The organism is Xanthobacter sp. AM11 (assembly GCF_047444035.1).
Taxonomy (GTDB): Bacteria; Pseudomonadota; Alphaproteobacteria; order Rhizobiales; family Xanthobacteraceae; genus Xanthobacter.
Map to the genome: position 1 here is coordinate 3,210,756 of NZ_JBLAOA010000001.1, position 56,844 is coordinate 3,267,599.

Below are 56,844 nucleotides of genomic sequence, written 5' to 3' on the forward strand. Positions count from 1 at the left end.
GGCGCAGGCGCGGGCGGCCTATGGGGCGGCGCAGAAGGGGGATGTGCAGGCCGACCGCACGGCCATGGCCCGGGCCACGCGGGACCTGCGCTATTACGGCGCCCGCCGCGCCAGCGCCCAGCTGGTGGAAACGCTTGCCCATCCCCAGACCGTGCAGTTCGGCACCACCGTCACGCTGGATCGGGCGGACGGCCGGCGCCAGACCTTCCGCATCGTCGGCGAGGATGAGGCGGACCCGGGCCGGGGCTCGGTGTCCTATGTCTCGCCGCTTGCCCGCGCGGTCATGGGCAAGGCGGCGGGCGAGGTGGCCGTGGTGGCCGGCGCCGAGGTGGAGGTGGTGGCGATCGCCTGAGGCGGCCGGTCCCGGGGCGGGGCCGTTGCGCTCCTTACCCGGCCAGCCGGGCGAGGGCGTCGGCGGCGAGGCTGCGCACCAGGTCGCCGGCCGGAAGGCGGGGGGCGAGCGCCGCCGCCTGGCCCGACCACAGATTGGTGAAATCCCCGCTGCCCTGCGCCTCGGCATGGGCGCGCAGCGGCGCCAGCGCGCCGCCGGCAAGGGGAAAGGCCGGGGCGTCGGGCGAAAGAGACCCCACCTCGCGCATCACCCGGTTCACCACGCCGCGGGCGGGCCGCCCGGTGAACAGGTTGGTGAGCGCCGTGGCGTCATCGCCTGCCGCTTCCAGGGCGGCGCGGTGGACGGCGGGAATCTTCGCCTCCGGGCTGAACAGGAAGGCAGTGCCCATCTGCACCGCGCTGGCGCCCAGGGCGAGGGCGGCCACCACGCCCCGCCCGTCGGCAATGCCGCCGGCCGCGATCACCGGCACGCGCACCGCGTCCACCACCTGCGGCACCAAAGCGAAGGTGCCCACCTGGCGGGCCATGTCGTCGCACAGGAAGCTGCCGCGGTGCCCGCCCGCCTCAAGCCCCATGGCGATCACCGCATCGCAGCCCCGTGCTTCGAGCCAGCGGGCTTCGGCAACGGTGGTGGCCGAGGAGATGACCTTCGCCCCCATGGCCTTCACCCGTGCCAGAAGGGCCGCTTCCGGCAGGCCGAAGTGAAAGCTCACCACCTCCGGCCGCAGCTCTTCCACCAGCGCGCAGAGGCCGGCGTCGAACGGCGTGCGCCCGCCCGGCGCCACCGGCACTTCGGGGTCCAGCCCCATCTCCACATAATAGGGCGCAAGGCGCGCGCGCCAGCGCAGGGCGCGCACCGGGTCCGGCGCCGGCGGCGTGTGGCAGAAGAAGTTGAGGTTGAGCGGGCATTCCGGCGCCGCGGCGCGCACCTGCGCCACCGCCGCGCGCATGTCGTCGGGCGTGTATTGGGCGCCGGGCAAAGCGGCAAGCCCGCCGGCCTGCGCCACCGCAACGGCAAGGGCCGGGGTGCCCGCACCGGCCATGGGCGCGAGCAGCATGGGCACATGGATGCCGAACAGATCCAGGATGCGCCGGTCCGGCCAGTCGCGGGTGGGGGAGGTCTCCGTCACGGTGGGGGCTCCATCTGGGGCGAAACGAGTCCGCTTATTATGGAAGGGCGACATCATCATTGAAATTGAAAGTTCATGATCATATCGTTCTCATCTGATGATGGAGATGCGCGATTTCCAGTTCCTGCAGGCGGTGGCCGAAACCGGCAGCATCACCCGTGCGGCCGTGCGCCTGGGCTGTGTCCAGTCCAACGTCACCGCCCGCCTGAAGAAGCTGGAAGGCCGGCTCGGCCAGAAGCTGGTGGAGCGCATCGACGGCCGCATGGTGCCCACCGCCGCGGGCAGCCTCGCGCTGGATTACGGGGACCGGCTGGTCCGCCTCTCCACCGAGGCGGAGGCGCATCTGCGCAGCGCCGCGGCGAAATGGCCGCCGCTGCGGCTGGGCAGCATGGAAACCACGGCGGCGGTGCGCCTGCCCGCGCTGCTGCGGAAGGTCCGGGCCGGCCTGCCCTCCCTTCGCCTCGGCCTGCGCACCGGCACCAGCCATGAACTGGTCGGCCTGCTGAAGGCCGGCGCCATCGACCTGGCCTTCGTCGCCGAGGAGGCGGCCGATCCGCGCTTTGCCAGTGCCCCCCTGTGGGACGAGGAACTGGTGGAGGTGCGCCCCGCTTATGGCGAGCCGGACGCCGCGGCCATCGTCTTCCGGGCGGGGTGCAGCTATCGCGAGCGCTGCCGGGCGGCGCTCGGCGACCTGCCGGCCCTGGAGCTTGGAACCCTCGACGGCATCATCGGCTGCATCTCCGCCGGGCTGGGCCGCACCCTGCTGCCGGCGCGCGCGGTGGAGCGCTGGCGCGCCCTCGGCGAGATCGCGACGCGTCCGGTTGCGCCGGAGCATGCGCGCATGCGCACCCTCGCTTTGTGGCGGCACAACGGCGCCTCCCAGGCCTCCGTGGATGCGGTGATCCCCCTTGCCCGCGAGGCCTGACCCGCGACGGCGGAAAAAGTGCCCCGGGGCGTGGGAGCTGGAAAGCCGGCCCGCGTGCCGCCCCGTAGAACCGCAAGGGGGGCAGGCGCGTTGTCCCCCAGCCACGCCTGATGCCGGACCCGGAGCCGCAATGAAGACAAGCCACAGGGGCGAGCCCCTCCCGTCTCCCCGCGCCGATCTGCTCGCCCGCTTCCACGCCACGCGGCAATTGACCGAAGACCTGGCCCGCGACCTCGGCCCGGAGGACCAGACGGTCCAGTCCATGCCCGATTGCAGCCCCACAAAATGGCATCTGGCCCATGTCTCCTGGTTCTTCGAAACCTTTCTGCTGCTGGCGCACCTGCCGGGCTATGCGGCGGCCCATCCCCAGTTCGCCTATCTGTTCAATTCCTATTACGAGGCGGCCGGCAGCCGGCACCCGCGCTTTGCCCGCGGCCTCATCACCCGGCCCACGGTGGCGGAGGTGGCCGCCTATCGCCGGCGGGTGACGCACGCCATGGATACGCTGGTCGCCGGGGCCGACGAGGGGAAGATGGCCGCCCTCGCCCCGCTGGTGGAGATCGGCATCAACCACGAGCAGCAGCATCAGGAGCTGATCCTGATGGACCTCCTCAACCTGTTCGCCGCCAACCCCCTGAAGCCGGCCTACCGGCCCGGCCCCATGCCGGTGGCGGAGCCCGCGGGCGAAGCGGCCTTCCTTTCCTATCCCGGCGGCATCTTCGAGATCGGCCATGACGGGGGCGGCTTCGCCTATGACAATGAGGGGCCGCGCCACGCGGTGCTGCTGCGCCCCTTCCGCCTTGCCGCGCGCGCCGTGACCAACGGGGAATGGATGGCCTTCATGGCCGATGACGGCTATCGCCGCCCGGACCTGTGGCTCGCCGACGGCTGGGCGCGGGTGAAGGCGGGCGAATTCACGGCGCCGCTCTATTGGCAGGCCGCCGGCGCCGGGTTCGAGGCCATGACCCTGGCCGGCCCGCAGCCCGTGGACCCGGCCGCTCCGGTGGTGCATGTGAGCTATTACGAGGCCGACGCCTTCGCCCGCTGGTCCGGTCGCCGGCTGCCCTCCGAGGCGGAATGGGAGGTGGCGGCCCGCGATCTGCCGGTGGAGGGCAATTTTCTGGGGGCGGGGCTGCTGCGCCCGCGCGCGGCCCCGCGGTGCGGCGCAGTGCCGGCCCAGATGTTCGGCGACGTGTGGGAATGGACCCAGAGCCCCTATGTGGCCTATCCCGGCTACCGCCCGGCGCCGGGGGCGCTGGGCGAATACAACGGCAAGTTCATGTCCAACCAGATGGTGTTGCGCGGCGGCAGCTGCGCCACGCCGGACGGCCATGCGCGCGCCACCTACCGCAACTTCTTCTATCCCCACCAGCGCTGGCCCTTCGCCGGCCTGCGCCTCGCGGAGGACGCGTGATGGCCCTTGAAACCCTCGCCCGCCGCGACACTGCCGACGCGGCTTTTCTCGCCGATGTGCACGCCGGCCTGGCGCTGCCGCAGAAGGCGCTGTCGCCGAAATATTTCTACGATGCCACCGGCTCGCGCCTGTTCGACCGCATCTGCCGGCTGCCGGAATATTACCCCACCCGCACCGAGCTGGGCATCCTCAAGGCGCGGGCCGCCGACATCGGCGCCTGTGCCGGGCCGCATGCGGCGCTGGTGGAGTTCGGCTCCGGGTCGAGCGAGAAGGTGCGGCTGCTGCTCGATGCCATGGATGCCCCCGCCGCTTACGTGCCCATCGACATTTCCGGCCCGCACATGCGCGAAGCGGTGGCGCGCCTCGCCGGCGCCTATCCTCGGGTTGCCATGGTACCGGTGGAGGCCGATTTCACCCGCGCCATCACCCTGCCGCCCCTTGAGGCCCGCGGCCGGCGGCTGGGATTCTTTCCCGGCTCCACCATCGGCAATTTCACGCCGGAGGCGGCGCAGGACTTCCTGGCCCATGCGGCGCAGGTGCTCGGCCGGCAGGCGGCGTTCGTGGTGGGGTTCGACCTTGCCAAGGATGCCGCGGTGCTGGACGCCGCCTATAACGACGCGCAGGGCGTCACGGCGGCCTTCAACCTCAATCTCCTGGCCCGCATCAACCGGGAGCTGGGAGCGGATTTCGACCTCGCGGCCTTTCGCCACCGCGCCTTCTACGATCCGGTCCCGGGCCGGGTGGAGATGCACCTTGAAAGCCTGGCCGGCCAGACCGTGCGCATCGCCGGGCAGGCCATCGCCTTCCGGCGGGGCGAGACCATCCACACGGAGAATTCCTACAAATACGCGCCGGCCCGGTTCGCCACCCTCGCCGCTGCGGCGGGCTGGCAGGTGCACGCCCTGTGGACCGATCCACGCCACTGGTTCGCCGTGGCCCTGCTGGAGCCCGCCGGCCGCGGCGCCGGACCGACGGCATCGGGCGCCACATGACCTTGACGCGACCATGATTTGCGCGCTGGGTCTGCCGATGCTCCTCTGTGCCGAATGCGCCCGCTGCGGGCAACGCTCCATCCTGTCCGGCCACACGGCCGGCGACCGGCCTCGCCTTGCCGAAGGTGAAACGCAGACGCAGGAGCCCGCCGCTCCCGCCAGCCTGCGGTGCGACATGTGCGGCAGCCGGCGCGTGCGCGTGGTGGAGATCGCCACGCCTTTCGATGCCATCGCCTTCGTGGCGAAGCGCGGCTCAGGACAATAAGGCCGCGCCGCGGCCTGCCGCGGCAGACTGCCGGAGCGCGCGGTTCAGGGTCCCGAGGGAGAACAAAGGCGCGGTGCTGAGGGAATTCCCGTTTGCGTCGAGGGCATAGATTCCCACCCACGCGCAGGAAGGCCCATCGGAATGGGCCATTTCGAACGCCAGCTCGCGATCCTGACAGATCGTCTCTCCGGCGATTGCAAAAGTCCCCCGCGGCGTCAAAACCATAGACATGACAAGATACGCGCAGGGAATGCCGTTCAACGACATTTCCACGTCCCTTCCGCCCCCGGAATCGGCTCGATCGTGGGTAGCGCGCACGCCCCGCGTGTCCCGCGACGATGCGGACCTTACGCGCGGAGCGCCGCGGGCGCTACTGTCGTAAACTGGATGCAAACCGGCAGTTCGGGGTCACATGGGTTCGGTGGTCGTATCAAATGCGTTTCTGCTGGTGGTGGCCGCGCTGCTCGTGGTGGGCACGCTGTCGAGCCTGCTTGCGGCACGCTTCGGGGCGCCGATCCTGCTGGTCTTCCTCCTCATCGGCGTGGCGGCGGGGGAGGGCGGGCCCGGCGGACTCCATTTCGACAATTATTGGGTCACCTACATGGTGGGCTCCGCCGCCCTGGCGGTGATCCTGTTCGATGGCGGCCTGCGGATGCGCATCGCCAGCATGCGCGGGGCGCTGGCGCCGGCGCTGGCCCTGTCCACCATCGGCGTGGTGTTCACGGCCGTTCTGGTGGCGCTGGTGGCGGGGCCGCTGCTGGGAATCTCCTTCATGGAGAGCTTCCTCGTGGGCGCCATCGTCGCCTCCACGGATGCGGCGGCCGTGTTGTTCCTGGTGCGGGCGCAGGGCCTGCAACTGGACCGGCGGGTGGGCTCCGTGGTGGAGATCGAATCGGCCACCAATGATCCGGCCGCGGTGTTCCTCACCGTGCTGCTGGTGGAACTGCTCACCAGCAACCTGTCCGACCCCGGGCTGCTGGTGGCGCTCGGCGTGGTGCGCGAGCTGGTGGTGGGCGCGGTGGTGGGCGTGGCGGCCGGCCTGGCGCTGGTCGGCCTCCTGAACCGGGTGGATCTTCCCGGCGGGCTGCACCCGGTGCTGGTGGTGGGGGTGGCGGTGCTGGTCTTTGCCGTTACCTCGCTGCTGCACGGGTCCGGCTTCCTTGCCGTCTATCTCGCCGGGCTCGTGCTCGGCAACCGGCCGGTGCGGGCCATCGCCTCCATCACCTCGTTCCTCGATACCGTCACCTGGCTCTGCCAGATCGTGATGTTCGTGATGCTCGGGCTATTGGTGTCGCCACAGAAGATCGTCGAGGTGGCGCTGCCCGCCCTCGGCGTGGCGGCCTTCCTCATCCTGGTGGGGCGGCCGGCGGCGGTGTTCCTGTGCCTTGCGCCGTTCCGCTTCTCCACCAAGGAGAAGACCTTCATCTCCTGGGCCGGGCTGCGGGGGGCGGTGTCCATCTTCCTCGCCACCATTCCCATGCTGGCGCACCTGCCGGGGGCGGAGGTGTTCTTCAACGTCGCCTTCGCGGTGGTGCTGGTGTCGCTCATCCTGCACGGCTGGACCATGGCATGGGCCGCCCGGCGCTGTGACGTGGCCCTGTCCGATCCGACGCCGGGCATCCGCCGCTTCGAGATCGACCTGCCGGGGCAGACCGACATGGAGCTGGTGGCCTATCCCGTCACCAAGGGCACCCCGGTGACGGGGCAGAGCATGCTGCCCCCATGGGCCCGCCTGATGATGGTGGTGCGTGCGGGGCAGACCCTGACCCCGGAAGCCGCCGGCCCGCTCACGGTGGGGGATTACGGCTATGTCCTCGCGCCGCCGCAGCGGGTGCACCAGCTGGACCGCCTGTTCCGGCCCCAGGACGCCACCGTTCTCGACGATGGGGCGGCGTTTCCGTTCGTGGGAGAGGTGCGGCTCGGCGACCTTGCGGTATTCTACGGCCTCGCCGTGCCCGACGGGGACTGTGGCCTGACCATCGCCGAGGCGTTCGCCGATCGCTCCGACGACCACCCCGCGCCGGGAATGCGCATCACCTACGGGCATGCGGTCATCGAGGTGCGCGAGGTGGTGGACGGCCGCGTCACCTGGGCCGTGCTGCGGCTGGAGGCCGGGCGGCTGCGGCGCGGCATCGCGCGGCTGCGCCGGCTGTTCGGCCTGCCGCAGGACGAGGACGAGGACTAAACACCTGGTGGTTCGACCGAAACGGATGGTACCCATCTGTCGCGGTCGAACCGCAAGCCTTTGATCCACCAGGCATGCGGCGCGTCCCGCAAGCTCTGTCATGCTCGCGCCGCAAGCTTTGTCATGCTCGCGCCGCAAGGCTGGGCCAGACACGGTGCCGCTTGGTCGTGGGTTAAGGAAGGCGGGGAATGAGACTGTTCATGCGCCGGCGGGGCGAGGAGGGGCCGGCGCGCGATGCTGCGCGCAGGCTTGCCGACCTTGTGCGCGATACGCTGGCCCTGGAGGCGGAGGCCACCGTTTCCGTCTCCGAGATTTCCTGCGGCGATCCGGCCTGCGGCGGTGCCGAGACGGTGGTTCTGGTGATGCGGCCCGGCCGGCGCACGCAGGCGGCGAAGGTGCTCATGCCCATGGGGCAGGTCACGCCGGAGGCTCTGCTCGCGGCCCTGGAGCCGCTCGGCGCGGTGGGTGCGGATACGGCGAAAAGCCTTTCGCCGACAGGCGATCAGGGCTAAAGGCGGGGCCTCGCCCACCCCTCGCCGCCCCCTGTTGTGAACGCGCTCATGTCCCTGCCGCCCGTTTCCTCGCCCATGCCCGCCCGGCCGCTCAATCCCCATTATGCGCAGCTGCCCACCACCATCTTCGAGGTGATGTCGCAGCTTGCCCGCACCCATGAGGCGGTCAATCTCGGCCAGGGATTCCCGGAAGATCCGGGGCCGCAGGATGTCCGGCGCAAGGCGGCGGAAGCGGTGATGGACGGGTGGAACCAGTATCCGCCGATGATGGGCCTGTCCGAATTGCGGCAGGCGGCGGCGGCGCACTATGGCCGCTGGCAGGGGCTGGAGCTGGACCCGGAGGGGGAGGTGATGGTCACCTCCGGTGCGACGGAAGCCCTTGCTGCAGCGTTGTTTTCCCTCATCGTCCCGGGCGACGAGGTGGTCCTGTTCCAGCCGCTTTACGATGCCTATCTGCCGCTGGTCCTGCGGGCTGGGGGCGTTCCGCGGCTGGTGCGGCTGGAGCCGCCGGGGTGGCGCATCACGCCGGAGAAGCTGGCCGCCGCCTTCTCCGACCGCACCAAGCTGGTGCTCTTCAACAATCCGCAGAACCCCACCGGTGCGGTGTATGCGTGGGAAGATCTTGCCCTGGTGGCCGAGTATTGCCTGAAATACAACGCCTATGCGGTGTCGGATGAAGTCTGGGAGCATGTCGTATTCGACGATGTTCCGTTCGTATCCCTGATGTCGATTCCCGGAATGCGCGATCGTACGGTGAAGATCTCATCCGCCGGAAAGATCTTCGGCATGACTGGCTGGAAGGTGGGTATGGTCTTTGCTGCCCCGCCGCTCATGAAGGTCTTGTCCAAGGCGCATCAATTCCTCACCTTCACCACCCCACCCAACCTTCAGGTGGCGGTGGCCTATGGGCTGGGCAAGGACGATTCCTATTTCACCAGCATGCGCGCGGGATTGCAGCGCTCCCGCGATCGTCTGGCTCAAGGGCTTGAGGAATTGGGGTTTTTCGTGCTTCCCTCGGCCGGAACCTATTTCCTCTCCATCGACCTTGCCGCCGGGGGCGGGCCGGCGGACGACGAGGCCTTCTGCCTGGATCTCGTTAAGAACCATAAGGTTGCGGCCATTCCGGTGTCGGCTTTCTATGCCGGGGAGGCGGTGCGCAGCGTGGTGCGCTTCTGCTTCGCCAAGCATGATGCCACCATCGACCGGGCGCTGGAGCGCCTCGCCGCGCTTCGCCACCTTCGCTGAATTCGCCTCCGGGGCGGCGCCGGTGCCCCTTGCATGACCGCGGGCCGCGTCCAGAGGTTCGCCACCTTCGCCGGTTTCGGCATCGGCGCGGGCCGGTGATCACGGATTCGTGGCCGGCGCGGTCCATCTGTGCACCCGAAGCGACCTGACCAAACCTTAATTGGACCCGGCGGCTGATTTATTGTTGCATCGCCACACAGGGTCCATTGGCCCCGCTTGCGCTTGATCGAGGATTTCATGGCCGCGGAAAAGGCATCGCGTACCGGCCGGGTCATCGTCGCCGTCCTCTGCCTCGCCGTTCTGGGGGCGGGGGCATGGGGGTGGGACCACAGGGGCGACCTGAAGGGCTGGCTGGACGGCTGGCTGCCTTGGGCCGGTGCCGCGGCGCCCAAGCCGGCCGAGCCGCGCGAGCGGGTGGTGGCGGTGCTGGCGGCACGGGCGGAGCGCATGGCACTGCCGGTGCGGGTGGAGGCGCTGGGCACGGTGGAATCCATGGTCACCGTTCCCATCCGCTCGCGGGTGGCGGCGGCGGTGGAGAAGGTGGGCTTTGCCGACGGCGCCGTGGTGCAGCGCGGCGAGCTGCTCTACCAGCTCGATTCCCGCGTCATCGACGCGGAGATCCGCCAGGCCGAGGCCACCCTGGCCCGCGACCGGGTGCAGCTGGAAAAGACCCGGCGCGACGTGGAGCGCTACACCGGCCTTGCCACCCGCAATGCGGTGTCGCAGGTGCAGGTGGACGATGCCAAGACCACCGCCGGGGTGCAGGAGGCCACGGTGGCGCAGGGCGAGGCCAATCTGCAGTCCCTCAAGGTACAGCGCGGCTATTACGACATCCGCGCCCCCGCCACCGGCCGCATCGGCGTGTCATCGGTGCGGGCGGGCGCGGTGATCCGGGTGGACGACACCCTCGCCACGGTGCGCCAGCTCCAGCCCATCTATGTGGCCTTCGGCCTGCCGGAGCGGCATATCGCCGATCTCAGGGCGGCGCGGGACGCGCTTGTGTCCATCACCCTGCAGGGCTCCGGCGAGACCATTTCCGGCGGCACGGTGGCGGTGATCGACAATACGGTGGACCCCCAGACCGGCACCCTCACCGCCCGCGCCATCTTCCCCAATGAGGATGAACGGCTGTGGCCGGGCACGCTGGGGTCGGTCACGGTCACCCTGCGGGTGGACCCGAACGTGGTGGCCGTGCCCTCGGAGGCGGTGCAGGCGGGGCAGGCCGGCACCTTTGTGTTCGTGGTGGCCGACGGCGTCGCGCGGGTGCGGCCGGTGAAGGTGGCGCGCACGGTGGACGGGCGCTCGGTCATCGCCAGCGGCCTCGACGGCGGCGAGACGGTGGTGACCGACGGCCAGCTTTCCCTGCGCAACGGCACCCGCGTGAGCGTGCGCGGGCCCCGGGCCAGCGGCACGGGGGCCTGATCCATGCTCGCCGAACTGTGCATCCGCCGCCCGGTGATGACGACGCTGCTGATGCTGTCGCTGGTGGTGGCGGGCCTGTTCGCCTATCGCCAGCTGCCGGTGGCGGCGCTGCCGCGGGTGGATTTCCCCACCATCAACATCACCGCCTCCCTGCCCGGCGCCAGCCCGGAAACCATGGCCTCGTCGGTGGCCACCCCCATCGAGCGCCAGCTCGCCACCATTTCCGGCATCACCTCCCTCACCTCCTCGTCCACCCAGGGCTCCACCTCCATCACGGTGCAGTTCGACCTGAACCGCAACATCGACGCCGCGGCGCTGGACGTGCAGTCCGCCCTCTCGGTGGCCCAGCGCCAGCTGCCGGACGAGATGACCACCCCGCCGAGCTTCCGCAAGGTCAATCCCGCCGATGCCCCGGTGCTCCTGATGGTGCTGTCGTCGGAAACGCTGCCGCTATCGACCGTCACCGAATATGGCGACACGCTGATCGGCCAGCAGATCTCCCAGCTGCCCGGCGTGGCCCAGGTGCAGATCTACGGCTCGCAGAAATATGCCGTGCGCATCCGCATCGACCCGGCGGCGGCCGGCGCCCGCAACATTTCGGCGGACGACATCCAGTCGGCGGTGCAGGCGGCCGCCTCCAACTCGCCGCTGGGCATCGTCTCCGGCCCCAAGCAGGCGCAGACCATCGACATGGGCACGTCCAAGGCGGATGCCTCCCAGTTCCGCCGCATCGTGGTGAAGGCGCGGGACGGCTCGGTGGTGCGGCTCGACGAGATCGCCACCGTCACCGACGGGGTGGAGAACGAGCGCATCGCCAGCTGGTTCAACGACACCCGCACCATCGTGCTTGCCGTGGTGCGCCAGCCGGACGCCAATACCGTGCAGGTGGTGGACGAGGTGCGCGCGCGCCTGCCTGCCTTCCGCGCCCAGTTGCCCGGGGCGGTGAGCATCGACGTGCTCAACGACCGCTCGGTCTCCGTGCGCGATGCGGTGGCGGACGTGCAGAAGACCCTGTTCGAGGCCGTGGTCCTCGTGGTGCTGGTGATCTTCCTGTTCCTGCGCAACGTGCGGGCCACCATCATTCCGTCGCTGGCGCTGCCCTTGTCCATCGTCGCCACCTTCGCGGTCATGTGGGCGCTGGATTTCTCCATCAACAACATGACGTTGCTGGCGCTCACCTTGTGCGTGGGCTTCGTGGTGGACGATGCCATCGTGGTGCTGGAGAACATCTACCGCCACGTGGAGAATGGCGAGAAGCCCTTCCGCGCCGCGCTGCGCGGCTCGCGGGAAATCGGCTTCACCATCATTTCCATGACGCTTTCGCTGGTGGCGGTGTTCATCCCCGTGCTGTTCATGGGCGGGGTGGTGGGGCGCGTGTTCCGCGAGTTCGCGGTCACCATCTCCGTGGCCATCCTGGTGTCCGGCTTCGTCTCCCTCACCCTCACGCCCATGCTGTGCGCGCGGGTGATGAAGGCGCCGGACCACCGCAAGACGCCCTCCGCCTTCTTCCGCATCACCGAGCGCATGTTCGACGCCTGGCTGGGGGCCTACCGGGCGAGCCTGGATTTCGTGCTGCGCCATCGCCCCTTCATGCTGGTGGTCACCTTCGCCACCATCGCCCTGTCGGTCTACCTCTACATCGTCATCCCCAAGGGCTTCTTCCCGCAGGAGGACAACGGCTCCATCACCGGCACGGTGGAGGCCGCCACCGACAGCTCGTTCGATGCCATGGTGGAGCGGCAGACGCAGGTGGCGGCGGCGGTGCGTGCCCACCCGGACGTGGAGTATCTGGTCTCCACCGCCGGGGCCACGGGCATCAGCCGCACCACCAACACCGGCCGCCTGTTCATCGCCCTGAAGCCCAGGGGCTCGGGGCCCGGCGAGCGCACCCGCTCCGCCGGCGCCGTCATCCAGGATCTGCGCAAGCTGGTGGCGCAGGTGCCCGGCGTCACCGCCTTCTTCCAGCCGGTGCAGAACATCTCGGTGGGCGGCGTCGCCTCCAAGAGCCAGTACCAATACACCCTGCAGAGCCCGGACACGCAGGCCCTGTTCACCGCCGCCGCGGACATGGAGCAGCGCCTCGCCCAGCTGCCGGGGCTGCGGGACGTGACCTCCGACCTGCAGATCACCAACCCCCAGCTCACCATCGAGCTGGACAAGGACAAGGCGGCGGCCCTCGGCATCACCGAGCAGCGGCTGCGCGATGCCCTCTACAACCAGTTCGGCACGCGACAGATCGCGACCCTCTACACCCCGACCAACCAGTTCGAGATCATCGCCGACGTCCAGCCGCGCTCGCAGCAGGACCCCGGCGACCTGAGGCGGGTGTATCTGCGCACCGGCCCCGGCACCATGGTGCCGCTGGAGACGGTGGCCAACATCCGCCGCACGGTGGGGCCGCTCTCCATCCAGCACCAGCAGCAGCAGCCGGCCGTCACCATTTCCTTCAACCTCGCCCCCGGCACCTCGCTGGGCCAGGCGGTGGAGGAGATCAACGCCGCGGCGCAGGCCGCCAACCTGCCGGCGGGCATCGCCACCGGCTTCCAGGGCACCGCGCAGGTGTTCCAGGATTCCCTGTCCAACCAGCCGCTGCTGATCGTGGCGGCGGTGGTGGTGATCTATATCGTGCTGGGCATTCTCTACGAGAGCTTCATCCACCCCATCACCATCCTGTCCGGCCTGCCCTCGGCCGGCATCGGGGCGCTGCTGACGCTGATGATTGCGGGCATGGAGCTGTCGGTGATCGCCATCATCGGCATCATCATGCTGGTGGGCATCGTGAAGAAGAATGCCATCATGATGATCGACGTGGCGCTGGAACGCCGGCGCGGCGGGGCGCCGGCGCTGGATGCCATCCGCGAGGCGGCGCTGCTGCGCTTCCGGCCCATCATGATGACCACCCTTGCCGCCATCTTCGGCGTGCTGCCCATCGCGCTCGGGGCTGGGGCGGGGTCGGAGCTGCGCCAGCCGCTGGGCGTGGCGGTGGTGGGCGGGCTGCTGCTGTCGCAACTGCTCACCCTCTACATCACCCCGGTGGTCTATCTCTATCTCGACCGGCTGGACGCCCGGGTCCACCATGCCATTTCCGGCCGGCACGAGGAGCCGAAGGTGGCCGCCGCGCCGAAGGCGCCGGACCGCATCGCCGCCGAATAGGGCGCGTGCCCGGCCGGCGTGCGCCGCTCCTTCCCGACATCCCCCCGTACGCCCCCGGCCGCCCGTGCTCCGGCGGCGCGGCCGTGCGCGTCCCCGCGCATCCCGGTTGATCTGCGGGGCGTCATGTATTAGTCAAAGAGTAGGAGATGGTATTCAAGTATTGAATGCTTCTAAAGTAGCCCGAACCTGTTCGTGAGCCGGCGGGCTGCAGCATCTGATCTGGAGCGATTCAAAATGAGCAGGCACGAGCACACAGGGTCTATGTGGCGTGGCGAAGTCACCGCCGCCGACGACTTTGCGGGTGAGGTCGGGCTGGGGCCGCGGCGGGCCATTCCCATGGTGGATGCGCAGCTCGACAGCCGCGACCTGTTCGCCGCCGGGCGTCTCGTCACCATCGCCCACGGGGAGCAGACCTACCAGCTGCGGCTGACCTCGCAGAACAAGCTGATCCTCACCAAGTAGCGCCTGCCCCAGCGGCAGGCCCGTGCCGCGCGGCCTTTGGCCGCCTGCGGCCGCTGCGGGCGGGGGCAGGGCAGGTTCGGGCTGCTTTCGTTGCCTTGCCTTCGCCGCCTTTGGCCGCCATCAGGTCCGCCACCGGTTGCAGGGCGCTTTTCACGCGTCCGGGCCGGCCCTTTTCGGCACGGGCGTTTCTGTTATTGTCCGCGCCCAATTCGAGCGGATCCAATCAGAAGCATGGCCATCTCAGAGCCCGCGTCCGACCAGCGACGGGCGTTCGACCTCGACCTTGCACGGCGCCTCGCCCGGCTTCTGGATGCCGCATCGGCGCGGCACGCGCGCGCCAGCCTGCTGCTGGTGGTGGTGAGCCTCCTCGCCTTCCTGCCCGGCTTCTTCCAGCTCTCCCCCATCGACCGCGACGAGGCCCGATTCTCCCAGGCCACCAAGCAGATGCTGGAGAGCGGCAATTACGTGGACATCCGCTTCCACGTGCAGGCCCGCCACAAGAAGCCGGTGGGCATCTACTGGCTCCAGGCCGCCGCCGTGACCGCCGGGGAGGCGGTGATCGGCCCTTCCGCCCGCACCTCCATCTGGCTTTATCGCGTGCCCTCGCTGTTGGGCGCCATCGGCTCGGTGCTGCTCACCTACTGGATCGCCCTTGCCTTCGTGACGCGGCGTGGCGCGCTTTTCGCCGGCCTGCTCATGGCCGGCTGCGTGCTTCTGGGGGTGGAGGCGCGCCTCGCCAAGACCGACGCGGTGCTGCTGTTCACCATCCTCGCCAGCTTCGGCGCCCTGGCCCGGGCCTATATGCGTCCGGCGGCGGAGCGGGCAGGGGACATCCGGCTCGCCGCCATCTTCTGGACCGGCCTTGCCGCCGGCATCCTGGTGAAGGGGCCCATGGCGCCCCTGTTCGTGGGCCTCGCCGTCGCGGCGCTGGCGCTGGTGGAGCGCTCCGGCAGCTTCCTCAAGCCGCTGAAGCCGCTGCTCGGCCTGCTGTGGTGCCTGCTTCTGGTGCTGCCGTGGTTCGTGGCCATCTATTATGTCACCAACGGCGCCTTCTACCAGCACGCGGTGGGCGTGGACATGCTGGGCAAGGTGACGGAAGGGCAGGAGGGCCATTGGGGCCCGCCGGGCACCTATTTCCTCGCCGTGTGGGGCACCTTCTGGCCGTCCGTGGTGCTGGCGGCCATGGCGGCGCCCTTCGCCTATCGGGCGCGGCGAGATGGAAAGGTGCGCTTCCTGCTGTGCTGGCTGGTGCCCAGCTGGCTCGCCTTCGAGATCGCCGCCACCAAGCTGCCCCATTATGTGCTGCCGCTCTATCCGGCGCTGGCCATCCTGGTGGCGCTGGCGGTGGAGCGGGGCATGCTGGCGAAGGCCGGCAGCCGGCTGGCGGGGCTGGTCTGGCTGTGGCCGGTGATGGCCATCGTGCTGGCGCTCGGCCTCGGCGTGGCCTTTGTGTATCTGGGCGGCGGCTTCGTGACCGGCCTCATGGCCGCGCCGCTGCTGCTGGCGGCCATCGCCCTGCTGTGGATGGCGGCGCGGGCCTTTCCCCGGGCCGGGGCGGAAGGCGCCTTCCTCACCGCCATCTGCGGCGCGCTGTTGCTCTACCTTGCGGCCTACCAGCTGCTGCTGCCGCAGATGCGCGCCCTGTGGATTTCCGAGCGGCTCGCCGCCGTGGTGGCGGCGGAAGGCTGCCCGCCCGGCAATGTGGCCTCCTTCCCCTATCAGGAGCCCAGCCTCGTCTTCCTGGTGGGAACCGACATCAATTATGTGCTGCCCCATGAGGCGGTGACGCTGCTGAAGAAGGGCGGCTGCGCCCTGGCCTTCATCGACGAGCGCTTCACCCCCGCCTTCCAGAAGCATGCGGAGGCGCAGGCGCTGAAATATCACGCCGTCGCCACCCTTGAAGGCTTCACCTATAACGGCGGCCGGCCGGTGGCCATCACCGTGTTCCGCTCCGACGAGGCGGCGCCGTGAGCCTGCCCCCCTGCGGTCCGCGTCCGGCCGATCCGGCCCGTTGCACCGGCGAGTCCGCCGCCGGCGGTTCGCCGCGGGCGTCGGCCTCCGGCGTTGCCCTGCGCCGGCTGGCCGATGCGGTGGCGGGCGTGATCGCCGGCCTGTTCGAGGCCCTCGCCTTCCTGCTGCGCCATCGCCGCCGCGGGCCGTCGCCCCGGGTGGGCCTGGCCGGCGTGGCGGAGGGGCTGGCGCTGGCGGCGCTGACCTTCGGCCTCGTCGCCGCGGCCATGATCCTGGTGGACCCGCTGGTTCCCGGCCTGCGGCTGAAGCTGCCCGCCTGGCTCGTGATCCTCAGCGACCGGCTGACCGACCTCGGCTTCTCCGGCGTGGTGCTGTGGCCGCTGGGCCTCGGCATCCTTTATGTGCTGGCGCTGGTGCCGGCGCTGGATGCCATGGGCCGGCGGGTGGCCGCGAGCATGCTGGCGCGGCTCGGCTTCCTGTTCCTCGCCATCGCCCCGGTGGGGCTTCTGGTGGCCATCGTCAAGCATCTGCTTGGCCGGGCGCGGCCGCACGCCGCCTTTCTGATGAAGGGGCCGAACCCCCAGCTCACCTTCGACTGGCTGGTGTGGAAATCGAGCTTCGCGTCGTTTCCCTCGGGCCATTCCACCACCGCCTTTGCCGCCGCCGTGGCGCTGGCGGCGCTGTTTCCCCGCGCGCGGGTGGCGCTCATCGCCCTGGCCGTGCCGGTGGCGGCGACGCGCATCGTGCTCGGCTCCCATTATCCCAGCGACGTGATCGCCGGGGCCGCCATCGGCACCGCCTGGGCGCTGTGGATGGTGAAGGTGTTCGCCGCCCGCCGCCTGGTGTTCCAGGTGGCCGCCGACGGCCGCATCGCCCCCATGGCCGGGCCGTCCGCCCGCCGCCTCGGCCAGCTTCTGCCCCACGCCTGCCCAAGGCGCCCCGTTCCCCTCGAAGAGGCGAGACCGTGACCTCTCCTGAAACAAGCCCGTCCGCAGCCCCGCGGCTGTCGGTTGTCATTGCCGTGAAAGACGAGGCGGACAACGTCGCGCCGCTCATCGACGAGCTGGACGCGGCGCTGGCCTTCGAGCCCTACGAGCTGATCTTCGTGGACGACGGCTCCACCGACGCCACCCTCGCCAACCTGCGCAAGGCGGCCGAGACGCGGCCCTATCTGCGCATCCTGGTGCATGAGGCCTCCTGCGGGAAGTCCGCCGGCGTGGACACCGGCGCCCGGGCGGCGCGGGGCGAACTGCTGCTGCTGCTGGACGGCGACGGCCAGAACAACCCGGCCTACCTGCCGGAGATGGTGCGCGCCATGGATGCGGGCGGCCCCCGGGTCGGCCTGGTGCAGGGCGAGCGGCAGGGGCGCAAGGACACCCGCTTCAAGCGCTTCCAGTCGCGCCTGGCCAATGGCGTGCGCGGCGCCCTGCTCAATGACGGCACGCGGGACACCGGCTGCGGCCTGAAGGTGGTGCGCCGCGACGTGCACCTGCGCCTGCCCATGTTCGACGGGCTGCACCGCTTCATGTCGGCGCTGGTGAAGCGCGAGGGCTACGAGATCCGCACCGTGAAGGTGGTGGACCGCGAACGCTGGCACGGCGTGTCCAAATACGGTTTCTGGAACCGGCTGTGGGTGGGCATCGCCGATCTTGCCGGGGTCTGGTGGCTCATCAAGCGCCGCCGGGTGCAGACCGTGGTGGAGCGCAACTGATGCTCTATTACCTGTCGGAAGTCGGCAAATACCTGCACGAAGTCTTCATCGACCAGTTCGACTGGTGGGTGGCGCTGGGCTTCGTGGCCCAGTTCATGTTCACCATGCGCTTCGTGGTGCAGTGGATCGCCAGCGAGAAGGCGCAGCGCTCGGTCATTCCCTTCGCCTTCTGGACCTTCTCCCTGGGCGGCGGCTCGCTGCTGCTGGTCTATGCGCTCTACAAGCGCGACCCGGTGTTCATCGCCGGGCAGGCCCTGTCCATCTTCATCTATCTGCGCAACCTGCAATTCGCCTTGCGCGAGCGGCGCGCCAACCGTGCGGTGACGTGACGGGGCGGGCCGCGGGGGCGGCGAGGGGTCAGACCCAGAAATTCTCGTCGAGATCGCCGAAATAATAATCCACCTCCTTGAAGTCCACATCGGGCGAGGAGGACCGGAAATTGGACTGGGCGGCATTGCCGGCGATGTTGGCGATGGCCATGGTGCCCGGGTTCACCAGGATATTGTGGGTCTGAAAGCCCGGCGCGACGATGGTGGACCGGGCGTCCGGCTTCAATATCGACATCTGGTTGTAGATCTGCGGCGCGCCGCCGCGCCAGCGCAGAACCACAAGGCGCTCCAGCTCCCAGCGCCAGCCCATGAGCGGTTCGCGGCTGCCGTCCTTGTGCACGAACACCAGATAGGAGAGGAAGGCCGCCTTGGACTTGAACTTCCATAGGAAGTTCCAGCGCTTGGTCCGGGTGTTCATCTCGTCGGTGGTCACCCGCAGGCCCGGTGTGTCGGACATCACCGGGAAGAAATCGGTGCCGATGCGGTCGGTGGGCTGGCCGTGGTAATAGGGCCGGTTCACGGCGTCCGACAGGTCGGGCCGGGTCACGCAGTCCAGCAGCGGGGTCTGCCACAGGTTGCCGGTGAAGGCGTAGCCCAGCATGCCGTCGGCGCTCTTGCGGCCGGCATACCAGACCGAGAATTCGCTGATCTCGACGATCTGCATGAAGCGGATGTCGTTGTCCCGCAGCTGCTGGGGCGAGAACCGCGTCTTGCACAGGGCCGAGATGCTGTAGCCGTTGGAGAGGGCGTCGCCCCTGCTGTCCGTGTCGGACGAGGTGGTAAACTTCAAGACCGGCGTGCGGCCGGCATCGTCATGGGCCACGAAGGTTGCAGTGGGCGAGCTGTTGGTCTTCGGGGCGGCGAAGCGGATTTCGTCCACCACCAGCCCGTTGCGCAGGTTGAAGGGGCTCATGGCTCACCAATGGGCGTGGGGGCGCAGGTGGTAGGGGCCGCTGCGCTGGCCGGCGTCCGGCTCCGCCGCGGAGGGGGGAGGGGCGTCGAGCCGGGGGTCGGCCTTGATCAGCTCGTCCAGCACCGCGAGGGTGAGGCGGCCGGCCACGCCGTCCTTCTCCAGGCCCATGTCGGCCTGGAACGCCGTCACCGCGGCTTGCGTCTCGCTGCCGAAGATGCCGTCGGCGCGCCCCTTGGCGAAAGATCTCTTCAAATCGTAGCGCAGGTCGAAAAGCACATCCTGCAGCTCGGCAACACCTTCACCGGAGGTGCCGTTCTTCAGCGGCGGCGAGTTCTCCGCAGCGCGTTGTAATTGCTGGCTGGATTCAAACCGACGACATGTGAGCACGGCGCCGCCTCCCTGCTGCGCCAAATCTAGGGCAAAGCGGGAGGCGGCAATAGTTTCAATATTTTTGGCAAGACGGCGCGTTCCCTGCTACCGCCGGCCCGGCGGGGCGGCCGGCGCGCCTCAGGCTGCGGCGCGCAGGGCGGCGAAGGCGCGGTCGAGGTCGGCCTTCAGGTCGGCCACGTCCTCCAGCCCGATGTGCAGGCGCACGGCGGGGCCTTCCACGTCCCACGGGGTCGCGGTGCGGTAGTCGCGGCAGTCGAAGGGAATGGCGAGGCTCTCGTAGCCGCCCCAGGAATAGCCCATGCCGAACAGGGTGAGGGCATCGAAGAAGGCCGCCACCGCCCGTTCCGGCACCTCCTTCAGGATCAGGCTGAACAGGCCGCTGGCGCCGGAGAAGTCGCGCTTCCAGAGGGCGTGGCCGGGATCGGACGGCAGCGCCGGATGCAGCACCCGCGACACTTCCGGCCGGTCCTGAAGCCATTGCGCCATCTCGATGCCCGAGCGCTGGTGCCGCTCCAGCCGCACCGCCAGCGTGCGCAGGCCGCGGGCGCCGAGGGCGGCATCGTCGGGGCTGATGGTGATTCCCATGGTGCCGTGGGTGGCGATCACCTTCTTCCATGCCGCCCCCACCGCGGAGATGGTGCCGAGGTTGAGGTCCGCATGCCCGCCGATATATTTGGTGCCGGCCTGGATGGAGATGTCCACCCCGAAGGCGTGGGGCCGGAAGAACAGCGGCGTCGCCCAGGTGTTGTCGATGAGGGTGGTGATTTCCCGCTCCCGCGCCACCGCGGCGATGGCCGGCACGTCCTGCATCTCGAAGCTCTGCGAGCCCGGCGCCTCCAGGAAGATGGCGCGGGTGTCGGGGCGGATGAAGTCGGCGATGTCGGCCCCGGCCAGGGGATCGTAATAGCTGGTCTTTACCCCCATGCGTGCCAGCACCTGGTCGCAGAAGGTGCGGGTGGGGCGATAGGCGGTGTCCACCATCAAAAGGTGGTCGCCCGCCCCCAGCACCGAGAGCAGGGCGATGGAGCAGGCCGAGAGGCCGGAGGGGGTGAGCGCCACCCCGTCGCTGCCTTCCAGCGCCTTCAGCGCCGTCTCCAGCCCCTCGGTGGTGGGGTTGCCGCGCCGGCCGTAGCTGTAGCGCCCGCGATGGTGCACGAGATCGTCATAGCTGGCCGAGAGCACGGTGGAGCCGCGCACCACGGGGGTGTTCACGAAGCCGTCGAACCGTTGCGGATCGCGCCCCAGATGTACGACTTTCGTCGCAGTTCCCCGTTCGTCATTGTGCCTTGCAGCATCATCGTGCCCGCCAGCCATCGCACTCTCCTGTTGCGCCGGGTTCTTTCCGGCTCCGCAGTCTATTGACCGCTCCGTCACGAGGGTTTGAGATGGGCGGGATAGACGTCCGGGGCCGTCCCGTCGAGCCGCGCATGCCATACGGGCGCGGCGGGCGGGACCGGGGCGAACATCATCCCAGAGAAGGAACCTTCCGTGAAACGCATCCTCTTCGCAGCAGCAGCAGGAATTCTGTCGCTGGCCGGTGCCGTCAATGCCGCAACACTCGACGACGTGAAGACGAGAGGAGCACTCAATTGCGGCGTGACGCAGGGGTTGCCCGGCTTCTCGAATCCGAACGACAAGAACGAGTGGTCCGGCCTCGACGTGGACTTCTGCCGAGCCATCGCCGCGGCGATCTTCAATGATCCCACGAAAGTGAAGTTCACCCCCCTCTCGGCCAAGGACCGCTTCACGGCCCTGACCTCCGGCGCCATCGACGTCCTGTCGCGCAACACCACCTGGACCATGTCGCGCGACACCACGCTGGGCTTCAACTTCGCCGGCGTCATGTATTACGACGGCCAGGGCTTCCTCATCCGCAAGTCGGTGGGGCTGAAGTCGGCCAAGGAGCTGCAGGAGGCCTCCATCTGCGTGCAGACGGGCACCTCCAACGAGCTCAACGTGGGCGACTATTTCCGCGCCAACAACATGAAGTACCGCGAGGTCATCGCCTTCGCCACCCTCGACGAGACGGTGAAGGCCTATAAATCGGGCCGGTGCGACGTGTTCACCTCCGACAAGTCGCAGCTCGCCGCGGTGCGCCTCAAGCTCACCAACCCGGCCGACCACGTGCTGCTGCCCGAGACCATCTCCAAGGAGCCGCTCGGCCCGCTGGTGCGCCATGGCGACGACCAGTGGTTCGACCTGGTGAAGTGGACCTATTTCGTGCTGCTGAACTCCGAGGAGCTCGGCGTCACCCAGAAGAATGTGGACGAGATGGTGAAGTCCGAGAACCCGGACATCAAGCGCCTGCTCGGCACCGACGGCAAGTATGGCGAGGGCATCGGGCTGACCGCCGACTGGGTGGTGCGCATCGTCAAGGCCACCGGCAATTACGGCGAGATCTACGATCGCAACGTGGGCCCCGCCACCCCGCTCGGCATCGAGCGCGGCCTCAACAACCTGTGGACCAAGGGCGGCATCCAGTACGGCCCGCCCGTGCGCTGAGGCGCCGGCGCCCGTTCCCGCCACCGCCGCTTCCTCCACCACCGGATGCGGACGCCCGCCGGGCGCCCGCATCGCCAACAATCAGGGGCCAAAGCGCCCGGACCTTCGAGGGTAATATGTCGGACGTGCCCCTTTCCGGGCCGCCGCCGGTGCCGCGCCGGCGCTGGTCGTGGACGGACCCCAAGTTGCGTTCCTCCGTCATCCAGATCGTCCTGGCGCTGATCCTGGTCTGGCTCGCCTGGTCCTTCTATGCCAATGCGCAGGCGAACCTCTCCCGGCTCGGCATCGCCTCCGGCTTCGGCTTCCTGGACAACCGGGCCGGCTTCGCCATCAGCCAGTCGCTCATCCCCTACAATGAATCCATGAGCTACGGCCGCGCCTTCGTGGTGGGCCTGCTGAACACCCTGCTGGTGGCCTTCCTGGGGGTCGTCCTGGCGACCCTCATCGGCTTCGTGATGGGCGTGGCGCGGCTCTCCACCAACGTGGTCATCAAGGCGCTGGCCTCGGCCTATGTGGAGGTCACGCGCAACCTGCCGCCCCTGTTCCAGATCCTGTTCTGGTATCTGGCCGTGCTGGCCACCCTGCCGGGGCCGCGGCAGAGCTGGGGCTTCGGCCTGCAGCCGCTGCTGGGCGGCATCGGCAGCGCCCTTTCCGGCATCGGCCTGGGCTTTCTCGGCGGCCCGCTCTCCGGCTTCGCCGCGAGCCTGGGGGCGCCCTCGGTGTTCGTGAACAACCGCGGCCTCGTGGTGCCCCGTCCCATCTTCGAAGACGGCTCCATGGTCATCTTCTGGGCGCTGATGGCGGCGGTGGTGATCACCTTCTTCATCGGCCGCTGGGCGCACAAGCGGCGCGAGGCCACGGGCCGGCCGTTCCCGGTGTTCTGGGCCGGCCTTGCCCTGGTGGTGGCGCTGCCTTTGGCCGCCTCCGCCTTCGCCGGCTTCCCGGTGACGGTGGAGACGCCGGAGCTGCGCGGCTTCAATTTCGTGGGCGGGCTGCGCGTCATCCCCGAATTCGTCTCGCTGCTGCTGGCGCTCTCCATCTACACCGGCGGCTTCATCGCCGAGATCGTGCGCTCGGGCATCCTGGCGGTGTCCAGGGGGCAGACCGAGGCGGCCCATTCCCTGGGCCTGCGCACCGGGCCCACCCTGCGCCTGGTGGTGATCCCGCAGGCCATGCGGGTCATCGTGCCGCCCCTGACCAGCCAATATCTCAACCTCACCAAGAATTCGTCCCTGGGCGTGGCGGTGGGCTATCCCGATCTGTTCGCGGTGTTCGCCGGCACCACGCTGAACCAGACCGGGCAGGCCATCGAGATCATCGCGGTGATCATGGCGGTGTACCTCACCATCTCCATCCTCACCTCCCTGGCCATGGGCTGGTACAACAAGCGCGTCGCGCTGGTGGAGCGGTGACATGACGAGCAGCTCCGCCATTCCCGCCGTCGCCCCCTATGTCGCCGCCGCGCTGAAGGAGCAGGAGCCGCCTCCGGTCTCCGATCGCGGCCCCGTGGGCTGGGCCCGCGCGCACCTGTTCGGCTCGGTGCCGCAGGTGCTGCTCACCGTGTTCGGCATCTGGCTGGTCTATGCGGTGGTGCCGCCGCTCATCAAATTCTTCATCGTCGATGCGGTGTGGTTCGGCACCAGCCGCGACGCCTGCCTGGCCGACAAGGTGGGCCGGCCGGTGGGGGCCTGCTGGCCCTTCATCTGGGCCAAGCTCGACCAGCTGGTCTATGGCTTCTACCCGGCCAGCGAGCGCTGGCGGGTGAATGTGGTCTATGCGCTGGGCGCCATCCTGCTGCTGCCGCTGCTGATCCAGAAGATCCCCGGCAAGCGGGCCAACGCCATCGCCTTCTTCGGCGCCTATCCGGTGGTGGCGTTCGTGCTGCTCACCGGCGGCGACCTCGACCTGCAGCGCTTCGTGTTCGGCAACCTCGGCCTCGGCGGCCTGTTCCCGGCCGGCGCGATGACCGGCGGGGGGCTGCGCGCCGGCTTCTGGCTGGATTTCCTGTGCTCGGCGGCGGTGGTCACCGCCATTGCCTATGCCATCTCCCGCATGGTCGCAGGTCCCGAGGCGGGGCGCGCCCTGGCGAAGACCTTCCTTTCGGTGTTCGCGGTGCTGGGCGCGGTGCTGCTGGCGGTGGACGTGCCGGTGGGCTTGCCGCAGGTGGAAACGCGCCTGTGGGGCGGGCTTCTGGTGACGCTGGTGATCGCGGTCACCGGCATCACCGTGTCGCTGCCCTTCGGCATCCTTCTGGCGCTGGGGCGGCGCTCCCACCTGCCGCTGGTGCGCATCGCCTCCATCGTCTTCATCGAGTTCTGGCGCGGCGTGCCGCTCATCACGGTGCTGTTCTTCGCCACCTACATGCTGCCCCTGTTCCTGCCCGGGCGCTTCACCATCGACGGGCTGCTGCGCGCGCTGGTGGGCGTGGCCCTGTTCGCCTCGGCCTATATGGCGGAGGTGGTGCGCGGCGGCCTGCAGGCCATTCCCAAGGGCCAGTATGAGGGCGCCATGGCGCTGGGGCTGAACCCCGGCCTGAAGATGCGCCTGGTGGTGCTGCCGCAGGCCCTGAAGCTGGTGATCCCGGGGATCGTCAACAACTTCATCGGCCTGTTCAAGGACACGACGCTGGTGCTGATCGTCTCCATCTTCGATCTTCTGGGCTCCATGCGGGCGGCCTTCACCGACCCCAACTGGGCCACGCCCACCACCTTGTTCACCGGCTTCGGCTTTGCCGGCATCGTCTATTTCGTCTTCTGCTTCGGCATGTCCCGCTACTCGATGGCGCTTGAAAAGCGCCTCGACCGCGGCCGCCGCCATTGAGGAACCAGACCCATGAGCGCTGATCCCATCATCGCGGAAACCGAAGCCGCCGCCCCCAGGACCGCCGTCGAGATGCTCGGCGTGAACAAATGGTACGGCGACTTCCACGTTCTGCGCGACGTCAACCTCACGGTGGCGCGCGGCGAGCGGGTGGTCATCTGCGGCCCCTCGGGGTCGGGCAAGTCCACCCTCATCCGCTGCATCAACCGGCTGGAGGAGCACCAGAAGGGGCGCATCATCGTCGATGGCATCGAGCTGACCGACGACCTGAAGCGCATCGACGAGGTGCGCCGCGAGGTGGGCATGTGCTTCCAGCACTTCAACCTGTTCCCCCACCTCACCATCCTGGAGAACTGCACCCTTGCCCCCATGTGGGTGCGCAAGATGCCCAAGAAGGAGGCCGAGGAGCTGGCCATGCACTTCCTGGAGAAGGTGAAGATCCCCCACCAGGCGGCAAAATATCCCGGCCAGCTCTCCGGCGGCCAGCAGCAGCGCGTGGCCATCGCCCGCGCCCTGTGCATGCGCCCGCGCATCATGCTGTTCGACGAGCCCACCTCGGCCCTCGACCCGGAGATGGTGAAGGAGGTGCTCGACACCATGGTGAGCCTCGCCCAGGACGGCATGACCATGCTGTGCGTGACCCACGAGATGGGCTTCGCCCGGCAGGTGGCCAACCGGGTGATCTTCATGGATGCGGGCCAGATCATCGAGATGAACGAGCCCAACGCCTTCTTCTCCCATCCGCAGCACGAGCGCACCCGGCTGTTCCTCAGCCAGATCCTGCACTGAGCGGGCGGGGCGGCGGGGAAACCCGCCCCCTGCTTCGCGCGTTGGCCTCCTCGACCCCCGCACCGGGACAGGAGAGCGCCATGCAGGACCCCGTGGAAACCCGCGAAGACGCCGACTTCCGCCGGCCCGACGTCCGCACCGGCGACGGCGCGCCGCTGAAGCCGGCGGCCAAGGCCCGCCAGGGCGTCACCTCCGGCCGCATCCTCAGGGTGCTGGCGGTGGGCATCGCTTTGGTGGTGCTGGGCTTCGCCGCCAGCTATGTGGGCGCCGTGTGAGCGGCGCCGCGCTGGCGGCAGGTGTCAGACCGCCATGTTGTCGATGAGCCGGGTGGTGCCCAGCCACGCGGCGGCCAGCAGGCGAATGGGCTCGCCCGCCGCCTTCAGGGGCGCCAGCGTATCGGCGTTGCGGGCCGCCACATAATCCACCTTCAGCCCCAGCGCCGCGATCATGCCCGCCGCCGTCGCCACCGCCACCTCGGGCGCGGTGCCGGCGCGGATGGCCTCCGCGGCGCGGGTGAGGGCGGTGTGGATGACCGGGGCGATGCGCCGCTCGTCCTCGTCGAGATAGGCGTTGCGGGAGGAGAGGGCGAGCCCGTCCTCCTCGCGGGTGGTGGGCACCGGCACCACCTCCACCCCCAGGTCCAGGTCGCGCGACAGGCGGGTGACCACCTTCAGCTGCTGGTAGTCCTTCTCGCCGAACATGGCGAAGTCCGGCCGACACTGGATGAACAGCTTGCCCACCACGGTGGCGACGCCGCCGAAGAAGTGCGGCCGGAAATCCGTCTCCAGCCCCTCGGAGGGGCCGCCCACCTCGATGCGGGTGGCAAAGCCCGCCGGGTACATTTCCGTTGCCGTGGGGGCATAGACGAGGTCCACCCCCGCCTCCGCCAGCTTGATGAGGTCGGCTTCCAGCGCGCGCGGATAGCTGGAAAAATCCTCGTGGGGCGCAAACTGGGCCGGGTTCACGAAGATGGAGACCACCACCCGCCCGGCCATCTGCCGGGCCCGGTCCACCAGCGCCACGTGTCCTGCATGAAGCGCGCCCATGGTGGGAACGAGGGCCACCTTGGCCCCCTCCGCCCGGAAGCCGGCCACCGCCGCCCTCAACTCGCGCACGCGCCCCACCACTTTCGGCAATGTCGCCATGGTCCCAGCCTCGCTCTGCCCGCGGCCAAACGCCGGCGGTCCCTGCCGCCCCCTGCGGGGCCGCGCCGCGCACGCACATAAGTCGTCGCCGGGCCGGCATCAACCGCCTTGGCCGCTCAGGGGGCCGCCCGGCGCGCCGCGGGTGCTTCGCCGCCTTCAGGTCCGCGCCCGGTGGTCCGCGCCCCTTGGTTCGCCGCCGGGGCCGGCTTATGTGTGGAAGAGGAGATTGCGCCATGGCAGGGACCGACGATCGCAAGGCCAGGGGGGCGCCGGCGCCGCAGGCGAAGGGTGCGGACATGATGTCCGCCGCCGACGACGTGGCCCGCTTCCTCGCCGCCGCCCGCGCGGTGCCGCCGGTGCGCCCGGCCGACGGACGCGGGCGGCTCGCCTTCGCCCTCGACGCCACCGGCTCGCGCCAGCCCACTTGGACGCTGGCCTGCGACATCCAGGCGGACATGTTCGCAGCGGCGGCGGCCCATGGCGGGCTGGACATGCAGATCGTCTATTATCGCGGCGCCGGGGAGTGTCGCGCCTCGCCCTTCGTGGGCGATGCGGCGACGCTGGGGGGCCTCATGCGGCGCATCTCCTGCGTGCCCGGCCTCACCCAGATCCGCCGCATCATCGACCACCTGGGCCGCGAGGCCGCCCGCTCCGGCCTGAAGGCGGCGGTGTTCGTGGGCGATGCGCTGGAGGAGGATGAAGGCGCCCTCGCCGAGGCGGCCGGCCAGCTGGCGCTGCACGGCGTGCGCCTGTTCGTGTTCCAGGAGGGCCATGACGCGCGGGTGGAGCGGGCCTTCCGCGCCCTTGCGGCGGTGACCGGCGGCGCCTATTGCCGGTTTGATCCCAGCGCCGCGGCGCAGCTGCGTCAGTTGCTTGCGGCGGTGGCCGCCTATGCCGCCGGGGGCCGCACGGCGCTGGCGGCGCGCCAGGATGCGGGCGCCCGGCTGCTGCTGTCGGCCCTGCGCACATAGGAGTCTTGCGTGATCAGCCTTATTGCCGGCGCCCTTCTGCTGGCCATCGGCCTCTACGGATTGAAGGTGTGGACCCGGGCCGACCCGAAGGTGCTCATCGCCATTCTCATGCGCACCTTGGCCTATGGCGCCATGCTGGGGGCGGTGGGGGCGCTGGTGACGGGCCGCTTCGCCGCGGCGGTGCCACTGGCGCTGGTGGGCATCACGCTGCTCGGGCGGCTCGATCCCGGCGGCGTCGGCGGCTATCTGGGCGGGCTGTTCCGCAAGGGCGGCGCGCCGCGGGTGTCGCGGGTGCGGACCGCGGTGATCGAGATGGAACTGAACCACGCCGACGGGGCGATGACCGGGCGGGTGCTGGCCGGGCCCCATGCCGGGACCGCGCTGGAGGCGCTGGACGTGCCGGCGCTGCTCGGCGTGCGCGCCCTCTGCGACGCGCAATCCCTGGCGCTACTCGAAGCTTATCTCGACCGCCGGGCGCCCGCCTGGCGTGAGCACGCACAAGGAGATGCGGGTGGCCGGGACATGGGCGGCGCGGGGAGCGGCGGCGGCGCGATGACCGAGCAGGAGGCCTATCAGGTGCTTGGCCTTGAACAGGGAGCGGACGCCGCGAGCGTCCGCGCCGCTCACCGGGACCTGATGAAGAAGCTCCACCCCGATCATGGCGGGTCCAGCTATCTGGCCGCGAAAATCAATCGGGCCAAGGATGTGATCTTGGGCAAGCATGCCTGATTCTCTCGCAGAACTTCAATTCCTGATAGTCATGCAATCGAAGTCGTTACGCTTGAGTAAACGGCAGGCTTCCCGGGCGCCCTTCTCGTCCAGCCCGGCGAAGCGGGCGCGATAGAGTTCGGACGCGCCCTTCACCACCTTCTCCGTATAGGCATCGGCGCGGCCCAGCACGGCCTTGGCCTTGGTCTTGGCCACATCGAGGCGGGTGCGCGCCTCGCGCTCGCCGCCATAGGCGCCGATCTGGATCTGCCAGCCCGAGCGGGCGGAGGCCGGGGCGGGCGGCGGCGCGGGCTCGGCCACCGCCACCGGCGCGAGGGAGGCGGTGCGCACCGGGCGCGGGGCGGGGGCCGGCTTCACCGGCTCGCCGGCAGCGCGGGCCGCAGCCTGGGCGCTGGCCTGCGCCCGGGCCTGGGCGGCTTCGTGCTGGGCGCGGGCGCGGGCGGCGGCCTGGGCATAGGGGTCGTCCGGCTCCATGGCGGCGATGCGGGCGGCGCGCTGGGCCTGCTCGCGGGCGTCGGCGGCAGCCTTCGCGTCGGGCCGGGGGGCGGGATCGAGGGCGGCCACCTGCCGGGGCGCGGTGCGGGCGTGGCCCTCGGCCGCCGCCTGCGCGGCCGCGGCGGCGGGCGACTGGGCCGCGCCGGCCGGCCCGAGATAGCCCAGCACGCCCGAGGGCGTGGTGAAGCCGGCGCCGGCCGCGGCGGCGGTGCTGCGCGAGATGGAAACGGTCTTCACCGCCACCGGGCGGATCGGCTCGGCCGAGCCCGCCTTCGGCTGGGGCTGGGCGGCGGCGGCCTGGGTGGCGCGGGCCGGTGGGATGGAGGCGGTGGTGGCGGGCTCGGGGGGCTGGCGGGATGCCAGCTCGGCCATGGCCGGCTTCGGCAGCGGCGCCACCGCATGGGGCGGATCGGGCTCGCGGGTCACGGTCACGGGAACCGGCGTGATGCCGGCGGACTGGCGCGCCACCGGAATGGCGGCTTCCGCCACTTCCGTCACCTTCGGCGCGGTGCGCATGCCGGCATAAGCGGTGGGCAGGGTCTGGGAGATCAGGCTCGCCATGCGCGCGTCGCGCGATCCGCCGCTGCTGCCGCCGAGCACCACGCCGACCAGATAGCGCCCGTCCCGCTTCACCGAGGTGACGAGATTGAAGCCGGAGGCCTGGGTGTAGCCGGTCTTGATGCCGTCCACCCCCTCCACCCGGCCGAGCAGGCGGTTGTGATTGCCGATGGCCTGGCCGCGATAATAGAAAGTGCGGGTGGCGAAATACTTGTATTGCTTGGGGAAGCGGTCCTGCACCGCGCGGCCGAGAATGGCGAGGTCGCGGGCCGTCGTCACCTGGCTGGGGTTGGGCAGGCCGGAGGCGTTGCGGAACACGGTGCGGCTCATGCCCAGCGCCCGCGCCTTGCGGGTCATCGCCTCGGCGAATTCGGATTCCGAGCCGGCGAGGTTCTCCGCGATCACCACCGCCACGTCATTGGCCGAGCGCGTCACCAGCGCCTTGATGGCGTCCTCCACCTCGATGCTGGAGCCCGCCCGCACGCCCAGCTTGGAGGGCTGCTGCGCCGCCGCCTTGGCGGAAACCTCCAGATCACTGTCAAGCTTGAGGTTTCCTTCCTCCAGCTGCTCGAACAGGAGGTAAAGGGTCATGATTTTCGTGACCGAGGCAGGGTGTCGCAGCGCGTCCGCATTGTCCTCGTAAAGCACCTTGCCGGTATTGGCGTCCACCATGATGGCGGACGAGCCATAATGCCAGCGCGCGCCGTCGTCATTGCCGGAGCGGGCGACGGTGGTGGTCCGGCTCTTCGAGCGCTCCTTCGACCGGTCCTTCGAACGCTCCACCTGCGCCTTCTTGCGCGGCTTGGCATCGGCCGCCGTCGCGGTGAAGGAAAACGCCGCAAGCACCGCAAAAGCCATGGCTTTTGCCGTGAGCGAGAAGCCGGCGGACGATCTACGCATATACGTGTGCCCCGTGTCGCAGGTCGCAGTCATGAACCCGTTCCCGCGCCCGGTTGCGAGCGAAAAGCCTTGACCGTGGCTTGAACGTCGCATCGCGGTGTGCGGGAAGCGACCAGGCTCTGACCCTAAAAACGCGGAGTTACCAAGGCGTAAACCGGGCGCACATGCCATATTGTGCGCTGCACAAATTCGGCTTGACTTTCATGCTGCGTTGCATAATATCCACAGCTGAGCGGAGCCAATAATCCACTCGGCGCGGGGCCGGCGCGCTTAGCCGGCAAGGAAAAGGGGACACCCATGGTCCAGAACGCTGAAGAGCTGCAGAAGCTGAGCAAGGACAACATCGAAGCCGCCATGAAGAGCTTCGGCACGCTCTCCAAGAGCGCCCAGGCGATCGCGGTGGAAATCGCCGACTACACCAAGACCTCCTTCGAGCAGGGCACCGCTGCCCTCGAGAAGCTGCTGGGCGCCAAGACCGTCGAGCAGGCCATCGAGATCCAGCAGACCTACCTGAAGACCGCCTACGAAGGCGCCGTCGCCCAGGCCACCAAGATCGGCGAGCTCTACACCGAGCTGGCGAAGGAAGCCTACAAGCCGTTCGAAGGCGCTTTCGGCAAGCTGCCGAACTGATCGTGACCAGCCGGGAGCCTTAATTCAGGCGTCGCTCCCGGCTCCGTCCCGACCGCAACAGAGCCTGGCCGCCCGGCCGGGCTTTTGCCGTATCCATCGCCGCCGTGCACCGGCGGCCTTCAGTTCCGGGCTATCCGCTCCGGGCGGAAAGGCCTCAGATCCATCACCCGGGCCGCCACGGCCCGGCCATCGGGCGCGCCACATGCGCCGGGTGCGGCCCCGGATGGCCGGCTTCGCCTTTGGTCTGTGCGCGCACACCCTTGCGCCGCCGCTCCCCCATGCCGAAATAGAAGCTCGCCCGCGGCCCGGCGAGGTGGCGACACTGGCGCACAAGCGCCGTATTTTCTATGATCCGGGCAAATTGGGAGCAGCGCCAGCCTCCGGCCATCTGCCGGAGCAGCGGGACAGGGCGCGACGGACATGATGCAGATTTTCAGCAGAATTTTTTCCCGGGCCCGCAAGGCCGTGTCTTTGTCCGCCGCTGGCCCTGCCATTGCGGCCCCGGCCCCCGTGGCGGCCGGGCCGGACACGCCCCGGCGCAACGGCGGCGACGGGCCGGGCACGTCCGTCATCACCCGCACCAAGCCGCAGACCAAAAGGCCGAGCCTTTATCGGGTGCTGCTTTTGAACGACGACTACACCCCCATGGAATTCGTGGTGCATGTGCTGGAACGGTTCTTCAATAAGAACCGGGAGGAGGCCAACCGCATCATGCTCCACGTGCATCATCACGGCGTGGGCGAGTGCGGCATCTTCACCTATGAGGTGGCCGAGACCAAAGTGACGCAGGTGATGGACTTCGCCCGCAAGCACCAGCACCCGCTGCAGTGTGTGATGGAAAAAAAGTAAAACCCCTCCATCCCCCCCAAAAGCAGGCCCGAAGGTGAGGCCCACGCTGGCGCGGGCCAAGCCGGCCTGCGCTTCAAGTTTCGGTTTCGCGCAAAGGAGGGACTTGCGCACTGCGACATCCAGTACGAAGTTTGTGTGAATGGTGCACGCGCTCCCCAAGCCGGGGGGGTCTCCTGAGGCCGGGGGCGATGCGCGGAAGAGGTGTCGATGCCTACATTCTCACGCAGCCTCGAACAGTCGCTCCATCGCGCTCTGGCCCTCGCCAACGAACGCCACCACGAATACGCGACTCTCGAGCATCTGCTTCTCTCGCTCGTCGATGACCAGGATGCCGCCGCGGTGATGCGCGCGTGCAACGTGGACATGGACAAGCTCCGCCGCAATCTCATCGAATATGTCGATACGGAACTGGAGAATCTGGTCCAGTCGAGTTCCGACGATTCCAAGCCCACCGCCGGCTTCCAGCGCGTCATCCAGCGCGCGGTGATCCATGTGCAGTCCTCGGGCCGCGAGGAGGTGACCGGGGCCAACGTGCTGGTGGCCATCTTCGCCGAGCGCGAGAGCCATGCCGCCTATTTCCTGCAGGAGCAGGACATGACGCGGTATGACGCGGTCAACTACATCTCCCATGGCATCGCCAAGCGCTCCGGCATGTCCGAGAGCCGCCCCGTGCGTGGCGCCGAGGAGGAAACCGAGACGAAATCCGGCGACGACACCAAGAAGAAGGCCGATGCGCTCGACGCCTATTGCGTGAACCTCAACAAGAAGGCGCACGAAGGCAAGATCGACCCGCTCATCGGCCGCGACAGCGAGATCACCCGCACCATCCAGGTGCTGTGCCGCCGGCAGAAGAACAACCCGCTGTTCGTGGGCGACCCCGGCGTGGGCAAGACCGCCATCGCCGAAGGCCTCGCCAAGCGCATCAATGACGGCGAGGTGCCGGAGGTGCTGGCCACCGCCACCGTCTTCGCCCTCGACATGGGCGCGCTGCTCGCCGGCACCCGCTATCGCGGCGACTTCGAGGAGCGCCTGAAGCAGGTGGTGAAGGAGATCGAGGCCTATCCCAACGCCATCATGTTCATCGACGAGATCCACACGGTGATCGGCGCCGGTGCGACCTCCGGCGGGGCCATGGATGCCTCCAACCTGCTGAAGCCGGCGCTGGCCTCCGGCACGCTGCGCTGCATGGGCTCCACCACCTACAAGGAATACCGCCAGTATTTCGAGAAGGACCGGGCCCTGGTGCGCCGCTTCCAGAAGATCGACGTGGCCGAGCCCTCCGTGGCCGACGCCATCGAGATCCTGAAGGGGCTGAAGCCCTGCTTCGAGGACTACCACAAGCTGCGCTACACCAACGACGCCATCAAGGCGGCGGTGGAGCTCTCCGCCCGCTACATCCACGACCGCAAGCTGCCGGACAAGGCGATCGACGTGATCGACGAGAGCGGCGCGGCGCAGATGCTGCTTCCCGAGGCCAAGCGCAAGAAGACCATCGGCCTGAAGGAGATCGAGGCCACCATCGCCACCATGGCGCGGATTCCGCCCAAGACCGTCTCCAAGGACGATGCCGAGGTGCTGGCCAATCTGCGCACCACGCTCAAGCGGGTGGTCTATGGCCAGGACACCGCCATCGAGGCGCTGTCCGCCTCCATCAAGCTGGCCCGCGCCGGCCTGCGCGAGCCTGAAAAGCCCATCGGCTCCTATCTGTTCTCCGGCCCCACCGGCGTCGGCAAGACGGAAGTGGCCAAGCAGCTCGCCTCCATCCTGGGGGTGCAGCTGCTGCGCTTCGACATGTCGGAATATATGGAGCGCCACACCGTGAGCCGCCTCATCGGCGCGCCTCCCGGCTATGTGGGCTTCGACCAGGGCGGCCTGCTCACCGACGGGGTGGACCAGAACCCGCACTGCGTGCTGCTGCTGGACGAGATCGAAAAGGCCCACCCGGACCTCTTCAACATCCTGTTGCAGGTGATGGACCACGGGAAGCTGACGGACCACAACGGCAAGCAGATCGACTTCCGCAACGTGATCCTCATCATGACCACCAATGCCGGTGCCGCCGATCTGGCCAAGCCGGCCTACGGCTTCACCCGCACCAAGCGGGAAGGGGACGACAGCGAGGCCATCAACCGCACCTTCGCGCCCGAGTTCCGCAACCGTCTCGATGCGGTGATCCCGTTCGGCCACCTGCCGCCCGAGGTCATCACCCAGGTGGTGGAGAAGTTCGTCCTGCAGCTGGAAGCCCAGCTTGCCGACCGCAACGTCACCATCGAACTGTCGGACGACGCGGGCCACTGGCTGATGGAGCGCGGCTATGACGAGCAGATGGGCGCCCGGCCCATGTCCCGCGTCATCCAGCAATATATCAAGACCCCGCTGGCCGACCTGGTGCTGTTCGGCGGGCTGAAGAATGGCGGCCATGTGCGCGTGGTGGTGGAGGGCGAGGGGACGCAATCGAAGCTGGGCTTCGAGTTCCCCGAAGGCCCCGTCACCCCCAAGCCGGACAAGATCGCCCCCACCCCGGTGCGCCGCCGCAAGCCGGCCAGCAAGGCGAAGATCGCCAAGCCGCCGGGCCGTGGCGGCCCCAAGGGCAGCCCGAAGGCCGGCCCCAAGCCGGCCGGCCCGAAGTCCGGCGGCCCGGGCGGCTCCAGCCGCTCCGGCAGCCCGGTGCCCAAGCTGCCGCTGGTGAAGGCCTAGAGGCGATCCGAGCAAATGGACTCAATTTGATCGGTCAATCGCCCTCTCACTTAAGGATAGAGAACGCGCTGATCAGCGCCCCAGCCGGCTCCAGGTTTTATCCCGAAACGGAAAGAGGCGGCTTTGGCCGCCTCTTTTGCGTTTGGTCCACCCGCCTGCACGTTTTGATTGCGGCCGCCGCGCCGGGCTGGGACACTGCCATCCTCGGGCGCCTGACCAGGTTGCCGATGTGAAGGAGCCCACCAGCGGCGGGCCATGCGCATCCCCTATGCGGGCACGCCCTTCTGAGGCGCCCGCTGCGGCGGGGCGAAATCCTCCCGCCGCAGCCGGTACAGCACCTGCCGGCGCAAAGGATGGCCCGGCGGCGTGGTGGGCAGGTCGAAATCGCCCGCGGCGTCCCGCACCATGCCCAGCCGCTCCATCACCGCCCGCGAGCGCCGGTTCTGCGGCACGGTGATGGCCACCACCTGCGCCAGCCCCAGCCTCTGGAAGCCGAAGCCGAGGGCGGCGCGCGCCGCCTCGGTGGCATAGCCGCGGCCCCAGAAGGCGGGATCGAACCGCCAGCCGATCTCCACCGCAGGCGTGAAATGCTCCTGGTAGGGCACATGCACCAGCCCGGCATAGCCGGCAAAGTCGGTGACGCCCGGCACCTCCACCACCCACAGGCCGAAGCCGTGGCGGGCGAAATGGGCCTGCGCCCGCTCCGCCACGGCGTCGCTGGCGGCGCGGTCCGGCACCGGCAGCAGGAATTCCATGGTGCGCGGGTCGGCCTGCATGCGCCACAGCCCGTCGCGATCCGCCGCCCGCCACGGGCGCAGCAGCAGCCGGGGGGTGGTGAGGGTGGGCGCCATCAGGCGCCTTCGATGCGCGTGCGCAGATGCTCCGCCACCGCGAAGCCCGGCAGCTCGCGCCCCTTGAGCGCCCGCACCGAGCGCAGCCCCAGCGCCGAGGTGAGGAAGATCTCGCTGGCGGTGGCCAGCTCCGCCGGGGTGATGGAGCGCTCCCGCGCGCCCTCGGCCAGAACCGCGGCGCGCATCACGCCGGGCAGCACCCCGTCCGCCAGCGGCGGGGTCACCAGCTCCCCGCCCAGCACGGCGAACAGGTTGGCGATGGAGGTCTCGGCCACCCGGTCGCGGGTGTTGAGCAGCACGGCATCATCGGTGCCGCGCCCGGCGGCCTCCTGCCGGGCGAGGATATTGTCGAGATAGTTCAGCGATTTCACCCGCGAAAGGGGCGAACGCTCGTTGCGCCGCGTGCCCTCGGCGATGCTCAGGCGGGCCGGCGGGGCGGGCGGGGCCATGGGCGCGGCGGTGATGACCAGGGTGGGGGCGGGATGGGCCGGCGGCAGCACGCCGCGCGGTCCGCTGCCGCGGGTGAGGGTGAGGCGCAAGACCCCCTCCGCAAGGCCGTTCGCCTGGGCCGTCGCCAAGAGCGCCGCGGGAAAGTCGAACGCCGGCAGCGGCAGGCCGAGCACCCGCGCCCCGGCGGCGAGGCGGGCGAGGTGGGCCTCCAGCCGCAGCACGCGGCCGCCCTTCACCCGCAGCGTCTCGAACAGGCCGTCCCCCAATGTGAAGCCGCGATCGAGGGGGGAGATGGCGGCCACCTCCTGCGCCACCAGGCCGGTGCCGAGCCAGAGCATCATCGCCCCTCTCCCGAAAGTGCGCGCAGCATGGGGGCGAGCTTCACCAGGCTTTCCTCATATTCGTCCACCGGATCGGAATCGGCCACGATGCCGCCGCCGGCCTGGGTCAGCAGCGTGTCGCCGGCCTGGGTGATGGTGCGGATGACGATGGAGGAATCCATGGCGCCGTCGAAGCCGATCCACGCCACCGAGCCGCAATAGACGCCGCGGGGCGCCGTCTCCAGCTCGTGGATGATCTCCATGGCGCGGATCTTCGGCGCGCCGGTGATGGAGCCGCCGGGAAAGCAGGCCTCCAGCAGGTCCACCGGGCCGAGCCCCGGCTGGAGCCGGCTTTCCACCACCGACACCAAATGATGCACGCTGGCGAAGGTTTCCAGTGCGCACAGGGCCGGCACCTTCACGCTGCCCACCTGCGACACCCGGGAGAGGTCGTTGCGCAGCAGGTCCACGATCATGAGGTTCTCGGCCCGGTCCTTCTCGGAGGCGAGGAGGGCGGCGGCCAGCGCCGCATCTTCCGCCGCATCGGCGCCGCGTGGGCGGGTGCCCTTGATGGGCCGGGTCTCCACCCGCCCGTCCGGGGCGAGGGAGAGGAAGCGCTCGGGCGAGGCGGAAAGCACGCTGATATCCGCCCCGCAGCGCAGGAAGGCGGCGAAGGGGGAGGGGCTGAGGGCGCGCAGGCGGGCATAGAGCGCAAGGTCGCCCAGCCCCTGCGGCACCCGCGCGCGCATCTGCTGGGTGAGGTTGGCCTGGAAGATGTCGCCGGCGCGGATGTATTCGATCACCCGGGCGATGGCGGCTTCCACTTCGGCGCGGGGCCGCTCGGGCCGGAAGGTGCCGCGCAGGGTCCAGTCCGGCGCGGGGGCGGCCGCGGGGGCGGCCTCCAGGCGTTCCTTCAGCTCATCGGCCCGGCGGCGGGCACGGGCGCGGCGGGCGCCATCCCCGCGCTCCGGCGCGCCGCTGGCGAGGATGAAGGCGCGCGCGGCGGCGTGGTCGAAGGCGACCACCGTGTCGTAGAGCCCCATCACCATCTCGGGCAGGGGCGGATCGGCCGGGCGCGGCGGCGGCAGGCGCTCCAGGTGGCGGCCCAGCTCGTAGCCCAGATAGCCGATGGCCCCGCTGCGGAATGGCACCGGCCCCGGGGCCGCGGGGAGCCGATGGGCGGCGAGTGCCCGCGCCAGCGCCTGGAACGGGCTGGCGGCCACCGCCACGCCATCCACGCGCACGCCCGCGGCGTCGCTGGTGATCACCTGGAACGGGTCGGCGGCGATGTAGGAAAAGCGTGCGCGCGGATCGCCTGCGGCGGCGCTGTCGAGAAAGGCGCAATGCGCGGCGGCGGAACAAGCCTGGAACGCGCCGAACGGGTCGCGATACGGAATTTCGACGATATGCACGGCAGGGCGACCGATTCTGAACGCAGGCCCCAAGATGGCGCCAGCGGCAGGCGGGGGCAATGGAAAGCCGCAGGGCGGCTGCGCCGAGGTCCGGGGATGGCGGCTGCGCCGCCTGCGCATGGCCGGGCGCCGGCTTCTGCGCGTGGCGCGGCTCCACGGCGCGGCATGGGGGTGCTATGGCATCGGCGGGGTGCATCCTGCGGCGCTCCGCCACATGCCCCGCCCCCACAGCCGAGTGCCGCGTGTCCGAGCCATCCAATCCCGCCCCTGCGGACCCTTCCGCCCCCCTGTTGCCGCCCAATGCCGCGCCGCGCCGGCCGGCGGAGGGCGGGCCGGCAGAGCCCGGGCGCCGCGGGCGCGGGCCGGTGCGCTGGTTCCTCAGCGGGGCGCGGCACGCCATCTCGGTGCCCGCTTTGGTGCTGTTCGCGAGCTATACGGGCTTCGGCGCACTGCTGCAGGGCATGGAATTTCCCATCGGCGCCGGGGTCGCCTCCACCTATCTGGTGTGGGCGCTGCCGGCGCAGCTCATCCTCATCGGCGGCATCGCCTCCGGCACGGCGCTGCCGGCGGTGGCGCTGGCGGTGGCGCTGTCCTCCATGCGGCTCCTGCCCATGGTGGTTTCGGTGGCGCCCTATATGCGTGGCCCCCGGCGCAGCCTGCTGCAGGAACTGGTCTGCGCCCATTTCGTGGCCATGACCGTGTGGATCGAGGGCCTGCGCCTGCTGCCGCACCTGCCCGGGGAAGCGCGGGTGCCCTTCACCCTGGGCCTCGGCCACATGCTGGTCGCCATCAGCATGGCGGGCACGCTGGCCGGCTACCAGATGGCGGGGGAACTGCCGGCGCCCCTGGCGGCCGGCCTGCTCCTGCTCACGCCCTTGTCCTTCACCGTGCTGATGGTGCGCAATTGCCAGACGCCCACGGACTGGCTGGCCCTTTGCGCCGGTCTCGTCATCACCCCGCTCACCATCGGCCTTGAGGGCGGGCTGGACCTGATGGTGGCGGGCATCGGCGGCGGCAGCCTCGCCTTTCTGGCCGGCCGGATGCTGGAGCGGCGGCGATGAGCGGGCTGGGCGAAGGGGCGGCGCTCGCCATCGTGGTGCTGGTGGGCTTCCTGCCCACGGAGATCTGGCGCTCCCTGGCGGTCCTTGCCGGCCGGCGGGTGGAGGAGGGCAGCGGCGTGCTGCTCTGGGTGCGGGCGGTGGCGACGGCCCTGCTCGCGGCGGTGGTGGCGCGGCTGCTGTTCGCGCCCGCGGGGGCGCTGGCGGCGGTGCCCCTCGCCCTGCGGCTCGGCGCGGTGGCGGGCGGCGTGGCCGGCTTCGTGGCATTGCGCCGCTCGGTGTTCGCCGGGGTGCTCATCGGCGAGATCATCCTCATGGCCGGCATTGCCCTTGCGGGCTGACGCCGGCCGGGATGATGCGCCCCGGTGTCGGCCGGGGCCTTGCGGCCTCAGCCGCCCACCGGGCCGCCGGCCTTGCGGGTGATGGCCACCACCGCGGGGCGGGGCGGCATGCCGGCGGTGAAGTCCGGCCAGCGGGTGGAGGGGTCGTCGAAGGTGGAGACGCGCCCGTCCTCGCTCTCGCCGGGGTGCTGCACCGCGACGAAGAAGGTGGTGTCGTCGGCGGTGAAGCACGGCCCGCACATTTCCGCGCCGACAGGCACCGAGAAGAAGCGCCTGGCGGTGCCGCGGCCCTTGCCCTCGGTTTCCATGGCCCAGATGCCGTCGGTGCGGCCGGTGCTGCCCGCCGAATTGCCGTCGGTCGCCACCCAGAGCCGGCCCTGGTGGTCCACCGCGCAATTGTCCGGGTTGCCGAACCAGCCGAACGTGGTGGTGGCGGGGGAGAAGCTGGCGCCCGCGCCCGGCGCCGCGGGATCGCCGCAGCGGACCAGCACCTCCCAGGTGAAGCCGCCGGCCGCGTGATCGCCGCCGGCGGGGCTGATCTCGACGATATGGCCGAAGATGTTCTTCGGCCGCGGATTGGCGGGCTCCACCTCCAGCTCGGTGCGGGTGTCGTTGGCGGTGAGCATCACATAGACCTTGCCCGTAAGCGGGTTCGCCTCCACGTCCTCCGGCCGGTCCATGCGGGTGGCGCCCAGATGGGTGGCGGCAAGGCGGGCGTGCACCAGCACGTCGGCCTGGTCGCGAAAGCCGTTGGCGGGGGTGAGGGGACCCTGGCCGAAGGTGAGGGGCCGCCATTCGCCGGTGCCGTCGGGGTGGAACACCGCCACCGCAAGGGTGCCGGCATCCAGCAGGTCGCGGCTGGCGGCGGGGTTGGCGGGGTCCACCTTGCCGTCGGTGACGAAGCGGTAGACGTGCTCCATCTTCTGGTCGTCGCCCATATAGACCGCGAGGCGGCCGTCGCCGTTCACGATGTTGGCGGCGCCCTCATGCTTGAACCGGCCGAGGGCGGTGCGCTTCCTGGGCACCGAGGCGGGATCGAAGGGGTCGATCTCCACCACCCAGCCGAAGCGGTTCGGCTCGTTGGGCTCCTTCTGCAGGTCGAAACGGGGGTGATAGCGCGCCCAGGCGAAGGCATTGCCGGGAATGCCGTAGCGCTTCAGCGCCTCGGCGTCGGCGAGGCCGTCGCGGGTGCCGGAGAAATAATAGTTCACGTTCTCCTCGCAGGAGAGCCACGTGTTCCAGGGGGTGATGCCGCCGGCGCAATTGTTGAGCATGCCCTTCACCGTGCGGCCGTCCGGGTCGGCCGAGGTGGCAAGGCGCGGCGAACCGGCGGCGGGGCCGGAGAAGGCCATGGGCGTTTCGGCGGTGATGCGCCGGGCGTAGGGGGATTGCGGCACCACCTGCCAGCGGCCGTTCTCGCGCTGGATCTCGATGACGGAACCGCCGTGGGCGGCCATCTCCACGTCCACCAGCGCCGCCGTCATGCCGGCGAAGCCGCCCTTGGCGGTCTGGACGCCGACGCCGGGGAACATGAGTTCCTCGTTGGTGTATTCGTGGTTCACCACCAGGAGGCCCCGGTTGCCGGCGCCGCCGGGCAGGGGAATGAAGCCGAGGAAGTCGTTGTTATAGCCGAACTGGAGCGCCTGCGCCGCGGGGGTCTGCGCGGCGGGATCGAAGGCCGGCGCCCCGGGCAGCACGGGATCGCCCCAGCGGATGAGCACCTGCGCGTCGTGGCCTTCCGCCACATGGATGGTTTCGTCCGGCGCGGCGGTCAGCTCGGGGAAGGAGAAGCGGTCCGGCGCGGCCCCGGCGCGCGCGGCGCGGGGGGCCAAGACGGCGGGGGCCAAGACGGCCGGGGCGAGGACGGCGGGGGCCAGCAGGGCCACCGCGGCGGTGCCGAGAAGGCCCTTCATCAGGTCGCGGCGGCCCAGCCGCTCGACCAGCACATCGCCGAAGGTGGCGCCGGCGGGCAGGACTGCCGGAATGTGGGCCGGCTGGTCGTCGCCGGCCTCGCGCAGGCGGGCGGACGGCACGAAGGGGACGGATGCGGCGGACGCGGGCAAATTGGCGCGGCGGGCTTCGGTCGTGTCGGTCATGGCACCCCCCTGGCTGCGGTGGGACCCATTCCTACCCCGCGACGGTGACAGGGCGTTCACCATGCGGCGCTCCAAATGAAAAGGGGCGCCGAACGGGCGCCCCCTGCAGTTTGCGGCCGGGAGCCGGCCCGGTAGGGGCCGGCGCGGCGGATCAGACCGAGTAGTACATCTCGAATTCCACCGGGTGCGGCGTCATTTCGAAGCGCATCACCTCGGTCATCTTCAGCTCGATGTAGGACTCGATGAAGTCCTTCTGGAACACGTCGCCCTTGAGCAGGTAGTCGTGGTCCGCGGCGAGGGATTCGAGCGCCTCGCGCAGCGAGCCGCAGACGGTGGGGATCTGCTTCAGCTCGGCGGGGGGCAGGTCGTACAGGTCCTTGTCCATGGCCGAGCCGGGGTCGATCCGGTTCAGGATGCCGTCCATGCCGGCCATGAACAGGGCCGCGAAGGCGAGGTAGGGGTTCGCGCCGGGATCGGGGAAGCGGACCTCGACGCGCTTGGCCTTCGGGTTGTTGGTGTAGGGGATGCGGCAGGAGGCCGAGCGGTTGCGCGCCGAATAGGCGAGCAGCACGGGGGCTTCATAGCCGGGCACCAGCCGCTTGTAGGAGTTGGTCAGCGGGTTGGTGAAGGCGTTCAGCGACTTGGCATGCTTGATGATGCCGCCGATGTACCACAGGCAGTATTCGGAAAGGTCCGCATACTTGTCGCCGGCGAACAGGGGCTTGCCGTCCTTCCAGATGGACTGGTGCACATGCATGCCCGAGCCGTTGTCGCCGAATACCGGCTTCGGCATGAAGGTGGCCGTCTTGCCATAGATGTGGGCCACCTGGTGGATGCAGTACTTATAGACCTGCAGGTGGTCGGCCATGGTGACGAGGGGGCCGAACTTGAGGCCGAGCTCGTGCTGGGCGGAGGCCACCTCGTGGTGGTGCTTCTCCACCTTGGCGCCCATCTTGGCCATGGAGGCCAGCATTTCGGAGCGCATGTCCTGGGCCGAGTCGATCGGCGGCACGGGGAAATAGCCGCCCTTGGTCTTCACCCGGTGGCCGAGGTTGCCGCCCTCATACTCGGTGTCGAAATTGGTGGGCAGCTCGATGGAGTCGAGCTTGAAGCCGGTGTTGTACGGGTCGGCCTTGAAGCGCACGTCGTCGAAAATGAAGAACTCGGCCTCGGGGCCGAAATACACCGCGTCGCCGATGCCGGTGGACTTGGCATAGGCTTCCGCCTTCTTGGCGATGGAGCGCGGGTCGCGGCCGTAGGGCTGGCCCGTGGTGGGCTCCAGCACGTCGCAGACGATCGAGAGCGTGGTCTCGGCGAAGAAGGGGTCGATGCAGGTGGTGGTCGGGTCCGGCATCAGCAGCATGTCGGATTCGTTGATGGCCTTCCAGCCGGCAATGGACGAGCCGTCGAAGGCGGTGCCCTCGGTCAGGAATTCCTCGTCGACCATGCTGATGTCGAAGGTAACATGCTGCCACTTGCCGCGCGGATCGGTGAAGCGCAGATCGACGTACTTCACGTCCTCGGCCTTGATGGTGTCGAGGACGTCCTTGGCCGTCTTGATTTTCATGGTTGGTACCTTTCTGCTGGCCTGCAGTTTTTATTGGACGCGTCAGATCGCGTCGAGGCCGGATTCGCCGGTACGGATGCGGATCGCCTCCTCGATGGACGAAACGAAGATCTTTCCGTCTCCGATCCGTCCCGTCTGGGCCGCGCGGCGAATGGCGTCGACGGCCCGGTCTACCATATCGTCGGAGAGGACGACCTCGATTTTCACCTTGGGCAGGAAGTCCACCACATATTCTGCGCCGCGATAGAGCTCCGTATGGCCCTTCTGGCGGCCGAATCCCTTCGCCTCGGTCACGGTGATGCCTTGCAGCCCCACGTCCTGGAGTGCCTCTTTCACCTCGTCGAGCTTGAAGGGCTTTATGATTGCCTCGATCTTCTTCATCCGCTCCGTCTCCCCGTGGCCCGGCCGCCGCCGCATGGTCGAGCCGGCACCGTTTAAGCAGGATATGTGCCATGGCCCGCCCCCATGGCCCCAGGCCGGAGGGCGGCATCCCGAATTCTCAAGACTGCATCTTATTTAAGCAGAGTGACGCGAAAATAGGCTGATTTCGTACGATTCCGGTGCGTTTTCTAAGCATCATCCGCGCATATCAGGCAGGGCAGCACAGTGTACGCACTTCTCGACCCTCAGGAAATGACGCAGGCGGACACAGGCGCCGTCGAAATGGGCATTGCCTCCTTCTCCCTCATGGAGCGGGCGGGCACCGCCGTGGCCGATGCGGTGGCCCGCTTTCCCTTTCCCACCCGCGTGGTGGTGCTGTGCGGCCCGGGCAACAATGGCGGCGACGGCTTCGTGGCGGCGCGCATCCTGGCCCAGCGGGGCTTTCGCGTGCGCGTTGCGCTCCTGGGCGATCGCGACCGCCTCACCGGCGATGCGGCGCGCGCCGCCCGCGGCTGGCGCGGCCCGGTGGACGAGCCCGCCGCCCTCGATCTGGCCGAAGCGGGGGTGATCGTGGACGCCCTGTTCGGTGCCGGCCTCGCCCGCGATCTGGACGGCGCGGCAAAGGCGCTGGTGGAGCGCATGGCCGCATCCGGCCGGCCGGTGATCGCCGTGGACCTGCCGTCCGGCCTCGACGGCGCCACCGGCAAGGTGCGCGGCGCGGCGGCGCAGGCGCTGGAGACGGTCACCTTCTTCCGCCGCAAGCCCGGCCACCTGCTGGAGCCCGGGCGCAGCCTGTGCGGCAAGGTGCGGGTGGCGGACATCGGCATTCCCGATGCGGTGCTGGACCGCATCCGCCCCGCCACCTTCGCCAACCTGCCGGACTTGTGGCGCGGCGCCTTCCCGCGGCCGGCGACCCTGGGCCACAAATATGACCGCGGCCATGCGGTGGTGGTGAGCGGCCCGGCCTGGACCTGCGGCGCCGCCCGGCTCGCCGCCCGCGGCGCTCTGCGGGCCGGGGCGGGGCTGGTGACGGTGGCCTGCCCGCCCGACGCCCTGCCGCTCCATGCCGCCTCCTATGCCGCCCTCATGCCCCGGCCGATGGCCGATGCGGCCGACCTTTCCGCCCTGCTGGCCGACCGGCGGCTGGGCACGGTGGTGCTGGGCCCGGGCCTCGGCGCCGGGGCGGCCACACGGCAGCTGATCGCCGCCGCCGCCCCCGGCCGCCGGCTGGTGCTGGATGCGGATGCGCTCACCAGCTATGCCGGCGCGCCCTGGGCGCTGGCGGCGGTGGCGGCGCAGGCGGGCGGCGTCATCGTCACCCCGCACGAGGGTGAGTTCGCCCGCCTGTTCCAGGGGGATCCGGCGGTGCTGGAGGCGCGGTCGAAGCTCGCCCGCGCCCGCGCCGCGGCGGCCCGCCTGGGGGCGGTGATGGTGTTGAAGGGGCCGGATACGGTGGTGGCCGACCCCGGCGGCCGCGCCGCCATCGCCGCCAATGCGCCGCCCTATCTTGCCACCGCCGGGGCCGGAGATGTGCTGGCCGGCCTGTGCACCGGGCTGCTCGCCCAGGGCATGGCGCCGTTCGAGGCCGCCTGCGCCGGCGTCTGGCTGCATGGGGAAGCCGCGCGTGAAGCCGGCCCGGGCCTGGTGGCGGACGATCTGCCGGAGGCCCTGCGGGCGGTCTATGCCCGCCTTTACGAATCGCTGGGGACGTGACGGCGCCGGGCGCAGCCGCGCCCCGGCGCCTCTCATCTGCCCGCGCGATCCGTCAGGCCGTGACCTCATAGGTGCGGCTGGCGACGATCTCGCCATCACCGCCGCGCTGGGCGACGACCGGCCATTTGCCCGCGGCGCCGGCCAGGAAGGCCACCCGCACCGTGGCCTTGGCGGGCACCGGAACCGTGTCGTGCCACCAGGGCTTCCAGCCGTCGTCCAGCCCGTCCAGCAGCCGCACCGGATGGCCAGAAATGTGCACCGACACTGGGGCGTCGAGGCTGTTGGCCAGGGTCAGCACCACGCTGCGCCCGGCCTTCACCGTGCCGAGGGAGGCTGCGGCGGCCTTGCCCGCCTCCTTCTCGCCGATGGCCATTTCCACCCGCAGGGCGTCCTTCAGCGGAATTTCCGCCGGCAGGTCGTTGGCCGGCAGCGGCGCGGGCGGGCCGGCGGGGGCGGTGCCGGCGGGACCCACGGGGGTGACCACGGCGAGGCGGATGGGCTCCTGGGTGGTCTCGATCTCGATGATGGTGGCGTCGGCATCGTCCAGCGTCGCCGCCACGTCCACCCGGCCGCCGGGCGTAATCTGCACCCGGCCGTCCTTCAGCTCGAACGGGTCGGCCACCGGCTGGCCGTCCACCGCGATGGCGTAGCAGGCCGGCCCGCGCAGCCGCAGCCGCAGCACCACCGGCGTGGCATTGACGAGGCGCAGGCGCGTGCGCCCGCTCGCCGGCCCCTGCAGGGTGGGCGTGATGGCCCCGTTGACCGGGAAGATGGGCACCCCGCTTTCCGGCGGGAAGGACTGGATGAAGAGCACGTGATCGGAGGCATAGGCCGGCGCGCCGGCCTCCTCCACCACCAGTGCCCCGGCCAGCGCCCGGCGGGCGAGGGGCGGGGAGGCGGCGTGATACCAGTAGGTTCCCGCGTCCCGGGGGGTGAGGGTGAGGAGCGACGTCGCCCCCGGCGCCACCGGCGCATCCACGGCCGCGGCCCCCGCCGGCAGGCGCACGCCCTGGAAGGTGAGCGAGAAGCTCTCGGCCAATGCGTTCTGCACGGAGACGGCGAGCGCGCCGCCCTTCTTCACCCGCAGCACCGGGCCGGGCAGATTGCCGTTGAACAGCGCCAGCCGGCCCTGGCCGGCGATTTCCGGCCGGCTTCCCGTGGCGGCGGCCAGCGGCACCGGCGGTGCGGCGGGAGCCGGGTTCTGGGCGAAAGCGGGGGCGATGACCCCGGCGGTGCCCGTGAAGGAGAGGGCTGCAGCACCCAGAAGGACGGTGCGTCGGGAGGGAATCGGCGGGCTCACGCGGCATCTCCTGGCAAGGTCGCTGGACCATCTTACGCGCCCGGAAAAAGGGCAAGCGGCTTCACCGGCCTGCGACCGCGCGGCGGTGGGATCAACGGGGAAAGCCCGGCGCGGCGGGCCCGGGGCGGCCCGGTGGACTGCGCCATTTTCTTGCTGCAGCCGCGCGCGAGCGTGATATAAGCCCCGACCCGACCGACGCGTGCCGCGGCGTGCGCGAGCGGTCGAGCCTCGATGGCGCGCGTCGCCGGTCGCCCCCTGTGGCGCGAGCGCCTTGCGGGCGTGGCGGAACTGGTAGACGCGCGGGATTTAGGTTCCCGTGACGCAAGTCGTGGGGGTTCGAAACCCTCCGCCCGCACCATGCCGCCGGCGCAGCCGGGGCTCGCAGCCTCAGGTCCGGGTGTGATCTCGGCGTGGTCGGGGTTCGGCGCGCCAAGGTGCGCGACGTCGGCGGGCGTGGGGTGAGGCAGCCGTTTTTTCGGGATTTCCGCGTGAAGCGGGACAGGATGTGAAGGCAAGACGATGCAGGTGACCGAGACCCAGGCCGAAGGCCTCAAGCGCGCGTTCCGTGTGGTGGTGTCCGCCGCCGACCTCGACGCCAAGGCCGATGCCCGGCTGAACGAGCTCAAGGGCCAGGTGAAGCTCAACGGCTTCCGCCCCGGCAAGGTGCCCACCGCGCACCTGAAGCGCGTCTACGGCAAGTCCGTGATGTCCGAGATCATCGAGCAAACGGTCAACGAGACCAACGGCAAGATCGTCGAGGAGCACGGCTTCAAGCTCGCCCTTCAGCCCAAGGTGAAGGCGCCGCAGGAAGATCCCCAGTTCCAGGGCCTGCTCGACGGCGGCAAGGATCTGGCCTACGACCTCGAGATCGAGATCCTGCCCAAGATCGAGCTGGGCAATTTCAAGGACATCGCCATCGAGAAGCCGGTGGTCGAGGTGACCGAGGCCGAGGTGGACGAGACCGTCCAGCGCATCGCCGACGCCAACCGCCCCTTCGCCACCAAGGACGGCGCCGCCGCCGAGGGTGATCGCGTCACCATCGACTTCACCGGCTATGTGGACGGCGAGAAGTTCGAGGGCGGCACCGGCGAGAACATCGACGTGCTCATCGGCTCGAAGGGCTTCATCCCCGGCTTCGAGGAGCAGCTCGTCGGCGCTTCCGCCGGCGAGAGCCGCACCATCGCCGTGACCTTCCCCGAGGCCTATGCGGCCAAGGAACTGGCCGGCAAGGCCGCCTCCTTCGAGGTGACGGTGAAGGCGGTGGACGCGGCCGGCACCATCGAGCTGGACGATGCGTTCGCCAAGACCCTCGGCCAGGAGAGCCTTGCGCAGCTCAAGGAGACGGTGAAGGGCCGCATTGCCCAGGAGCATGCCGGCGCCGCCCGCCAGAAGGTGAAGCGCGCGCTGCTGGACGCCCTGGACACCCTGCACAAGTTCGAAGTGCCGGAAGGTCTCGTGGAGCAGGAATTCTTCGGCGTGTGGAGCCGGGTGCAGGAAGACCTCGCCGCCCAGAACCGCACCTTCGCCGACGAGGGCACCACCGAGGAGGAGGCCCGCGCCGACTACCGCAAGATCGCCGAACGGCGCGTGCGCCTCGGCCTGGTGCTTGCGGAAATCGGGGAGCGCAACAATATCCAGGTTTCCGACGACGAGGTGACGCGCGCGGTGGTGGAACGCGCCCGCCAGTTCCCCGGCCAGGAGCAGCAGGTGTGGGATTATTATCGCCGCACCCCCGAGGCCCTGGCTTCCGTGCGCGCCCCCCTGTTCGAGGAGAAGGTCGTCGATTTCCTTCTGGAGCTGGCCAACGTGACCGAAAAGACGGTGACGCGGGAAGAGCTCTACAAGGAGGAGGACGACGAGAAGGCGGCCTGAGGGCCAAGGACCGCTTTCGTCCTGCGACCATACCGCGCGGCACGCTTTTGGCGTGCCGCCGCCCGCGCCCCGAGGACCGACGATGCGTGATCCCGTTGATACTTATATGAATTACCTGATCCCCATGGTGGTCGAGCAGACCAACCGTGGCGAGCGGTCCTACGACATCTTCTCGCGGCTCCTGAAGGAGCGCATCCTGTTCCTCACCGGCCCGGTGGAGGACGGCATGGCCACGCTCGCCGTGGCGCAGCTGCTGTTCCTGGAAGCGGACAACCCGAAGAAGGAAATCTCGATGTACATCAACTCCCCCGGGGGAGTGGTGACGTCGGGCCTCGCCATCTACGACACCATGCAGTTCATCAAGCCTGCGGTGTCCACCCTGTGCATCGGCCAGGCCGCCTCCATGGGCTCCCTGCTTTTGACCGCCGGCGAGAAGGACATGCGCTTCGCTCTGCCGAACGCGCGAATCATGGTCCATCAGCCGTCTGGCGGCTTCTCGGGGCAGGTGACGGACATCATGCTGCATGCGCAGGAAATCCTGAACCTGAAGAAGCGGCTGAATGAAATCTATGTGAAGCACACCGGCCAGCCGCTGAAGGCCATCGAGGATGCGCTGGAGCGCGACAACTTCCTCACCTCCGAGGCAGCCAAGGAGTTCGGGCTTATCGATTCCGTGATCGACAAGCGCCCGACCGACGAGACCTCCAAGGCGGCCTGACGGACACGCCTTGGGGGGCGTTCTCGAAATTCCCCCCCTTGCGTGCAGTGCAAGATCGCGCTTGCATGTCGTTAAGCCGGCATCGGATGCCGATTTGTCGGCCCCCGTTCCTCCCAGGAACGGGGGCCGATGCGTTGGGGACCTTCAGAGTCTGGAAGGACCCTTCGGCTCAGGATAGGGCGGACGACGTGGTAGGGGCAGGCACGGCCGGAATGGAGCATTCCGTTACGGCAGGGTTGCCCGGGGTGCCTCGCGCACAGCCTGCGTGGCGCTTTGTGGGGAATTCCGCTTCCCCTGCCTTGATCACGTCGCCTCAGGGTGATTGGCTCCCAGGTCCGATCACCAATTCGGGATTGGCGAGGTTTTTGCTTCGTCCAATCCCCATGTGGATCCTAGCGACATGGGCGCGTTTGTGTCCGTTTCGGTAGAATCGTAGGAGACGAAGATGAGCAAGACCGGCGGCAGCGACAGCAAGAACACGCTTTATTGCTCGTTCTGCGGCAAGAGCCAGCATGAGGTCAGGAAGCTCATCGCCGGACCCACCGTGTTCATCTGCGACGAATGCGTCGAGTTGTGCATGGACATCATCCGGGAAGAGTCCAAGTCCTCGCTGGTGAAGTCGCGGGATGGCATCCCGACCCCGAAGGAGATCCGCAAGGTCCTCGATGACTATGTCATCGGCCAGGACCACGCGAAGAAGGTCCTCTCGGTGGCGGTGCACAACCACTACAAGCGCCTCAACCACGCCAGCAAGCACGGGGACGTGGAGCTCGCCAAGTCCAACATCCTGCTCATCGGGCCCACCGGCTCGGGCAAGACCCTGTTGGCGCAGACGCTGGCGCGCATCCTCGACGTGCCCTTCACCATGGCCGACGCCACCACGCTGACCGAAGCCGGCTACGTGGGCGAGGACGTGGAGAACATCATCCTCAAGCTGCTGCAGTCGGCCGACTACAATGTGGAGCGGGCGCAGCGCGGCATCGTCTATATCGACGAGATCGACAAGATCAGTCGCAAATCCGACAATCCCTCCATCACCCGCGACGTGTCGGGTGAGGGCGTGCAGCAGGCGCTGCTGAAGATCATGGAAGGCACGGTGGCTTCCGTTCCCCCCCAGGGCGGGCGCAAGCATCCCCAGCAGGAATTCCTGCAGGTGGACACCACCAACATCCTGTTCATCTGCGGCGGCGCCTTCGCCGGCCTCGACAAGATCATCTCCTCCCGGGCCAAGGGCTCCACCTCCATCGGCTTCCAGGCCAAGGTGGCCCCGCCCGAGGATCGCCGCCCCGGCGAGGTGTTCCGCGAGGTGGAGCCCGAGGATCTGCTGAAGTACGGCCTCATCCCCGAGTTCATCGGCCGCCTGCCCGTGCTGGCGACCCTGGGCGACCTGGACGAGGAGGCGCTGAAGAAGATCCTCTCCGAACCCAAGAACGCGCTGGTGAAGCAGTATCAGCGGCTGTTCGAGATGGAGAGCGTGGACCTGACCATCCACGAGGAGGCCCTCGGCGCCATCGCCCGCAAGGCGATCGAGCGCAAGACCGGCGCCCGTGGCCTCAGGTCCATCATGGAAGGCATCCTGCTGGACACCATGTTCGACCTTCCCGGCCTCGAAGGGGTGGAAGAGGTGGTGATCTCCCGCGAAGTGGTCGAGCAGAACGCCCGCCCGCTTTACATCTACGCGGACCGCGTCGGCGATGCCGGCGCCAATGCGAGTGCGTGACGGCGCGCATCCCGCGCCTCTCTCCCGGCCCAAGGGCCTGGGGAGCGGCCGGGGCGTGGGTCCAAGACGGGGGATGACGGAGCCTGCCGCGGCGTCGTTCTGCCCTCTCCCCAAGAGCGTATACGGGTCGCCCTTGAAACGGGCAGGTTGCGTGTCCATCTACTTTTCGAAAGTCCCGGTCTCGGGGGTCGGACCTCGTGCCTCCTGCGGCTCGCGCCGCTTCAGCATTGAAAATCCCCACCCGTCTCCGGCCGCGTGCACGCGCGGCAGCGCTAAGTCCTGCGCTTTTCCGGCGCGTGCACCTCTTGAAAGGATTGCGTCATGACGAGCCAGAAGCCGCGCCCGCCGCTCGTTGCCGGAGCGTCTCAGACTTTTCCGGTGCTCCCGTTGCGGGACATCGTGGTGTTTCCCCACATGATCGTTCCCCTGTTCGTGGGTCGCGAGAAGTCCATCCGCGCCCTGGAAGAGGTGATGCGCGGCGATACCTACATTCTCCTCGCCACGCAGGAGAACGCCTCGGATGACGATCCGTCGCCGGAAGCCATCTTCCAGGTCGGCACCCTTGCCACCGTCCTCCAGCTGCTGAAGCTGCCCGACGGCACCGTGAAGGTGCTGGTGGAAGGCGTGAGCCGCGCCCAGGTGACCCGCTACACCGAGCGCACCGACCTCTACGAGGCCGAGGCCATGACCCTCGACGACGAGACCGGCGATCAGGTGGAAGCGGAAGCGCTTGCCCGCTCGGTGGTCACCGAGTTCGAGAATTATGTAAAGCTGAACAAGAAGGTGTCCCCCGAGGTGGTGGGCGTCGTCGGCCAGATCGACGATCACTCCAAGCTCGCTGACACCATCGCCTCGCACCTGGCCGTGAAGATCCCGGACAAGCAGGTGGTGCTGGAGACGCTGAAGGTTTCCGAGCGCCTGGAGAAGGTGCTCGGCCTCATGGAGAGCGAAATCTCCGTGCTGCAGGTGGAAAAGCGCATCCGCACCCGCGTCAAGCGGCAGATGGAGAAGACCCAGCGCGAATACTACCTCAACGAGCAGATGAAGGCGATCCAGAAGGAGCTGGGCGACGAGGACGGCAAGGACGACCTGCAGGAGCTGGAAGACCGCATCAAGCGCACCAAGCTCACCAAGGAAGCCCGCGAAAAGGCGGTCCATGAGCTGAAGAAGCTGCGCCAGATGTCGCCCATGTCGGCGGAAGCCACCGTGGTGCGCAACTATCTGGACTGGCTCCTGTCCATCCCGTGGGGCGTGAAGAGCAAGGTCAAGAAGGACCTCAACTACGCGCAGGAGATCCTGGACGCCGATCACCATGGCCTGGACAAGGTCAAGGAGCGCATCGTCGAGTATCTGGCGGTGCAGAGCCGCGCCAACAAGCTCACGGGTCCCATCCTGTGCCTCGTCGGCCCTCCGGGCGTCGGCAAGACCTCGCTGGGCAAGTCCATCGCCAAGGCGACCGGGCGTGAGTTCGTGCGCGTGGCCCTGGGCGGCGTGCGCGACGAGGCGGAGATCCGCGGCCACCGGCGGACCTATATCGGCTCCATGCCGGGCAAGGTCATCCAGTCCATGCGCAAGGCCAAGAAGTCGAACCCGCTCTTCCTCCTGGACGAGATCGACAAGATGGGCGCCGATTTCCGCGGCGATCCGTCCTCGGCCCTGCTCGAGGTGCTGGACCCGGAGCAGAACCACACCTTCAACGACCACTACCTTGAGGTGGATTACGACCTTTCGAATGTCATGTTCGTGACCACGGCGAACACGCTGAACATCCCGCCGGCCCTTCTGGACCGCATGGAGGTGATCCGCATCGCCGGCTACACGGAAGACGAGAAGGTGGAGATCGCGCGCAAGCACCTGATCCCCAACTCGCTCCAGAAGCACGGGCTGACGGTGAAGGAGTTCTCCATCGACAACGAGGCGCTTCTGCAGCTGATCCGCCGCTACACGCGGGAAGCCGGCGTGCGCAACCTCGAGCGTGAGATTTCCACCCTCGCCCGCAAGGCGGTGAAGGAGCTCATGCTGGCGAAGAAGAAGTCGGTGAAGGTCACGGTGAAGACGCTGGAAGACTTCATCGGCGTGCCGCGCTTCCGCTACGGCGAGATGGAGACCGAGGACCAGGTGGGCGTCGTCACCGGCCTTGCCTGGACCGAGGTGGGCGGCGAGCTGCTCACCATCGAGGGCCTCATGATGCCCGGCAAGGGCAAGATGACGGTCACCGGCAACCTGCGCGACGTGATGAAGGAAAGCATCTCCGCGGCGGCGTCCTATGTCCGCTCGCGGGCGGTGGACTTCGGCATCGAGCCGCCCTTGTTCGAGCGCCGCGACATCCACGTGCACGTTCCCGAGGGGGCGACCCCCAAGGACGGCCCGTCCGCCGGCGTCGCCATGGCCACGGCCATCGTCTCGGTGATCACCGGCATCCCCGTCCGCCGCGACGTGGCCATGACCGGCGAGATCACCCTGCGCGGCCGGGTGCTGCCCATCGGCGGCCTGAAGGAGAAGCTGCTCGCGGCCCTGCGCGGCGGCATCAAGAAGGTGCTCATTCCCGAGGAGAACGCCAAGGACCTGGCGGACATCCCGGCCAATGTGAAGAACGCGCTGGAGATCGTCCCGGTCTCCCGCATGGACGAGGTGCTGGCCAACGCCTTGGTGCGTCCGCCGGAGCCCATCACCTGGGAGGAGCGCCCGGTGAATGCCCCGGTGGGCGGCGAAGAGGCCTCCGGCATCATCGCCCACTGAGCCCCGGGCGGCCGGATTCCTTGTGGGTCCGGCCGCAAGCCCGCTTTTCATCTCAAAAATTGAGGGCGTGTTGCCACTTCTCCCCGCACTGTCGGGGAAGTGTCACACGCCCTTAATGTTTTCAAGGGCTTACTCATTTCGTAGGGGCCGTGCGCCGGGCGCAGCCGCCCCTCCTTCTTCGCAGGCGCACACCGGGAAATCGTGCATTGATGCGGGTTTGGCGCCGACCGCGCTTGCAAAAGCCTTAATTTCCGTGATGCTCGCGCCGTTCGTCGGGGCTTGCCCCTCCACGATTCGCGTTCTGACAACGGAAGGAAAGGTCAGATGACCACCAAGAACGAACTGATCGCCGCGGTGGCCGAGGAAGCGAAGCTGACGAAGACGGCCGCCGCGGCTGCCGTTGACGCCACCTTTGACATCATCGCCAAGGCGCTCAAAGAGGGCGAGGAAGTCAAGCTGATCGGCTTCGGCAGCTTCTCCGTGGTGAGCCGCGCCGCCCGCGAGGGTCGCAACCCGCGCACGGGCAAGCCGGTGAAGATCAAGGCCTCCAAGGCGCCGAAGTTCACCCCCGGCAAGGGCCTGAAGGAAGCCGTCAACGGCTGACCTCTTGATTCGGGCGTCGCACGCATCGTGTGCGACGTCCGAAAGGGTCCCGGCAGCCGGGCGGTCCTGCAGCTCGCGGGCACCGGCCAGGCGGGACCGCTGTTTTCCGCTTGCCGCCCCTCGGGCGGCGATCTGCCCGGCGGTGCTGGCGCGCCGCAGCGGTGCAGCAGCCTGTTCGGGCCCAGGGAACGCCTGCGTCCCCTTCCGCGGCCCGACGGCCTGCGCCCCATGCCGGAAGGCGGCCTTATGGCCCGCCGCATCGCCCGGCTCCCCCAGCCTGTTCCTGTCGCGCCACGCCTTGCCGCGCCGGCCTTGCGAATCGCCGCGTCCGCGCGCCGGTGCGGATTCGGCTTGCCCGCGCGCCGGCTGATGGGCTAGAGCACGCGCCGATCGGCTTGCAACGCAAGCGGATCGGATAACGCGTTCTCTATTCTTAAGTGAGAGGGCGATTCACCGATCCAATGGACTCAATTTGATCGGATCGCGCTCTAGAGCACGCGCCGATCAGCTCGCGATATGAGCTGATTGGACAATGCGTTCTCTTTTTGAGTTTAGAGGGCGTGCTTGGGCGGTTAGCTCAGTTGGTAGAGCATCTCGTTTACACCGAGAGGGTCGGCGGTTCGAGCCCGTCACCGCCCACCAGCCGCTTCCCCGTCTCCCGCCTGGAGCCGGATCGGGCCATGAGGCGCACGATTCGATTCCCGCGCCGTGCCAATGGGCCACAAGGTGCCCCGCGCCCTTTCCCACCCCTCTCCCTCCCACCGCCGCCTCCGGTGCCCGCACGGCCCGCAAGCGCCGTTGCCACGGGCGTCCCGGCCGCCCGAACCTTGGAGTTGCTGGGTCCTGTGGATAAATCCCCGGCAAAAATCGCACGGCTTGCTTGACTTGGGGCAGGGGGGGCCGTATCACGCCGCTCTCCTCGGCGACACGGTTCGGTCCGGCGCCGTCCTGGGGGTGTAGCTCAGTTGGTTAGAGCGCCGGCCTGTCACGCCGGAGGTCGCGGGTTCGAGCCCCGTCACTCCCGCCATCCCATCTCATCCGTTGATTCATAACATCGCCGCGCTCCTTTGGGGCTGCGCCTGCGGGTGGGTCGTGTCCCGGCATGAGACCGACCGGGGCGAGCGGACGATGTGGGGAGCCCTGCCCCGCAAGAGGGGAGAGGGCGCAGAGCACCGCTTCCTTTTCACATGGACCTGCGACCGTGGACTGCCTGCGCCTCGAAGGCGGCATCCGCGCGCGGCTCGACGTGCAGTTCCTGCCGGGGTTCGCTGTCCCAGGGCGCTGCCCACCGCCCCCTGGCGGAGCGCGGCTGATACAATCCCCCGCATCCCGCCCCGGCCGCATGAGCCGGGATGCCGGCACCATCGAGGTCGAGATCAACCATGAGCTGGTTTCGCACACTCACGGGCTTCGACGAGGCCGGCTATCACGCGACGCGGGATCGGCTGGAGGTCCACGCCGGGTGGCTTCATTCCCGCGTCAACGGCCGCTCCTTCGGCATCGGCAGCCTGGAACTGGTGTCGCTGGCCACGCTGCGGCGGCGCGCCGTGGTCCCCGGTGGCGTGGCGGGCCTGACGGTGGGCTTCATCCAGGCGGACGCGCGCCAGCTTCACCGGCGGCGGGAGAGCGCGGGGGCTCTGTTCCAGGTGGCGTCCCAGTTCAACCTGCTGGAGATGGTGAGCTATGACGTGACGCCGGAGCACTGCGTCGCCGGCTATGAACACGACCCGACGCAGGGGCCGGCCTGCGCCATCGCGGCCGGCGCGGCCACCATCTTCCGCAATTATTTCGCCCCCGTCGGCGATGGCATCGGCCAGACCCGCGACCGCCAGCTCGACGGGCTGGCGGACGTCGGCGCCCATCTCGCGACGCTGACAGGCCGCCCCGTCGGCGATTTGTGGGAGATGCGCAACGGCTACGCCCTGTGCACCAGGGACGGCCTCGCGGCCATCGACGCGGCGGTTGCGCGCCACGATGCGGATGCGGTGGACACCCTGCGCAGCCTGCTGCGGATCGGGCTGCATGCCGATGTGGACGTGACGGACGCGCCCGAGGCGCCCGGCCACCGCGTGACGCAGGCCTTCTGCTCGGCCCTGCCGGTGAGCTACCAGCGCGGCGTGCCCCAGGCCCTCTGGGCCACCTTCGCGCGCCTCGTGCTGGAGGCCGCCTATGAGGCGACGCTCCTTTGCGCCCTGGAAAACTTCGCACGCGGCGGATCGGCCAAGGTCTACCTGACCCGCCTCGGCGGCGGCGTCTTCGGCAATAGCGACCATTGGATCAACGACGCCATCGTGCGCGCCCTTCATCTGGCGCGGCACTGGCCCCTTGCTGTGCAAATCGTGGTGCGGGACCTCAGCGGGGCAGGGGCGCTGCAGGCGAGCCTGCGGGAGCACGGGCTGGCTTCTTAGGGGGCAGCGCGGCGATGGGGCGGGCGGGGCTTGGTTGATTGTCTTTAATATGTTGATTTTCAATGATTATTTTCAAATCCACAAGGGTGATGCCGGGTCGCCGGCGGCGCGCGGATGGGGCGCGTCCGTCCTGCCCTGCGCATTCGCCCTTGCCAAGGCCGCGCCGCGTGGGGAATGTGCGGCGAAGCCCGCAGGGCGCCGGACCCCGGCACCCGCCCCTTCCAACATTGCCGATGATGCCGCAGCGCGCCGCTTGCTCCTCCCTTCGCCGTATCGCCATCCTGTTCGCGATTCTCGCCCTCACCTGGGCGGCGGGCGACGGGCATGCGTGCCAGGTGGACGCCCGGCCGGTGCCGCCGCTGGTGATGGCGGCCGGTGCCGCCGCGCTGAAGGAGGGCCGGCCGGTGCGCATCCTCGCCATCGGCTCGTCGAGCACCGCCGGTGTGGGCGCCTCGCGGCCGGAGGCGAACTATCCCAGCCAGCTTGCCCACCGTCTGGTGGAGGCGTGGGGCGAGGGATCGGTGGAAATCGTGAATGCCGGTGTCTCGGGGGAGAGCGCCCCGGGCACCCTGCGCCGGCTTGAGGCCTTCCTCGCCGCGCCCCCCGCACCGGATCTGGTGCTGTGGCAGGTGGGCACCAACGATGTCATCTTCGGCGGCGATCCCGCCCGCCTGAGCCAGCTGGTGGGGCGGGGGCTGGATGCCATCGCTGCGGCGGGTGCGGCGGCGCTGGTGATCGACCAGCAATATTTCCCCGCCATCCTCGACCTCGACCGCTACGAGGCCTTCGTCGCGGCGGTGGGTGCGGCGGCGTCCGAGCGCGGGGTGGCGCTGCTGCCGC

At 69.2% G+C, this 56,844-nt stretch carries 48 protein-coding genes and 3 tRNA genes (2 of these 51 running past the window's edge); 38 read left to right on the forward strand and 13 right to left on the reverse strand.

Annotated elements, in window-relative coordinates; genetic code table 11:
• Window positions 1-352 carry the 3' portion of a transcription elongation factor GreA gene (gene greA, locus ACI7BZ_RS14680; RefSeq protein ID WP_414117921.1) on the forward strand. 125 nt of this gene lie to the left of the window's left edge, so the window shows 352 of its 477 coding nt (coding positions 126-477); the start codon falls outside the window, past its left edge; the stop codon is at window positions 350-352.
• Between the two features lie 34 nt (window positions 353-386).
• On the opposite strand, the gene ACI7BZ_RS14685 is transcribed toward greA, so the two are convergent.
• A complete protein-coding gene (locus ACI7BZ_RS14685) occupies window positions 387-1,481 on the reverse strand; it encodes an NAD(P)H-dependent flavin oxidoreductase (protein ID WP_414117922.1) in 1,095 nt (364 codons plus the stop codon).
• 106 nt (window positions 1,482-1,587) lie between these two features.
• Between ACI7BZ_RS14685 and ACI7BZ_RS14690 the strand changes: the two genes are divergently transcribed.
• From ACI7BZ_RS14690 to ACI7BZ_RS14755, 14 genes are all read left to right on the forward strand, one after another.
• Window positions 1,588-2,406 carry a LysR family transcriptional regulator gene (locus ACI7BZ_RS14690; RefSeq protein WP_414117923.1) on the forward strand — a complete coding sequence of 273 codons (819 nt, stop codon included), beginning with the start codon at window positions 1,588-1,590 and terminating at the stop codon, window positions 2,404-2,406.
• 130 nt (window positions 2,407-2,536) lie between these two features.
• The gene (egtB, locus tag ACI7BZ_RS14695) at window positions 2,537-3,820 is read left to right on the forward strand and encodes an ergothioneine biosynthesis protein EgtB (protein ID WP_414117924.1); all 1,284 of its coding nucleotides are present in this window, start codon (window positions 2,537-2,539) and stop codon (window positions 3,818-3,820) included.
• The gene (egtD, locus tag ACI7BZ_RS14700) at window positions 3,820-4,812 is read left to right on the forward strand and encodes an L-histidine N(alpha)-methyltransferase (RefSeq protein WP_414117925.1); all 993 of its coding nucleotides are present in this window, start codon (window positions 3,820-3,822) and stop codon (window positions 4,810-4,812) included. The genes egtB and egtD overlap by 1 nt, the downstream gene beginning before the upstream one ends.
• Before the next feature lie 37 nt (window positions 4,813-4,849).
• On the forward strand, window positions 4,850-5,077 hold the full coding sequence (locus ACI7BZ_RS14705) for a hypothetical protein (RefSeq protein ID WP_414117926.1): 228 nt from the start codon (window positions 4,850-4,852) through the stop codon (window positions 5,075-5,077).
• Window positions 5,078-5,489: 412 nt separating this feature from the next.
• Window positions 5,490-7,262: a potassium/proton antiporter gene (locus tag ACI7BZ_RS14710; protein WP_414117927.1), complete on the forward strand. Its 1,773-nt coding sequence runs from the start codon at window positions 5,490-5,492 to the stop codon at window positions 7,260-7,262.
• Between the two features lie 188 nt (window positions 7,263-7,450).
• Window positions 7,451-7,774 (forward strand): hypothetical protein, encoded by a 324-nt coding sequence (locus ACI7BZ_RS14715; protein WP_414117928.1) that lies wholly within the window; start codon window positions 7,451-7,453, stop codon window positions 7,772-7,774.
• 48 nt (window positions 7,775-7,822) lie between these two features.
• Window positions 7,823-9,019 (forward strand): aminotransferase, encoded by a 1,197-nt coding sequence (locus ACI7BZ_RS14720; RefSeq protein WP_414117929.1) that lies wholly within the window; start codon window positions 7,823-7,825, stop codon window positions 9,017-9,019.
• Window positions 9,020-9,256: 237 nt separating this feature from the next.
• The gene (locus ACI7BZ_RS14725; RefSeq protein WP_414117930.1) at window positions 9,257-10,441 is read left to right on the forward strand and encodes an efflux RND transporter periplasmic adaptor subunit; all 1,185 of its coding nucleotides are present in this window, start codon (window positions 9,257-9,259) and stop codon (window positions 10,439-10,441) included.
• A gap of 3 nt (window positions 10,442-10,444) precedes the next feature.
• A complete protein-coding gene (locus ACI7BZ_RS14730) occupies window positions 10,445-13,594 on the forward strand; it encodes an efflux RND transporter permease subunit (protein ID WP_414117931.1) in 3,150 nt (1,049 codons plus the stop codon).
• Between the two features lie 261 nt (window positions 13,595-13,855).
• Window positions 13,856-14,056: a hemin uptake protein HemP gene (locus ACI7BZ_RS14735; protein ID WP_414117932.1), complete on the forward strand. Its 201-nt coding sequence runs from the start codon at window positions 13,856-13,858 to the stop codon at window positions 14,054-14,056.
• A 231-nt stretch (window positions 14,057-14,287) separates the two neighbouring features.
• A complete protein-coding gene (locus ACI7BZ_RS14740; protein ID WP_414117933.1) occupies window positions 14,288-16,027 on the forward strand; it encodes an ArnT family glycosyltransferase in 1,740 nt (579 codons plus the stop codon).
• Window positions 16,024-16,995, forward strand: a complete 972-nt coding sequence (locus tag ACI7BZ_RS14745; RefSeq protein WP_414117934.1) for a phosphatase PAP2 family protein — start codon at window positions 16,024-16,026, stop codon at window positions 16,993-16,995. Before ACI7BZ_RS14740 ends, ACI7BZ_RS14745 begins: the two co-directional genes overlap by 4 nt.
• Entirely contained in the window at window positions 16,992-17,738 is a 747-nt protein-coding gene (locus ACI7BZ_RS14750) for a glycosyltransferase (RefSeq protein WP_414117935.1), read from the forward strand. Before ACI7BZ_RS14745 ends, ACI7BZ_RS14750 begins: the two co-directional genes overlap by 4 nt.
• Complete coding sequence (locus ACI7BZ_RS14755; RefSeq protein ID WP_414117936.1) at window positions 17,738-18,067, forward strand: lipid-A-disaccharide synthase N-terminal domain-containing protein; 330 nt, start codon at window positions 17,738-17,740, stop codon at window positions 18,065-18,067. The genes ACI7BZ_RS14750 and ACI7BZ_RS14755 overlap by 1 nt, the downstream gene beginning before the upstream one ends.
• 28 nt (window positions 18,068-18,095) lie before the next feature.
• On the opposite strand, the gene ACI7BZ_RS14760 is transcribed toward ACI7BZ_RS14755, so the two are convergent.
• The 3 genes from ACI7BZ_RS14760 to metC all read right to left on the reverse strand — a co-directional run bounded on the left by ACI7BZ_RS14760 (window position 18,096) and on the right by metC (window position 20,684).
• A complete protein-coding gene (locus ACI7BZ_RS14760; protein WP_414117937.1) occupies window positions 18,096-18,980 on the reverse strand; it encodes a hypothetical protein in 885 nt (294 codons plus the stop codon).
• 3 nt (window positions 18,981-18,983) lie between these two features.
• On the reverse strand, window positions 18,984-19,367 hold the full coding sequence (locus ACI7BZ_RS14765; RefSeq protein ID WP_414117938.1) for a peptidoglycan-binding domain-containing protein: 384 nt from the start codon (window positions 19,365-19,367) through the stop codon (window positions 18,984-18,986).
• Between the two features lie 120 nt (window positions 19,368-19,487).
• Window positions 19,488-20,684, reverse strand: a complete 1,197-nt coding sequence (metC, locus tag ACI7BZ_RS14770; RefSeq protein ID WP_414117939.1) for a cystathionine beta-lyase — start codon at window positions 20,682-20,684, stop codon at window positions 19,488-19,490.
• A gap of 174 nt (window positions 20,685-20,858) precedes the next feature.
• On the opposite strand from metC, the gene ACI7BZ_RS14775 reads away from it, so the two are divergent.
• The 5 genes from ACI7BZ_RS14775 (at window position 20,859) to ACI7BZ_RS14795 (ending at window position 25,756) form a co-directional block, all read left to right on the forward strand.
• On the forward strand, window positions 20,859-21,872 hold the full coding sequence (locus ACI7BZ_RS14775) for an amino acid ABC transporter substrate-binding protein (RefSeq protein ID WP_414117940.1): 1,014 nt from the start codon (window positions 20,859-20,861) through the stop codon (window positions 21,870-21,872).
• A 116-nt stretch (window positions 21,873-21,988) separates the two neighbouring features.
• Window positions 21,989-23,284: an amino acid ABC transporter permease gene (locus tag ACI7BZ_RS14780; RefSeq protein ID WP_414117941.1), complete on the forward strand. Its 1,296-nt coding sequence runs from the start codon at window positions 21,989-21,991 to the stop codon at window positions 23,282-23,284.
• 1 nt (window position 23,285) lies between these two features.
• Complete coding sequence (locus tag ACI7BZ_RS14785) at window positions 23,286-24,692, forward strand: amino acid ABC transporter permease (RefSeq protein ID WP_414117942.1); 1,407 nt, start codon at window positions 23,286-23,288, stop codon at window positions 24,690-24,692.
• A 12-nt stretch (window positions 24,693-24,704) separates the two neighbouring features.
• The gene (locus ACI7BZ_RS14790) at window positions 24,705-25,481 is read left to right on the forward strand and encodes an amino acid ABC transporter ATP-binding protein (RefSeq protein WP_414117943.1); all 777 of its coding nucleotides are present in this window, start codon (window positions 24,705-24,707) and stop codon (window positions 25,479-25,481) included.
• A gap of 80 nt (window positions 25,482-25,561) precedes the next feature.
• Window positions 25,562-25,756 carry a hypothetical protein gene (locus ACI7BZ_RS14795; RefSeq protein WP_414117944.1) on the forward strand — a complete coding sequence of 65 codons (195 nt, stop codon included), beginning with the start codon at window positions 25,562-25,564 and terminating at the stop codon, window positions 25,754-25,756.
• Between the two features lie 24 nt (window positions 25,757-25,780).
• Here ACI7BZ_RS14795 and panC read toward each other — a convergent pair whose 3' ends face one another.
• The gene (gene panC / locus ACI7BZ_RS14800) at window positions 25,781-26,626 is read right to left on the reverse strand and encodes a pantoate--beta-alanine ligase (protein ID WP_414117945.1); all 846 of its coding nucleotides are present in this window, start codon (window positions 26,624-26,626) and stop codon (window positions 25,781-25,783) included.
• A 233-nt stretch (window positions 26,627-26,859) separates the two neighbouring features.
• Between panC and ACI7BZ_RS14805 the strand changes: the two genes are divergently transcribed.
• Both ACI7BZ_RS14805 and ACI7BZ_RS14810 read left to right on the forward strand, forming a co-directional pair.
• Window positions 26,860-27,597 carry a VWA domain-containing protein gene (locus tag ACI7BZ_RS14805; protein ID WP_414117946.1) on the forward strand — a complete coding sequence of 246 codons (738 nt, stop codon included), beginning with the start codon at window positions 26,860-26,862 and terminating at the stop codon, window positions 27,595-27,597.
• A gap of 9 nt (window positions 27,598-27,606) precedes the next feature.
• Window positions 27,607-28,326, forward strand: coding sequence for a DnaJ domain-containing protein (locus ACI7BZ_RS14810; RefSeq protein WP_414117947.1), 720 nt, complete (start codon window positions 27,607-27,609; stop codon window positions 28,324-28,326).
• A gap of 15 nt (window positions 28,327-28,341) precedes the next feature.
• Here the strand turns inward: ACI7BZ_RS14810 and ACI7BZ_RS14815 are convergent, their stop codons facing one another.
• The gene (locus ACI7BZ_RS14815; protein WP_414117948.1) at window positions 28,342-30,237 is read right to left on the reverse strand and encodes a D-alanyl-D-alanine carboxypeptidase family protein; all 1,896 of its coding nucleotides are present in this window, start codon (window positions 30,235-30,237) and stop codon (window positions 28,342-28,344) included.
• 339 nt (window positions 30,238-30,576) lie between these two features.
• Here ACI7BZ_RS14815 and ACI7BZ_RS14820 point away from each other — a divergent pair, with 339 nt between their 5' ends.
• The 3 genes from ACI7BZ_RS14820 to clpA all read left to right on the forward strand — a co-directional run bounded on the left by ACI7BZ_RS14820 (window position 30,577) and on the right by clpA (window position 34,455).
• Window positions 30,577-30,909 carry a phasin family protein gene (locus tag ACI7BZ_RS14820; RefSeq protein WP_414117949.1) on the forward strand — a complete coding sequence of 111 codons (333 nt, stop codon included), beginning with the start codon at window positions 30,577-30,579 and terminating at the stop codon, window positions 30,907-30,909.
• Between the two features lie 492 nt (window positions 30,910-31,401).
• Window positions 31,402-31,758 (forward strand): ATP-dependent Clp protease adapter ClpS, encoded by a 357-nt coding sequence (gene clpS / locus ACI7BZ_RS14825; protein ID WP_414119172.1) that lies wholly within the window; start codon window positions 31,402-31,404, stop codon window positions 31,756-31,758.
• Between the two features lie 207 nt (window positions 31,759-31,965).
• Window positions 31,966-34,455, forward strand: a complete 2,490-nt coding sequence (gene clpA, locus ACI7BZ_RS14830) for an ATP-dependent Clp protease ATP-binding subunit ClpA (protein WP_414117950.1) — start codon at window positions 31,966-31,968, stop codon at window positions 34,453-34,455.
• Between the two features lie 266 nt (window positions 34,456-34,721).
• Here the strand turns inward: clpA and ACI7BZ_RS14835 are convergent, their stop codons facing one another.
• From ACI7BZ_RS14835 to pabB, 3 genes are read right to left on the reverse strand one after another with little or no spacing between them, the layout of a single operon-like run.
• Window positions 34,722-35,306 (reverse strand): GNAT family N-acetyltransferase, encoded by a 585-nt coding sequence (locus ACI7BZ_RS14835; RefSeq protein WP_414117951.1) that lies wholly within the window; start codon window positions 35,304-35,306, stop codon window positions 34,722-34,724.
• Window positions 35,306-36,097 (reverse strand): aminotransferase class IV, encoded by a 792-nt coding sequence (locus ACI7BZ_RS14840; RefSeq protein WP_414117952.1) that lies wholly within the window; start codon window positions 36,095-36,097, stop codon window positions 35,306-35,308. Before ACI7BZ_RS14840 ends, ACI7BZ_RS14835 begins: the two co-directional genes overlap by 1 nt.
• Window positions 36,094-37,488 (reverse strand): aminodeoxychorismate synthase component I, encoded by a 1,395-nt coding sequence (pabB, locus tag ACI7BZ_RS14845; protein WP_414117953.1) that lies wholly within the window; start codon window positions 37,486-37,488, stop codon window positions 36,094-36,096. The genes ACI7BZ_RS14840 and pabB overlap by 4 nt, the downstream gene beginning before the upstream one ends.
• 242 nt (window positions 37,489-37,730) lie before the next feature.
• Here pabB and ACI7BZ_RS14850 point away from each other — a divergent pair, with 242 nt between their 5' ends.
• On the forward strand, window positions 37,731-38,549 hold the full coding sequence (locus ACI7BZ_RS14850; RefSeq protein ID WP_414117954.1) for an AzlC family ABC transporter permease: 819 nt from the start codon (window positions 37,731-37,733) through the stop codon (window positions 38,547-38,549).
• Window positions 38,546-38,887 (forward strand): AzlD domain-containing protein, encoded by a 342-nt coding sequence (locus tag ACI7BZ_RS14855; RefSeq protein ID WP_414117955.1) that lies wholly within the window; start codon window positions 38,546-38,548, stop codon window positions 38,885-38,887. The genes ACI7BZ_RS14850 and ACI7BZ_RS14855 overlap by 4 nt, the downstream gene beginning before the upstream one ends.
• 47 nt (window positions 38,888-38,934) lie before the next feature.
• On the opposite strand, the gene ACI7BZ_RS14860 is transcribed toward ACI7BZ_RS14855, so the two are convergent.
• The 3 genes from ACI7BZ_RS14860 to ACI7BZ_RS14870 all read right to left on the reverse strand — a co-directional run bounded on the left by ACI7BZ_RS14860 (window position 38,935) and on the right by ACI7BZ_RS14870 (window position 42,931).
• Complete coding sequence (locus ACI7BZ_RS14860; protein ID WP_414119173.1) at window positions 38,935-40,800, reverse strand: PhoX family protein; 1,866 nt, start codon at window positions 40,798-40,800, stop codon at window positions 38,935-38,937.
• 334 nt (window positions 40,801-41,134) lie between these two features.
• Window positions 41,135-42,544, reverse strand: coding sequence for a type I glutamate--ammonia ligase (gene glnA / locus ACI7BZ_RS14865; protein WP_414119174.1), 1,410 nt, complete (start codon window positions 42,542-42,544; stop codon window positions 41,135-41,137).
• A gap of 48 nt (window positions 42,545-42,592) precedes the next feature.
• On the reverse strand, window positions 42,593-42,931 hold the full coding sequence (locus ACI7BZ_RS14870; protein ID WP_012115561.1) for a P-II family nitrogen regulator: 339 nt from the start codon (window positions 42,929-42,931) through the stop codon (window positions 42,593-42,595).
• A 252-nt stretch (window positions 42,932-43,183) separates the two neighbouring features.
• On the opposite strand from ACI7BZ_RS14870, the gene ACI7BZ_RS14875 reads away from it, so the two are divergent.
• A complete protein-coding gene (locus ACI7BZ_RS14875) occupies window positions 43,184-44,644 on the forward strand; it encodes an NAD(P)H-hydrate dehydratase (RefSeq protein ID WP_414117956.1) in 1,461 nt (486 codons plus the stop codon).
• A gap of 52 nt (window positions 44,645-44,696) precedes the next feature.
• On the opposite strand, the gene ACI7BZ_RS14880 is transcribed toward ACI7BZ_RS14875, so the two are convergent.
• Window positions 44,697-45,944, reverse strand: coding sequence for a multicopper oxidase family protein (locus tag ACI7BZ_RS14880; protein WP_414117957.1), 1,248 nt, complete (start codon window positions 45,942-45,944; stop codon window positions 44,697-44,699).
• 273 nt (window positions 45,945-46,217) lie between these two features.
• On the opposite strand from ACI7BZ_RS14880, the gene ACI7BZ_RS14885 reads away from it, so the two are divergent.
• The 10 genes from ACI7BZ_RS14885 to ACI7BZ_RS14930 form a co-directional block, all read left to right on the forward strand.
• Window positions 46,218-46,302: transfer RNA gene (locus tag ACI7BZ_RS14885), tRNA-Leu, on the forward strand.
• Window positions 46,303-46,463: 161 nt separating this feature from the next.
• Window positions 46,464-47,816, forward strand: a complete 1,353-nt coding sequence (gene tig / locus ACI7BZ_RS14890) for a trigger factor (protein WP_414117958.1) — start codon at window positions 46,464-46,466, stop codon at window positions 47,814-47,816.
• An 82-nt stretch (window positions 47,817-47,898) separates the two neighbouring features.
• Window positions 47,899-48,534 (forward strand): ATP-dependent Clp protease proteolytic subunit, encoded by a 636-nt coding sequence (locus tag ACI7BZ_RS14895; protein ID WP_414117959.1) that lies wholly within the window; start codon window positions 47,899-47,901, stop codon window positions 48,532-48,534.
• 445 nt (window positions 48,535-48,979) lie between these two features.
• Entirely contained in the window at window positions 48,980-50,254 is a 1,275-nt protein-coding gene (gene clpX / locus ACI7BZ_RS14900; RefSeq protein WP_414117960.1) for an ATP-dependent Clp protease ATP-binding subunit ClpX, read from the forward strand.
• A gap of 321 nt (window positions 50,255-50,575) precedes the next feature.
• A complete protein-coding gene (gene lon, locus ACI7BZ_RS14905) occupies window positions 50,576-52,993 on the forward strand; it encodes an endopeptidase La (RefSeq protein WP_414117961.1) in 2,418 nt (805 codons plus the stop codon).
• Window positions 52,994-53,317: 324 nt separating this feature from the next.
• Window positions 53,318-53,596 (forward strand): HU family DNA-binding protein, encoded by a 279-nt coding sequence (locus tag ACI7BZ_RS14910; RefSeq protein WP_414117962.1) that lies wholly within the window; start codon window positions 53,318-53,320, stop codon window positions 53,594-53,596.
• 566 nt (window positions 53,597-54,162) lie between these two features.
• Window positions 54,163-54,238: transfer RNA gene (locus ACI7BZ_RS14915), tRNA-Val, on the forward strand.
• Window positions 54,239-54,546: 308 nt separating this feature from the next.
• Window positions 54,547-54,623: transfer RNA gene (locus ACI7BZ_RS14920), tRNA-Asp, on the forward strand.
• Between the two features lie 355 nt (window positions 54,624-54,978).
• The gene (locus ACI7BZ_RS14925; RefSeq protein WP_414117963.1) at window positions 54,979-56,004 is read left to right on the forward strand and encodes a hypothetical protein; all 1,026 of its coding nucleotides are present in this window, start codon (window positions 54,979-54,981) and stop codon (window positions 56,002-56,004) included.
• Between the two features lie 233 nt (window positions 56,005-56,237).
• Window positions 56,238-56,844, forward strand: partial view of an SGNH/GDSL hydrolase family protein gene (locus tag ACI7BZ_RS14930; RefSeq protein ID WP_414117964.1) — the 5' portion only. The gene runs 179 nt beyond the window's last position; the window shows 607 of its 786 coding nt (coding positions 1-607); the start codon lies at window positions 56,238-56,240; its stop codon lies off the right edge, out of view.

Coding starts and splice junctions, on each gene's coding strand:
- ACI7BZ_RS14690 (WP_414117923.1), top strand. CDS start 1,588: ATGCGCGATTTCCAGTTCCTGCAGGCGGTGGCCGAAACCGGCAGCATC.
- egtB (WP_414117924.1), top strand. CDS start 2,537: ATGAAGACAAGCCACAGGGGCGAGCCCCTCCCGTCTCCCCGCGCCGAT.
- egtD (WP_414117925.1), top strand. CDS start 3,820: ATGGCCCTTGAAACCCTCGCCCGCCGCGACACTGCCGACGCGGCTTTT.
- ACI7BZ_RS14705 (WP_414117926.1), top strand. CDS start 4,850: ATGCTCCTCTGTGCCGAATGCGCCCGCTGCGGGCAACGCTCCATCCTG.
- ACI7BZ_RS14710 (WP_414117927.1), top strand. CDS start 5,490: ATGGGTTCGGTGGTCGTATCAAATGCGTTTCTGCTGGTGGTGGCCGCG.
- ACI7BZ_RS14715 (WP_414117928.1), top strand. CDS start 7,451: ATGAGACTGTTCATGCGCCGGCGGGGCGAGGAGGGGCCGGCGCGCGAT.
- ACI7BZ_RS14720 (WP_414117929.1), top strand. CDS start 7,823: ATGTCCCTGCCGCCCGTTTCCTCGCCCATGCCCGCCCGGCCGCTCAAT.
- ACI7BZ_RS14725 (WP_414117930.1), top strand. CDS start 9,257: ATGGCCGCGGAAAAGGCATCGCGTACCGGCCGGGTCATCGTCGCCGTC.
- ACI7BZ_RS14730 (WP_414117931.1), top strand. CDS start 10,445: ATGCTCGCCGAACTGTGCATCCGCCGCCCGGTGATGACGACGCTGCTG.
- ACI7BZ_RS14735 (WP_414117932.1), top strand. CDS start 13,856: ATGTGGCGTGGCGAAGTCACCGCCGCCGACGACTTTGCGGGTGAGGTC.
- ACI7BZ_RS14740 (WP_414117933.1), top strand. CDS start 14,288: ATGGCCATCTCAGAGCCCGCGTCCGACCAGCGACGGGCGTTCGACCTC.
- ACI7BZ_RS14755 (WP_414117936.1), top strand. CDS start 17,738: ATGCTCTATTACCTGTCGGAAGTCGGCAAATACCTGCACGAAGTCTTC.
- ACI7BZ_RS14760 (WP_414117937.1), bottom strand. CDS start 18,980: ATGAGCCCCTTCAACCTGCGCAACGGGCTGGTGGTGGACGAAATCCGC.
- metC (WP_414117939.1), bottom strand. CDS start 20,684: ATGGCTGGCGGGCACGATGATGCTGCAAGGCACAATGACGAACGGGGA.
- ACI7BZ_RS14780 (WP_414117941.1), top strand. CDS start 21,989: ATGTCGGACGTGCCCCTTTCCGGGCCGCCGCCGGTGCCGCGCCGGCGC.
- ACI7BZ_RS14785 (WP_414117942.1), top strand. CDS start 23,286: ATGACGAGCAGCTCCGCCATTCCCGCCGTCGCCCCCTATGTCGCCGCC.
- ACI7BZ_RS14790 (WP_414117943.1), top strand. CDS start 24,705: ATGAGCGCTGATCCCATCATCGCGGAAACCGAAGCCGCCGCCCCCAGG.
- ACI7BZ_RS14795 (WP_414117944.1), top strand. CDS start 25,562: ATGCAGGACCCCGTGGAAACCCGCGAAGACGCCGACTTCCGCCGGCCC.
- panC (WP_414117945.1), bottom strand. CDS start 26,626: ATGGCGACATTGCCGAAAGTGGTGGGGCGCGTGCGCGAGTTGAGGGCG.
- ACI7BZ_RS14805 (WP_414117946.1), top strand. CDS start 26,860: ATGGCAGGGACCGACGATCGCAAGGCCAGGGGGGCGCCGGCGCCGCAG.
- ACI7BZ_RS14815 (WP_414117948.1), bottom strand. CDS start 30,237: ATGGCTTTTGCGGTGCTTGCGGCGTTTTCCTTCACCGCGACGGCGGCC.
- ACI7BZ_RS14820 (WP_414117949.1), top strand. CDS start 30,577: ATGGTCCAGAACGCTGAAGAGCTGCAGAAGCTGAGCAAGGACAACATC.
- clpA (WP_414117950.1), top strand. CDS start 31,966: ATGCCTACATTCTCACGCAGCCTCGAACAGTCGCTCCATCGCGCTCTG.
- ACI7BZ_RS14835 (WP_414117951.1), bottom strand. CDS start 35,306: ATGGCGCCCACCCTCACCACCCCCCGGCTGCTGCTGCGCCCGTGGCGG.
- ACI7BZ_RS14840 (WP_414117952.1), bottom strand. CDS start 36,097: ATGATGCTCTGGCTCGGCACCGGCCTGGTGGCGCAGGAGGTGGCCGCC.
- ACI7BZ_RS14855 (WP_414117955.1), top strand. CDS start 38,546: ATGAGCGGGCTGGGCGAAGGGGCGGCGCTCGCCATCGTGGTGCTGGTG.
- ACI7BZ_RS14860 (WP_414119173.1), bottom strand. CDS start 40,800: ATGAAGGGCCTTCTCGGCACCGCCGCGGTGGCCCTGCTGGCCCCCGCC.
- ACI7BZ_RS14870 (WP_012115561.1), bottom strand. CDS start 42,931: ATGAAGAAGATCGAGGCAATCATAAAGCCCTTCAAGCTCGACGAGGTG.
- ACI7BZ_RS14875 (WP_414117956.1), top strand. CDS start 43,184: ATGACGCAGGCGGACACAGGCGCCGTCGAAATGGGCATTGCCTCCTTC.
- tig (WP_414117958.1), top strand. CDS start 46,464: ATGCAGGTGACCGAGACCCAGGCCGAAGGCCTCAAGCGCGCGTTCCGT.
- ACI7BZ_RS14895 (WP_414117959.1), top strand. CDS start 47,899: ATGCGTGATCCCGTTGATACTTATATGAATTACCTGATCCCCATGGTG.
- clpX (WP_414117960.1), top strand. CDS start 48,980: ATGAGCAAGACCGGCGGCAGCGACAGCAAGAACACGCTTTATTGCTCG.
- lon (WP_414117961.1), top strand. CDS start 50,576: ATGACGAGCCAGAAGCCGCGCCCGCCGCTCGTTGCCGGAGCGTCTCAG.
- ACI7BZ_RS14910 (WP_414117962.1), top strand. CDS start 53,318: ATGACCACCAAGAACGAACTGATCGCCGCGGTGGCCGAGGAAGCGAAG.
- ACI7BZ_RS14925 (WP_414117963.1), top strand. CDS start 54,979: ATGAGCTGGTTTCGCACACTCACGGGCTTCGACGAGGCCGGCTATCAC.